Origin of the sequence: Bacteroides sp. MSSM.1001136sp1_RTP21357st2_D2_RTP21359_211015 (assembly GCF_040913205.1) — a bacterium.
GTDB classification, from domain to species: domain Bacteria; phylum Bacteroidota; class Bacteroidia; order Bacteroidales; family Bacteroidaceae; genus Bacteroides; species Bacteroides ovatus.
Window position 1 is genome coordinate 1 of the sequence record NZ_JBDFVF010000009.1, and the last position, 57,671, is coordinate 57,671.

53 protein-coding genes, 1 pseudogene and 2 riboswitches (1 of these 56 running past the window's edge) are annotated in these 57,671 nt (G+C 44.0%); of the genes and pseudogenes, 30 read left to right on the forward strand and 24 right to left on the reverse strand.

Going from position 1 to position 57,671, the window contains the following annotated elements:
- Together AB5217_RS07795 and AB5217_RS07800 are read left to right on the forward strand one after the other, a co-directional pair.
- The coding region (locus tag AB5217_RS07795; RefSeq protein WP_368117362.1) for a hypothetical protein at positions 1-184 on the forward strand (184 nt) is incomplete at its 5' end.
- Between the two features lie 1,432 nt (positions 185-1,616).
- Complete coding sequence (locus AB5217_RS07800) at positions 1,617-2,723, forward strand: AAA family ATPase (protein WP_004296848.1); 1,107 nt, start codon at positions 1,617-1,619, stop codon at positions 2,721-2,723.
- Positions 2,724-2,986: 263 nt separating this feature from the next.
- Here the strand turns inward: AB5217_RS07800 and AB5217_RS07805 are convergent, their stop codons facing one another.
- Complete coding sequence (locus AB5217_RS07805; RefSeq protein WP_004296847.1) at positions 2,987-3,211, reverse strand: winged helix-turn-helix domain-containing protein; 225 nt, start codon at positions 3,209-3,211, stop codon at positions 2,987-2,989.
- 311 nt (positions 3,212-3,522) lie between these two features.
- On the opposite strand from AB5217_RS07805, the gene AB5217_RS07810 reads away from it, so the two are divergent.
- Positions 3,523-4,380: a GyrI-like domain-containing protein gene (locus AB5217_RS07810; protein ID WP_004296845.1), complete on the forward strand. Its 858-nt coding sequence runs from the start codon at positions 3,523-3,525 to the stop codon at positions 4,378-4,380.
- Positions 4,381-4,444: 64 nt separating this feature from the next.
- On the opposite strand, the gene AB5217_RS07815 is transcribed toward AB5217_RS07810, so the two are convergent.
- From AB5217_RS07815 to AB5217_RS07825, 3 genes are all read right to left on the reverse strand, one after another.
- Positions 4,445-4,816, reverse strand: coding sequence for a VOC family protein (locus AB5217_RS07815; RefSeq protein ID WP_070782514.1), 372 nt, complete (start codon positions 4,814-4,816; stop codon positions 4,445-4,447).
- 94 nt (positions 4,817-4,910) lie between these two features.
- Positions 4,911-5,714: a helix-turn-helix domain-containing protein gene (locus AB5217_RS07820; protein ID WP_008776366.1), complete on the reverse strand. Its 804-nt coding sequence runs from the start codon at positions 5,712-5,714 to the stop codon at positions 4,911-4,913.
- Between the two features lie 151 nt (positions 5,715-5,865).
- Positions 5,866-6,735, reverse strand: coding sequence for a DUF6845 domain-containing protein (locus tag AB5217_RS07825; RefSeq protein ID WP_007751317.1), 870 nt, complete (start codon positions 6,733-6,735; stop codon positions 5,866-5,868).
- A 122-nt stretch (positions 6,736-6,857) separates the two neighbouring features.
- Here AB5217_RS07825 and AB5217_RS07830 point away from each other — a divergent pair, with 122 nt between their 5' ends.
- From AB5217_RS07830 to pncB, 7 genes are all read left to right on the forward strand, one after another.
- Positions 6,858-7,184: a cupin domain-containing protein gene (locus AB5217_RS07830; protein ID WP_004296840.1), complete on the forward strand. Its 327-nt coding sequence runs from the start codon at positions 6,858-6,860 to the stop codon at positions 7,182-7,184.
- A 312-nt stretch (positions 7,185-7,496) separates the two neighbouring features.
- Positions 7,497-8,435, forward strand: a complete 939-nt coding sequence (locus AB5217_RS07835) for a DUF1848 domain-containing protein (RefSeq protein ID WP_070782515.1) — start codon at positions 7,497-7,499, stop codon at positions 8,433-8,435.
- 372 nt (positions 8,436-8,807) lie between these two features.
- Positions 8,808-9,587, forward strand: coding sequence for an SDR family NAD(P)-dependent oxidoreductase (locus AB5217_RS07840; RefSeq protein ID WP_004296838.1), 780 nt, complete (start codon positions 8,808-8,810; stop codon positions 9,585-9,587).
- Between the two features lie 137 nt (positions 9,588-9,724).
- Positions 9,725-10,330, forward strand: a complete 606-nt coding sequence (locus tag AB5217_RS07845) for a TetR/AcrR family transcriptional regulator (RefSeq protein ID WP_070782516.1) — start codon at positions 9,725-9,727, stop codon at positions 10,328-10,330.
- Positions 10,331-10,334: 4 nt separating this feature from the next.
- A complete protein-coding gene (locus tag AB5217_RS07850; protein ID WP_008650404.1) occupies positions 10,335-11,060 on the forward strand; it encodes a hypothetical protein in 726 nt (241 codons plus the stop codon).
- Positions 11,061-11,104: 44 nt separating this feature from the next.
- Complete coding sequence (locus AB5217_RS07855) at positions 11,105-11,635, forward strand: hypothetical protein (protein ID WP_008650403.1); 531 nt, start codon at positions 11,105-11,107, stop codon at positions 11,633-11,635.
- A 167-nt stretch (positions 11,636-11,802) separates the two neighbouring features.
- On the forward strand, positions 11,803-12,978 hold the full coding sequence (pncB, locus tag AB5217_RS07860) for a nicotinate phosphoribosyltransferase (RefSeq protein ID WP_008650402.1): 1,176 nt from the start codon (positions 11,803-11,805) through the stop codon (positions 12,976-12,978).
- A 137-nt stretch (positions 12,979-13,115) separates the two neighbouring features.
- On the opposite strand, the gene AB5217_RS07865 is transcribed toward pncB, so the two are convergent.
- A complete protein-coding gene (locus AB5217_RS07865; RefSeq protein ID WP_004296832.1) occupies positions 13,116-13,439 on the reverse strand; it encodes a thioredoxin family protein in 324 nt (107 codons plus the stop codon).
- A 170-nt stretch (positions 13,440-13,609) separates the two neighbouring features.
- Positions 13,610-13,814, forward strand: a riboswitch (cobalamin riboswitch).
- A 131-nt stretch (positions 13,815-13,945) separates the two neighbouring features.
- Between AB5217_RS07865 and accC the strand changes: the two genes are divergently transcribed.
- From accC to AB5217_RS07880, 3 genes are read left to right on the forward strand one after another with little or no spacing between them, the layout of a single operon-like run.
- Complete coding sequence (accC, locus tag AB5217_RS07870; RefSeq protein WP_004321665.1) at positions 13,946-15,460, forward strand: acetyl-CoA carboxylase biotin carboxylase subunit; 1,515 nt, start codon at positions 13,946-13,948, stop codon at positions 15,458-15,460.
- A 22-nt stretch (positions 15,461-15,482) separates the two neighbouring features.
- Positions 15,483-15,992: an acetyl-CoA carboxylase biotin carboxyl carrier protein subunit gene (locus tag AB5217_RS07875; RefSeq protein WP_004306894.1), complete on the forward strand. Its 510-nt coding sequence runs from the start codon at positions 15,483-15,485 to the stop codon at positions 15,990-15,992.
- 20 nt (positions 15,993-16,012) lie between these two features.
- Complete coding sequence (locus AB5217_RS07880) at positions 16,013-17,548, forward strand: acyl-CoA carboxylase subunit beta (RefSeq protein WP_004296828.1); 1,536 nt, start codon at positions 16,013-16,015, stop codon at positions 17,546-17,548.
- Positions 17,549-18,158: 610 nt separating this feature from the next.
- Here AB5217_RS07880 and AB5217_RS07885 read toward each other — a convergent pair.
- Positions 18,159-19,199, reverse strand: a complete 1,041-nt coding sequence (locus tag AB5217_RS07885) for an N-acetylmuramoyl-L-alanine amidase (RefSeq protein WP_008650399.1) — start codon at positions 19,197-19,199, stop codon at positions 18,159-18,161.
- 129 nt (positions 19,200-19,328) lie between these two features.
- On the opposite strand from AB5217_RS07885, the gene AB5217_RS07890 reads away from it, so the two are divergent.
- The gene (locus tag AB5217_RS07890) at positions 19,329-20,609 is read left to right on the forward strand and encodes an O-acetylhomoserine aminocarboxypropyltransferase/cysteine synthase family protein (protein ID WP_004306892.1); all 1,281 of its coding nucleotides are present in this window, start codon (positions 19,329-19,331) and stop codon (positions 20,607-20,609) included.
- A gap of 41 nt (positions 20,610-20,650) precedes the next feature.
- A complete protein-coding gene (locus AB5217_RS07895) occupies positions 20,651-21,547 on the forward strand; it encodes an MBL fold metallo-hydrolase (protein ID WP_004308978.1) in 897 nt (298 codons plus the stop codon).
- A gap of 15 nt (positions 21,548-21,562) precedes the next feature.
- Here AB5217_RS07895 and AB5217_RS07900 read toward each other — a convergent pair.
- The 5 genes and pseudogenes from AB5217_RS07900 to AB5217_RS07920 all read right to left on the reverse strand — a co-directional run bounded on the left by AB5217_RS07900 (position 21,563) and on the right by AB5217_RS07920 (position 28,506).
- Positions 21,563-21,966: pseudogene (locus AB5217_RS07900) on the reverse strand (hypothetical protein).
- 91 nt (positions 21,967-22,057) lie between these two features.
- Positions 22,058-22,684, reverse strand: a complete 627-nt coding sequence (locus AB5217_RS07905; protein ID WP_004296814.1) for an HU family DNA-binding protein — start codon at positions 22,682-22,684, stop codon at positions 22,058-22,060.
- Positions 22,685-22,968: 284 nt separating this feature from the next.
- Entirely contained in the window at positions 22,969-23,475 is a 507-nt protein-coding gene (imm9, locus tag AB5217_RS07910) for an Imm9 family immunity protein (RefSeq protein WP_070782520.1), read from the reverse strand.
- 233 nt (positions 23,476-23,708) lie between these two features.
- Positions 23,709-25,958 (reverse strand): inorganic phosphate transporter, encoded by a 2,250-nt coding sequence (locus AB5217_RS07915; protein WP_368112570.1) that lies wholly within the window; start codon positions 25,956-25,958, stop codon positions 23,709-23,711.
- Positions 25,959-26,418: 460 nt separating this feature from the next.
- Positions 26,419-28,506 (reverse strand): RNA degradosome polyphosphate kinase, encoded by a 2,088-nt coding sequence (locus tag AB5217_RS07920; RefSeq protein WP_004296808.1) that lies wholly within the window; start codon positions 28,504-28,506, stop codon positions 26,419-26,421.
- Positions 28,507-28,561: 55 nt separating this feature from the next.
- On the opposite strand from AB5217_RS07920, the gene AB5217_RS07925 reads away from it, so the two are divergent.
- The 3 genes from AB5217_RS07925 to rfbB all read left to right on the forward strand — a co-directional run bounded on the left by AB5217_RS07925 (position 28,562) and on the right by rfbB (position 31,183).
- Positions 28,562-29,056 carry a metallophosphoesterase family protein gene (locus AB5217_RS07925; RefSeq protein WP_009038686.1) on the forward strand — a complete coding sequence of 165 codons (495 nt, stop codon included), beginning with the start codon at positions 28,562-28,564 and terminating at the stop codon, positions 29,054-29,056.
- 99 nt (positions 29,057-29,155) lie between these two features.
- Positions 29,156-30,025, forward strand: coding sequence for a glucose-1-phosphate thymidylyltransferase RfbA (gene rfbA, locus AB5217_RS07930; RefSeq protein ID WP_004296806.1), 870 nt, complete (start codon positions 29,156-29,158; stop codon positions 30,023-30,025).
- A gap of 21 nt (positions 30,026-30,046) precedes the next feature.
- Positions 30,047-31,183 (forward strand): dTDP-glucose 4,6-dehydratase, encoded by a 1,137-nt coding sequence (gene rfbB, locus AB5217_RS07935; RefSeq protein WP_004296805.1) that lies wholly within the window; start codon positions 30,047-30,049, stop codon positions 31,181-31,183.
- A gap of 3 nt (positions 31,184-31,186) precedes the next feature.
- Here the strand turns inward: rfbB and AB5217_RS07940 are convergent, their stop codons facing one another.
- Positions 31,187-32,080 carry a 1,4-dihydroxy-2-naphthoate polyprenyltransferase gene (locus tag AB5217_RS07940; protein ID WP_004296804.1) on the reverse strand — a complete coding sequence of 298 codons (894 nt, stop codon included), beginning with the start codon at positions 32,078-32,080 and terminating at the stop codon, positions 31,187-31,189.
- A gap of 88 nt (positions 32,081-32,168) precedes the next feature.
- On the opposite strand from AB5217_RS07940, the gene AB5217_RS07945 reads away from it, so the two are divergent.
- Positions 32,169-33,230: a metallophosphoesterase gene (locus tag AB5217_RS07945; RefSeq protein WP_004306886.1), complete on the forward strand. Its 1,062-nt coding sequence runs from the start codon at positions 32,169-32,171 to the stop codon at positions 33,228-33,230.
- Here AB5217_RS07945 and nadD read toward each other — a convergent pair.
- Genes nadD through AB5217_RS07960 form a run of 3 tightly spaced genes read right to left on the reverse strand, consistent with a single transcriptional unit; the run spans position 33,205 to position 35,280 of the window.
- Entirely contained in the window at positions 33,205-33,792 is a 588-nt protein-coding gene (gene nadD, locus AB5217_RS07950) for a nicotinate (nicotinamide) nucleotide adenylyltransferase (protein WP_004326037.1), read from the reverse strand. The genes AB5217_RS07945 and nadD overlap by 26 nt on opposite strands.
- A complete protein-coding gene (gmk, locus tag AB5217_RS07955) occupies positions 33,789-34,355 on the reverse strand; it encodes a guanylate kinase (protein ID WP_070782523.1) in 567 nt (188 codons plus the stop codon). Before gmk ends, nadD begins: the two co-directional genes overlap by 4 nt.
- Before the next feature lie 43 nt (positions 34,356-34,398).
- Positions 34,399-35,280 carry a YicC/YloC family endoribonuclease gene (locus tag AB5217_RS07960; RefSeq protein ID WP_004296799.1) on the reverse strand — a complete coding sequence of 294 codons (882 nt, stop codon included), beginning with the start codon at positions 35,278-35,280 and terminating at the stop codon, positions 34,399-34,401.
- A gap of 89 nt (positions 35,281-35,369) precedes the next feature.
- Between AB5217_RS07960 and tsaB the strand changes: the two genes are divergently transcribed.
- The 7 genes from tsaB to rseP all read left to right on the forward strand — a co-directional run bounded on the left by tsaB (position 35,370) and on the right by rseP (position 42,186).
- Positions 35,370-36,059 (forward strand): tRNA (adenosine(37)-N6)-threonylcarbamoyltransferase complex dimerization subunit type 1 TsaB, encoded by a 690-nt coding sequence (tsaB, locus tag AB5217_RS07965; protein WP_004306883.1) that lies wholly within the window; start codon positions 35,370-35,372, stop codon positions 36,057-36,059.
- Between the two features lie 36 nt (positions 36,060-36,095).
- The gene (locus AB5217_RS07970) at positions 36,096-36,707 is read left to right on the forward strand and encodes a DUF4290 domain-containing protein (protein ID WP_004296797.1); all 612 of its coding nucleotides are present in this window, start codon (positions 36,096-36,098) and stop codon (positions 36,705-36,707) included.
- Between the two features lie 30 nt (positions 36,708-36,737).
- Positions 36,738-38,042: a UDP-N-acetylglucosamine 1-carboxyvinyltransferase gene (murA, locus tag AB5217_RS07975; protein WP_004296796.1), complete on the forward strand. Its 1,305-nt coding sequence runs from the start codon at positions 36,738-36,740 to the stop codon at positions 38,040-38,042.
- A complete protein-coding gene (gene rimM, locus AB5217_RS07980) occupies positions 38,039-38,581 on the forward strand; it encodes a ribosome maturation factor RimM (RefSeq protein ID WP_004296795.1) in 543 nt (180 codons plus the stop codon). The genes murA and rimM overlap by 4 nt, the downstream gene beginning before the upstream one ends.
- Positions 38,582-38,656: 75 nt before the next feature.
- Entirely contained in the window at positions 38,657-39,517 is an 861-nt protein-coding gene (locus tag AB5217_RS07985) for a M23 family metallopeptidase (protein ID WP_004296794.1), read from the forward strand.
- A gap of 14 nt (positions 39,518-39,531) precedes the next feature.
- Positions 39,532-40,701, forward strand: coding sequence for a 1-deoxy-D-xylulose-5-phosphate reductoisomerase (locus tag AB5217_RS07990; protein ID WP_004296793.1), 1,170 nt, complete (start codon positions 39,532-39,534; stop codon positions 40,699-40,701).
- A 129-nt stretch (positions 40,702-40,830) separates the two neighbouring features.
- A complete protein-coding gene (gene rseP, locus AB5217_RS07995; protein WP_004296792.1) occupies positions 40,831-42,186 on the forward strand; it encodes an RIP metalloprotease RseP in 1,356 nt (451 codons plus the stop codon).
- Between the two features lie 110 nt (positions 42,187-42,296).
- Here the strand turns inward: rseP and AB5217_RS08000 are convergent, their stop codons facing one another.
- Positions 42,297-43,178, reverse strand: coding sequence for a hypothetical protein (locus tag AB5217_RS08000; protein ID WP_070782524.1), 882 nt, complete (start codon positions 43,176-43,178; stop codon positions 42,297-42,299).
- Positions 43,179-43,365: 187 nt separating this feature from the next.
- Here AB5217_RS08000 and AB5217_RS08005 point away from each other — a divergent pair, with 187 nt between their 5' ends.
- The 3 genes from AB5217_RS08005 to AB5217_RS08015 all read left to right on the forward strand — a co-directional run bounded on the left by AB5217_RS08005 (position 43,366) and on the right by AB5217_RS08015 (position 46,689).
- Positions 43,366-44,703, forward strand: a complete 1,338-nt coding sequence (locus AB5217_RS08005; RefSeq protein ID WP_070782525.1) for a DUF5690 family protein — start codon at positions 43,366-43,368, stop codon at positions 44,701-44,703.
- 37 nt (positions 44,704-44,740) lie between these two features.
- Positions 44,741-45,526, forward strand: coding sequence for a phosphonoacetaldehyde hydrolase (phnX, locus tag AB5217_RS08010; protein WP_004306877.1), 786 nt, complete (start codon positions 44,741-44,743; stop codon positions 45,524-45,526).
- Positions 45,527-45,600: 74 nt separating this feature from the next.
- The gene (locus AB5217_RS08015) at positions 45,601-46,689 is read left to right on the forward strand and encodes a 2-aminoethylphosphonate--pyruvate transaminase (protein ID WP_004306876.1); all 1,089 of its coding nucleotides are present in this window, start codon (positions 45,601-45,603) and stop codon (positions 46,687-46,689) included.
- Between the two features lie 101 nt (positions 46,690-46,790).
- On the opposite strand, the gene AB5217_RS08020 is transcribed toward AB5217_RS08015, so the two are convergent.
- The 5 genes from AB5217_RS08020 to AB5217_RS08040 form a co-directional block, all read right to left on the reverse strand.
- Positions 46,791-48,194 carry an MFS transporter gene (locus AB5217_RS08020; RefSeq protein ID WP_004296786.1) on the reverse strand — a complete coding sequence of 468 codons (1,404 nt, stop codon included), beginning with the start codon at positions 48,192-48,194 and terminating at the stop codon, positions 46,791-46,793.
- A gap of 205 nt (positions 48,195-48,399) precedes the next feature.
- Entirely contained in the window at positions 48,400-48,858 is a 459-nt protein-coding gene (nrdG, locus tag AB5217_RS08025; RefSeq protein WP_004296782.1) for an anaerobic ribonucleoside-triphosphate reductase activating protein, read from the reverse strand.
- Positions 48,859-48,860: 2 nt separating this feature from the next.
- Positions 48,861-51,254 (reverse strand): anaerobic ribonucleoside triphosphate reductase, encoded by a 2,394-nt coding sequence (locus tag AB5217_RS08030; protein WP_032845258.1) that lies wholly within the window; start codon positions 51,252-51,254, stop codon positions 48,861-48,863.
- 39 nt (positions 51,255-51,293) lie between these two features.
- Positions 51,294-51,488, reverse strand: a riboswitch (cobalamin riboswitch).
- A gap of 281 nt (positions 51,489-51,769) precedes the next feature.
- Positions 51,770-52,606: an Rpn family recombination-promoting nuclease/putative transposase gene (locus AB5217_RS08035; protein ID WP_032845257.1), complete on the reverse strand. Its 837-nt coding sequence runs from the start codon at positions 52,604-52,606 to the stop codon at positions 51,770-51,772.
- Positions 52,607-53,105: 499 nt separating this feature from the next.
- The gene (locus tag AB5217_RS08040; protein WP_004296776.1) at positions 53,106-53,618 is read right to left on the reverse strand and encodes an HU family DNA-binding protein; all 513 of its coding nucleotides are present in this window, start codon (positions 53,616-53,618) and stop codon (positions 53,106-53,108) included.
- A gap of 247 nt (positions 53,619-53,865) precedes the next feature.
- Between AB5217_RS08040 and AB5217_RS08045 the strand changes: the two genes are divergently transcribed.
- Positions 53,866-54,117: a DUF4248 domain-containing protein gene (locus AB5217_RS08045; protein ID WP_004296773.1), complete on the forward strand. Its 252-nt coding sequence runs from the start codon at positions 53,866-53,868 to the stop codon at positions 54,115-54,117.
- A 196-nt stretch (positions 54,118-54,313) separates the two neighbouring features.
- On the opposite strand, the gene AB5217_RS08050 is transcribed toward AB5217_RS08045, so the two are convergent.
- The 3 genes from AB5217_RS08050 to AB5217_RS08060 form a co-directional block, all read right to left on the reverse strand.
- The gene (locus AB5217_RS08050; RefSeq protein ID WP_032845255.1) at positions 54,314-54,841 is read right to left on the reverse strand and encodes a hypothetical protein; all 528 of its coding nucleotides are present in this window, start codon (positions 54,839-54,841) and stop codon (positions 54,314-54,316) included.
- A 20-nt stretch (positions 54,842-54,861) separates the two neighbouring features.
- Positions 54,862-56,661 (reverse strand): hypothetical protein, encoded by a 1,800-nt coding sequence (locus AB5217_RS08055; RefSeq protein WP_004326039.1) that lies wholly within the window; start codon positions 56,659-56,661, stop codon positions 54,862-54,864.
- 65 nt (positions 56,662-56,726) lie between these two features.
- A protein-coding gene (locus tag AB5217_RS08060) for a hypothetical protein (RefSeq protein WP_004310112.1) crosses the window boundary here: on the reverse strand, positions 56,727-57,671 show its 3' portion. Its footprint extends 255 nt past the window's final position; 945 of the gene's 1,200 nt are visible here — the last part of the coding sequence; the start codon falls outside the window, past its right edge — the gene reads right to left on this strand; its stop codon occupies positions 56,727-56,729.

Here is a 57,671-nt window from a genome sequence, read left to right on the forward strand (position 1 = left end):
CTTGTACTACTTGTATTGTTTATCAATATTTCAAAGAACTTGTTGCTTTCGTTTTAAAAGCGGGTGCAAAGGTAAGGACTTTATTTTTAACTACCAAACTTTTTCGGAAGTTTTTTTAGTTTTTCTTTTTACGCTGGTTTCTCTGGCTCTCTATGCGAAAGGGGAAGAAGGTATGAAAGAATAACTCTTGCCAATTTTCTTTGCGAATCGGACTGCAAAGATAAGAACTTTAGTTATTATAATCCAAACTTTTTCGGAAGTTTTTTGTTCTTTTCTTTAAGTGAGATTCCACTTTTTCACTAAGTCAATTTGTCAAGGCTTTCTTCTCTTGGAAAGCGGGTGCAAAAGTACGCCCTTTTGGTATACACTCCAAATATATCAAACTATTTTTTCTAATTATTTTTGAATACATTTGCTAAAGTGCTGATGCATAACGATGTTGTAGAACATATTTTTTATGTATAGGGAAATTGTGTGCGGAAACGACGAGAGGGATACACATTATTATATCACACGCGGGCGCGTAGGTGTGCCGAGGAGCAGTTTGTATTAGGGAGCAATTAAAGAATCAGTTCATTAAAATAAGAGGAAAGAAAGATAGATATAAGGATAGTGGTTTTATAGTGGATTCCATTCCTTAGTTTGATTCATTAATATGATACTTGTATGAGAATGATGCGTAGAAACTTCACTTTGCTGAAAAGGATTTTTCTTTTTCATTTCTCATGTTCTCATAATATACATAATAATCATCTGTGAATCAAATAGATAATACTATGAGAAATAAAACACAAAAGGGTATTTCTCATAGTATTGCCATGATTTAGTCCGTAAAATCGAGCATTTCTCATAGGGTTTAAACTATTTCTCATCTTATTCTCATACTCCGTCTATACATTTTACTCATTTCTCATACAGTATAATTGTAGTTTTTCCGGACTTTTGCCGGATTTACGATTACTCCTTTCCTTCTTCGGTTTTATTAAGCAACTTCTTGCTATTTACTACTTTCCTGTATGTTATTCACCTTATACCTTTATGTTTTTCCCTAATCATTGTTATTTCTTCCTACCACTATTCGTATCGTTACACTCTAGTGAACAGATCGTTGCACTGGAGTGAACGGTTCTATCTACTCTAGTGAACAGACCTTTCCACTCTAGTGGAACGATTCAGATACCGGTAGGAAAACATGAGAATATCTACTCCATACACTTTCATAAACGCTTTATAATATATTATTAATCAATACATAACTGAATATGTAGCATTGAATCTATTACAATTAATTAGCCTCTTTGCCCTACGAAAGATTATGAGAAATGCCTTGAAAAGCTATGAGAAATACTTTGTTTTGTGGACAAAATGCTGGTAACACTATGAGAAATACCCTTTCTTCTTTTATTTCTCATAGTGTTATATAACTGATTTGAAGATTGTTATCACATATATTATGAGAACATGAGAAATGAAAATGAAAAATCATTTGCAGGAGCTTTGATATAAATACAGGAAACTATCCACGCCTATGTTTTTCGAGAAAATGATAAATCGGTTCAGTTCATATCATAGATTTATTTCGTACCTTTGCCATTCTATTTATATAAAAAGAAAAAATGAGTAAAGAATGCACACTCGCAGATTTCACAGATATTTTTGATTACTCCACAGGATGGTTCAGCGACAGTAGCATTTGTAGTCTATTCTATCAGATATTCAAACGATTCCCTTCCATGAAAATGGTAAAATATAAAGTAAACCAGGATTTTCTGAAAGAAATCAAGGAACTTTATCAGCAAGATGACGCGTTCGATATATTCGAGCATGTGTACTGCAATCATTTTGAAAATGAAAAAGAAGAAGAGGAGGAAGAAGAAGATAATACATCTACAAAAGAGTTATACGACTGTATCGTTATCTGCAAAAAGAATTTGATGATCGGCTATTTTGATAATTGCGTAAAGATTGTCTATTCCAATATCGACAAGGAGGAAATCAATCAGATCAATCAGATTTGCGAAAACCACAAGAAGGAAAATGAGAAACTTAACAATCTATTTATAGTAACATACTCTCATAACTACTTCAGCCTGAAACAATCGCAAGTTAATGAACCTGCTATTCAGATTGATCGTCACTATAACGATGATTTTGTTCCCGTAGCTGCCGAGATCGAAAACTTTCTGCTGGAGGACAACAAAAGCGGATTAATCATTTTGCATGGAAAACAGGGTACAGGAAAAACGACTTATATCCGCCACCTTATCAATCTTGGAAAAAAGAGAATGATCTATATGAGTGGAGACCTGGTAGATAAACTTTCGGATCCGAGCTTTATCACTTTCATCCGCCAACAAAAGAATTCTATCTTCATCGTAGAGGATTGCGAAGAACTATTGTCAAGCCGCAACGGAGGCAACCGTATGAATGCCGGCTTAGTCAACATACTGAATATTAGCGACGGGCTATTGAGCGATGAATTGTGTATCAAATTTATCTGCACCTTTAATGCTCCATTAAAAGATATCGACGAAGCATTGCTTAGAAAAGGACGTCTGGCTGCCCGATACGAGTTTAAAGACCTGACTACTGATAAGGTTAATCAACTAATCAAGGAAGAAAGCCTGGATATTCCCGAACAGACACACCCCATGACACTGGCTGAAATCTATAATTACGAAGGAATGGATTTCTCCCAGGGAAGAAAACGGGTAGGATTCTAAAGATATTCTCCGGAATAGAATTGCCAGAGAAAAAACAGGCAATTATTATTGTGGAATACAAGTATATAAATTTTATCTACATCCGGACACGATTCGACATTTTTATACGTTTATTATACGTTAAAAGAGTTGCCCTATTATTGAGCAACTCTTTTAAATATAAAACTTCTTAAGTTCAAACTTAACTTGTGATACCTTATACGGACATATTCTTACTTATAAGTTAACGGAACTTCAAAGATATTCACTCACAAAACCTGCTATTATCCAAAGCTGAAGGGAAAAGCGCTTTCATCAGATAAAGCAATTAATCCATTTTTCCGTTGGATACAAATTTTGTTCTCTCGTGCCAACCAACCGGCGGCCAATGCTGTACTTTCTACGCTTAGGTTTAATCTTCTCGCCAATTCAGGTATTGAAATTTCACCAATTTCTTTCAGGGCATACCAGACCTTTCCGGCATTGTTCCCTACAATTGTTTTATCCATGGCTATTTTTATTAATAATTCGGTTACAATATAATCATTTTAATAATAGTTTATAACAAAACCGGCTTTTTTATTTTAGTTTTTGACATTATTTAAAACAAGAAAATCAATTTCGCAATTAACGGTTAAAAATTTGGTCATGGTTCACACCATAACACCACTGTAAGGTACATTATATATCAAAATAAATTCTCAAAACAGGTATAGGGCAACCATAGAAAGAAAATAGAAAGTTGACATTTCCGCAATATCGGACAAGTCATTTCGCTTTTTTACCAATACCTTTGCGAAGTGAAATACCAAAATTAGTTATGCAACAGAAAAAAACAACGAAAGAGGAATATCAAAAGTGCGTAAATGTTGTAGTGGAATACATCATCCAACATTTAGGAGAAGATATTGATTTAAAATCTCTGGCCAGAATTTCAAACTTTTCTCCTTTTTACTTTCACCGGATCATGAAAGCTTTTCTCGGTGAACCGATTGGTACGTTTATTGTCCGGACGCGGACAGAAGCTGCCGCACGCCTACTCCGCTACTCGGATATTCCGATTGCTGACATCGCCTACCGGATTGGTTACGCATCCCCTTCTTCATTATCGAAAGTGTTCAAGCAATTTTATGGCATTTCACCTTTAGAATATAGAAACAATAAAAACTTTGTAATTATGAAACCAGCGATTATCAGGCCAGACCTGGAACTAAAAAAAGAGATCAGAAATGTCTCCGAACGGAATGTGATTTATATCCGCCTTACAGGCGACTACAAACTGAATGATTACGGTGGCACTTGGGGCCGTTTATTCCAATTCATCAAAGAACAAAAACTGCCGATGGGAGATTTCAGCCCGCTTTGCATCTACCACGATGATCCGAAAGTGACGCCAGCCGAGAAACTGCGTACAGACGTATGCATGGTAATGCCTGTAAAGGTTGCCCCCAAAAGTGATGTGGGATTCAAGGTTATCCCAGCCGGACGTTATGCTATTTTCCTTTATAAAGGCCCGTATGACAATCTGCAAGCTGTGTACGATACGATTTACGGAAAGTATCTGCCCGAAATGGAATGTACGATACGTGATGAAGCCAGTGCTGAACGCTATCTGAACAATCCATGTGACACTCCCCCCGAAGAGTTGTTGACGGAGATCTATATTCCGGTAGAATAATCCGGATAAGGGGACGAAGGAACAGCAGTCACTTCCAGACAGGCTGTTCCCTCTTCCCTACCTGTTATTTTTCAGCATAGACGCCAATCCTGTTTCCTTCACTATCCGTGAATACGGCAAACCATCCTTTATCGTCTGCCTCAATCTTTGTTTTGGGAATGACAACTTTCCCTCCTTTCAGAAGCACTTTTTCCAATGTTTGTTCAATATCCTCACAGTTGAAATGGATAAGTACGCCATGCGTTGAAGGAAGAAAGTCGAAATTTGAAGTATAAGAAATAGCACCGACGGTTTCACCTTCTTCCGTGAAACAAGCCATTTTCTCTGTTTCACATTCAAAAGTCGGAAGTTGCACCCCCAACACAGTTTCATAAAAATCGACAGCCCGACGGAAATCGGTAGCAGGAATCTCAAAAAATGCAATTAATTTTTTCATCTCGTTTCTTTTTTATGGTTACTACTAAGCCTTTGCAAAGACATTGCAAAAGTAGGGTAACACGAGGAAGCCCGATAGAAAAAAAGAGACATCTTTAGAGTTCAGAGAAATAATCGGAATAAGGGGCGCATACAGAAAGATACTCCGCAGGGGTATAACCGGAAAAGAGTTTGAATTCCTTTATCATGTGAGACTGATCGGAAAAGCCACATTCATAAGCCACTTGTACAAAAGGAATCGTAGCATCCTGTTGCAGCATGGATAACGCCCGTTGCATACGGATAATACGAATAAATTCCTTGGGAGTAGTGCCGACATAATCGGCGAAGATACGCCCAAACTGCTTACTGCTCAAACAGGCTGTTTCCGACAAATGAGAAATATTGATTTGCGGCCGGAGGTTTATTTCATGAAAGACAGCAGACATCCGCTTGAGATTATACTCGGGAAGAGTGTATAAACGACGAAGAAAAAACTGCTCTATCAACCGAATACAAACTGCATTATCAGAAGTATCCGTGACCTGTTTCACTAAATCCGACAGTTCTACATCTTCCATCGCATCGGTATCTACAGTCTGCCCATGGAACAAATGACTGGGTATATGAAACAATGCTTTTACCGCATAAGGTTGAAAAACAACAGTAATCATCTCTATCCTGCCTGTAGACATCACATCCGAGAAACCGACCGATTGTCCGGAAATAAAGGATTGGGGTTGCAGCTCCGACTCGCCCAACAAAAGAAGTTGTTTCCCTTTATGGAATACCAGTTGCATGCAGCCAATAGGCAGAGTCCGTTCGGAGACAGGAGCTATTGAGTCGTCTTGCAATATCCAGTAATGCCGTATATAGGGAGCCAGTGCAAAACAGGGTTTTATCAGTTGAAATGATTGCATATAACAAAGATATTATTTCTTAATCCAAATGCAAAAGTAAAACTCCTGTTTAAAAGGGGATAGTAAAAAAAGGACTTCTTTGCTTAATTAAAAAAGCATCCCCTGCTTGAAGAAACATGATTGCAACTCATTCAAACAGAGGAAGAATTCTTTAGATAACGGAAAGTCCATATTCGTAGGCTTCCGACATCGCATTGTAATCTGCATCGGAATATGCGCCTTTATCTCTTGCTTTCTGCATATCTTTCATAAACGATTCCACAGAAGACAGGAAGCTATAATAATTCTTTTGCTCTTCATCATAGCCTGTGACAGTAGGAAGTTTCTTTGCAGCTTCGAGTTCTTTCTTCAATTCTGCCATCTTCACATCAATGCGAGCACCCTCCAGTACATGTTTGCGGGAATAAAGATTCATTATGCTTTGCACAGTGCCGGACATCTTACGCATAGCCATGATTTGATCTTTCAACGGTTCGTCGGCAAGAAGTTCTTTTTCAGCCTGTTCCGTGAGAGGGCTTAGAATATCAAAAATCACTTGTTTATATTCGGACATTTCTACACTTAGCCGATAGTTTTCATCCAAGAGCTTGCCAGCCTTGGCTGTCTCTTTGGCCTGCTTGTAAGAGAGAAACTTATTAAAATTATCATAGAATTGCGCCCGTGCACTGAAAAGTCCTCTATAACTCTGCTTCAGATTCTGACGGACTTGTATATTAAAGTAATCTCCCGGATCCATCAATTCCGCAGTGTCTCTGGCAGATACTTCAGGCGGTGCTATCGGAGATACTTCAGGAACTTTTCCTGTCTGTTCCATATATCCCAAGACCGCATTTACGTCTTTTGCATTAGCTACATGCCTCAACACGATGAGCGATGTATGATAATAGTTTATCACTTTACTGGCATTATCCAATTCCTCCGGAGTGACGGAGGACGCAGCCTGTTTCTTGTTTCCTCCCGAACAGGAAACCAATAAGAAAGCACCTATCAGTGCTCCAAACAATAAGATATTCTTCTTCATAATAATGGTTAGTTTATTGAGTCTTTCGTACTATAACAATAAAAATCGTTTTTTGTTATAGACAAACAATGCATATTCGAAAAGTGTTCTCTATATGATATTAACTTAAAAATAAAACAAATATGGAACAATCATTTCAAAAAGGAGTTGTGCTCCATTTGGCTTCTCTCATTGAATATACTGAAGGAGGCGTTATCAGCAAACAGTTAATCAAAAGTCCGGCAGGAAATATCACTTTATTTTCTTTTGATAAAGGAGAAGGGTTAAGCGAACATCGTGCCCCGTTTGATGCGCTCGTGCAGGTATTGGAAGGGGTAGTGAATATTACTGTAAACGGAACTCTGTTCACCGTAAAAGCAGGAGAAAGTATCGTATTTCCGGCGAATGCGCCGCATGCCCTTACAGCAGTGGAGAGATTTAAGATGCTGTTGACTATGATTAAGGAATAAACAATCATAGTGTATAAAAACAAAAAATGGCTACTCATCACGAGCAACCAATCTTTTGTTAACCTTAAATCTAATACTTATGAAAAAAACACTGTACAAAGGTACCATATTTCAGGTAAATAGCAAATTCTAGAGCCTAAACAGCCCATATTATAACAGGGTTTAATACTCTGGGAAGCGCATTAACATTTCAGACTTCACACGTTAACATTTAACATATTCATTCACACTAGTTACTTCTTGGGTAAGTAAGAATACAAAAAAGAGGGAATCATTGAAACAACATCGTCTTTTTTTTTGTAACTTTGAACTATGATAATCAGTGCCAGCCGCCGGACAGATATTCCGGCATTCTATTCCCAGTGGTTTTTCAACCGGATTAAAGAAGGATATGTATTAGTGCCCAATCCATATCATCCGAAAATGATTAGCAAGATCTCTCTATCTCCTGCTGTAGTAGATTGCTTTGTTTTCTGGACCAAGAACCCGGCACCTATGCTCAACCAACTGGAGAAATTGCAGGATTACAACTATTACTTCCAATTTACACTTAACCCCTACGGAGAAAAGCCGGAAAATCATTTGCCCTCCATCGATAAACGAATGGATACCTTTAAAAAGCTGGCTGATAAAATCGGCAGGGAAAGGGTGATCTGGAGATATGATCCGATACTGACGAACGAGGAATACAATGTTTCTTTCCACCAGGAAGCATTTGCCCGGATTGCCGACGAACTCAAAGACCACACTGCCAAATGTATGCTGGGATTCATAGATCATTACCAGCATATCCGGAACTCAGTACGGTTATTCAACATCCATCCGCTGACTCAAGAGGAAATAGAAGAAATGGCTGTCTCCTTTAAAAAAACAATCGACGTTTATCCCGACATACAGCTGGATACTTGTACTGTAAAAGTGGATTTAAGACATTTAGGTATTCCGAGCGGCCTGTGTATTGATAAGGATCTGATAGAAAAGATCATCGGTTATCCTATCCTCGCCCAAAAGGATAAAAACCAGCGTAACATCTGCAACTGCATTGAAAGCATTGATATCGGAACTTATGAAAGTTGCCTGAACGGATGTATTTATTGTTATGCCATCAAAGGCAATTATAACACGGCAGTATATAATAGGAGGAAACATGATAAAAACTCACCGCTACTCATCGGCCATTTATCCGAAGATGATATCGTAAAGGAACGGGAGATGAAAAGCCTGCGGGATAACCAATATTCGTTGTTTTAATCTCTTCGGTCTGCAGTTGACTTACAGGCATAAAAAAAGGCTATCTATCCCAGACAGCCAATCTTTTGTTAACCTTAAATCTAATACTATGAAAAACACAGTACAAAGATACGTACTTTTCGGTTATCTCCAAATTTTGAGGCCAAAGCAGCGTATCTTATAACATGGTTTAATAGAATCAGAGCCGTATTAACAAATGAGTGGGCAGGCATTAACATTTAACAGTTTTCTTAAATAATCAGAGCGTAAAACTGGAAAAGATGCAAAAGTTTTCGAATCGAACACCTTATCTTATTAAAGAGAGTTTATGAGGGCTAACAAATTCCTCTGCCAGCTGTTTCTAATAGAAGGTAATCATCAAATTCCCATTATATGAACAGATTCGAAAATAAAGTAGTTGTCATCACCGGTGCCGCCGGTGGTATCGGCGAAGCAACCACACGCCGCATTGTCTCCGAAGGAGGCAAAGTAGTCATCGCTGACCATTCCGAGAAAAGAGCGGAGCAGCTTGCCAACGAACTCACGCACGCAGGGGCTGACGTGCGTCATGTCTATTTCTCCGCCACCGAACTCCAGAGTTGCAAAGAGTTGATTGATTTTTCCATGAATGAATATCAAAGAATAGACGTACTGATTAATAATGTAGGAGGAACTGATCCCAAACGTGACCTTAGCATCGAAAAGCTGGACATCAACTACTTTGACGAAGCATTCCATCTGAATCTCTGCTGCACGATGTATCTTTCCCAACAGGTCATTCCTATCATGACTGCCAATGGTGGTGGGAACATTGTCAACGTAGCTTCCATAAGCGGACTTACGGCTGATGCCAACGGTACTTTATACGGCGCCAGCAAAGCGGGTGTCATCAACCTGACGAAATATATCGCTACTCAAATGGGAAAGAAAAACATCCGTTGCAACGCCGTAGCTCCGGGACTGGTACTTACTCCCGCTGCATTGGACAACCTGAATGAGGATGTACGTAATATCTTCCTCGGTCAATGTGCCACTCCTTATCTGGGAGAACCGGAGGATGTTGCAGCTACCATCGCTTTTCTGGCTTCGAACGATGCCAGATACATCACTGGACAAACGATTGTGGTGGATGGCGGACTGACCGTTCATAATCCGACAGTGGCGTTATCATAAAACGACCGGATAACGTATTATCGGTAAAGATGATAGGTTATTAACCGGCAACCATTACAAAAAATAATCTCTTTTTCCTTGATGTTACCGATAGGAAACATATCTTTGTGACCAGTCAGTAACAAAAGTATCAAAGTATGGAAAAAGAGATTACTAAAAACAGACAGGCTACGGAAATGACCCTGATTACAGCCGTCAACGACATCATTGAAGAAAGCGGTTTCGAGGGGTTGGGGATCAATGCGGTAGCAGCCAAGGCCAAAGTTTCAAAAATGCTTATCTACCGTTATTTCAATTCGCTGGATGGACTGATAGCAGCCTACATTCAGCAGAACGACTATTGGACTAATTTCGATGAAGAGTTACCGGATCAGGCTCATTTAGCCGCATTTATCAAGCAGATATTCAAAAGACAAATCATGCGGTTACGGGAGAATTATACATTGAAACGCCTGTATCGCTGGGAACTGACAACGGACAATAAGTTTGTGAAAGAGTTGCGCAACAAACGGGAAGAGAAAGGAATCTGGCTGGTAGAGGCAGTCAGCAAACTATCAAAACATCCGAAAAAAGAGATTGCTGCTATGGCTTCCATCATCACCGCAGCCATCAGTTATCTGGCATTGCTCGAAGAAAACTGCCCGGTCTACAACGGCCTCAAGATTCAGCAGGAAAGCGGCTGGGAGGAATTGGAAGAAGGCATCAATCTATTAGTAGACCTCTGGTTACAAAAACAACTCTAATCAAATGAATAAAATGACAATAATGGGAATATGGTTTCTTTCTCTATTGATAAATAGTGGATGCAACCGGGATTTAGTAGAATACGACAGTAACGATCTTAAAATATCTATTGAAAAAGGGGAAGAGTGGTTGCATAATTTTCCTTTGTTTCTAGGCATCAACATCAAAAATCCGCCCCAGATTGCAATCTGGACTGAAGACATGGAAGGGAATTATCTGTCCACCGTGTATGTGACACACAAAATAGCCACTCAATCCTGGCAAGCCTCCGGCGGTAACCGCCGAAAGGAAGCGCTGCCGCATTGGTGTTATCAACGGGGAATCCAATATGAAGACGGGTTATATCTCCCTAGCAAAAAGGAACCGTTGACGGACGGTATCAGCGGAGCTACTCCGAAAGGTAGTTTTAATGTGAAGATGTCGCCAACCGGGAAGTTGAAGAAGTTTATAGTCAAAATTGAAATCAATCATTCTACAGATTTCAATGATGCATATCCGAAATCGGCCAAAGAAGGAGACGCCAATTACTCCGGTGGAAAAGAAGGGAGCGGACAGCCTGCCCTTGTCTACGCAGCAGAAGTGGATTTGACTTCCGGCAAGAAAGAATTTACAGCCAAACTGATCGGACACAGTAGCCCGGATGGAAGTAATGGAGATCTTACCAAAGATACTTCTTCACTCACAACTGCATTGCATATCGTTAAAAGTATAACCGTGTATGTGCAATAGCAGTAGCTAACCATAATATTATCAAACTCTATCCTTGCATCATTATGAGGAAATTTATATTCATCTTTGCGCTGCTATCTTTCATCACTGTATGTGCCGACGGACAAACAGACAGCAGACGTCTCTCTTACACTACATATATCGGGACAGGTTTTTCTATGAATCAGCCTTCTTACACGCCTTTCAACTGGCAAATCGTCAGTCACTACCACATCAGTCAACGGTTTGCCATCGGTGCGGGTAGCGGACTTTCTGTTTATGAAAAACTACTCATTCCGCTTTATGCCAGTGCGCAATTTTATATAACGAAGCCCAGGAGACTGACTCCTTATCTGGAATGTCATATCGGTGGGTCTTTTGCCACAGACAGAGAAGCAAACGGAGGCTTTTACCTCTCTCCTTCCATCGGTGCACAATTTAAGGTCAACCGGAAATTTAAACTGAATTTGATGGCAGGTTATGAACTCCAGAAACTGGAACGGACAAAGAAACAGGAAGATCCGTATTTCCATACGACGTTTAAGGAAGAATTGTCGCACCATTCCATTACGCTGAAAATCGGCTTGACTTATTGAGGTAACTATAATAAGAGATAAGGAATTTGCCATTGCAAACAGAATATATATTCAGATCCTGACTTTATTCCCCCGAATAAAAAAGGCATAATTATTAATGATTAAGTCGTTATATTATTCAACAAATACTAACTTTACGACGTTATAAAATATAAAGAGCGAACGAAATGATTGTTAAGACATTACTAGATACCGATCTTTATAAGTTTACCACATCGTATGCTTATATCAAACTGTTTCCCTATGCAATGGGCACGTTTAGTTTCAACGACCGGAATGAAACTCAATATACCGAAGATTTCCTGAAGGCACTCAAGGCAGAGATCAAGAATCTTAGTCAGTTGAGGTTTACGGAAGAGGAGCTGGAATATATGACGAAAAACTGCAGATTCCTTCCGAGAGTCTACTGGGAGTGGTTGTCTTCTTTTCGTTTCGATCCGAATAAGATTGATATTCATCTGGATGAAGCTTGTCATCTCCACATCGAAGTGACTGACTTGCTTTATAAAGTGACTTTATACGAAGTGCCTTTGCTCGCTATTGTCTCCGAAATCAAAAACCGTTTCTTTGGCAATGTAGCAGACATGAACGAGATTCTTTGCAAGCTGTCGGAGAAAATAGAATTGTCGAATCAACATCAGCTTCGCTTTTCAGAGTTCGGCACACGGAGAAGATTCTCCATTGATGTGCAGGAAACGGTTATCAAGAAGCTGAACGAAACAGCGCAATATTGCACCGGAACTTCCAACTGTAACTTTGCAATGAAATATGGAATGAAAATGATGGGAACTCATCCACATGAATGGTTTATGTTTCATGGAGCACAGTTCGGATATAAACATGCCAACTATATGGCACTCGAAAACTGGGTGAATGTTTATGACGGTGATTTAGGTATCGCACTTTCCGATACATATACTTCCGGCATCTTCCTTAGCAACCTTAGCCGTAAACAAGCCAAACTTTTCGATGGAGTGCGGTGTGATTCCGGCAATGAATTTGAGTTTATCGATAAGCTGGTTGCCCGCTACAAAGAGTTGGGAATCGACGCGACAACCAAAACCATCGTATTCAGCAATGCCCTAGACTTTACAAAAGCATTGGATATTCAAGAATACTGCAAAAACAAAATCCGCTGCTCTTTCGGGATCGGTACCAATCTCACCAACGATACCGGGTTCGAACCTTCGAACATCGTGATGAAACTGACACAATGTAAGATGAATGTCAATCAGGAATGGAGGGAATGTATCAAACTGTCTGATGATGAAGGAAAACATACCGGCAGCCTTGAAGAGGTACAGGCTTGCCTGTATGAGTTACGACTCAACAGAAAGCAATAAAAATAAAGAAAAGCAGGAAGTACCTCACCGGAGAATACTTTCTGCTTTTCTTTATGCATATTAGAAGTATGCCAGACAAAGACATACCAGCATAGAATCAGCTACGCATATCATTGTAACAAACTATGCAATAATCGTCAGGATTTGAATCCTTTCACTGCTCTTTCCAATCTTTCCAAAGGTAATTCGCCGGATTGTCTCCAGAGCTGTTGTCCTTTTCTAAAAAGAATAAAGGTAGGAGTCGACTCAACTGTATAGAAATCTGTAAGGGCTGGTTCCTGATCGATGTCTACCAATACCACTTCCAATGTTCCTTCCATCAGTTTCTTAAATTCTTCAACAACCGGTTTCATACGTTGGCAATGAGGACACCACGTTGCATAAAACTCTGCCATTACCCAATCACCGTTAGCCAGTTTCTCCTGATTTCTTTCTTCACGAGCTATTTTCTTTTCTTTCATACGAATATCTCCTTTTAATTAATTACTATCAACCTAACAATATCAGGAGAAATATAGTTTAGAAAAGTAGCAAGGTTATACACTAATTAAAGAATCCTTATTTAAAGATAAGCATTGCACAAAAATGAAACTTTCGTGCAAAAAAGGAACATCTTATTTAATATTTATTTATCTTTGCCCCCCGAAATGGTTCAGAATCCGTATCCAACGGACGACGATTAATAGGGAATCGGGTGTAAGTCCCGGACAGTCCCGCTGCTGTGAAGCTCTGTTCAATGTCTTATAATTGAACTAATTTAACGCCACTGATGTTAATCGGGAAGGCAAATAAGACAAGAGTCAGTCAGAAGACCTGCCATTTTGTGTAAGACGCTCCCCTCCTCGTGGGTTAGGAGAAAGAGCATCACTTGTTAAGCCCCAAATCAAAAAAATACTGTTTTTCGTCGGGTGGAGTATGTCCATTAGATGGGAAGACATTAATAAGTATGTACTTAATTGAAAAAAGTATGATAAAAAAAATCTTAGTAGCCAATCGCGGTGAAATTGCCGTAAGGGTGATGCGCTCCTGCCGGGAGATGGAGATAACGAGTATCGCTATCTTCTCCGAAGCAGATCGGACCGCGAAGCATGTGCTTTATGCAGACGAAGCTTATTGCGTAGGGCCGGCAGCATCCAAAGAGAGTTATCTGAATATAGAAAAAATCATCGAAGTGGCGAAAGCAGCTCATGCGGACGCCATCCATCCGGGTTACGGCTTCTTGTCCGAGAATGCTACCTTCGCCCGTCGATGTCAGGAAGAAGGAATCATCTTTATCGGACCTAATCCGGAAACAATGGAAGCCATGGGGGATAAAATTGCTGCCCGTATCAAAATGATCGAGGCGGGAGTACCCGTTGTTCCCGGCACACAAGACAATTTGAAAAGTGTGGAAGAAGCCATAGAACTTTGCAATAAGATCGGATACCCGGTGATGCTGAAAGCTTCTATGGGCGGTGGTGGAAAGGGTATGCGCCTCATCCACAGTGCCGAAGAAGTGGAAGAAGCTTATACTACTGCCAAGAGCGAATCGTTGTCTTCCTTTGGCGACGACACGGTTTATCTGGAGAAGTTCGTTGAAGAGCCTCATCATATCGAGTTCCAGATTCTTGGTGACAAGCATGGAAATGTCATTCATCTATGCGAACGCGAATGTTCCGTGCAACGCCGTAACCAGAAAATCGTAGAAGAGACTCCTTCGGTTTTCGTCACTCCCGAACTACGGAAAGATATGGGTGAAAAGGCGGTAGCTGCGGCTAAAGCGGTGAACTACATCGGTGCGGGTACTATCGAATTTCTTGTTGACAAACACCGCAACTATTATTTCCTTGAGATGAACACCCGTTTACAGGTGGAGCATCCGATTACGGAAGAAGTGATTGGGGTAGATTTGGTAAAAGAGCAGATTAAAGTTGCCGACGGACAAGTGCTTCAACTGAAACAAGAGGATATCCGGCAACGCGGGCACGCTATCGAATGTCGTATCTGTGCCGAAGACACTGAAATGAATTTCATGCCAAGTCCGGGTATCATCAAACAGATTACAGAGCCGAACAGTATCGGTGTGCGTATTGACAGTTATGTGTACGAGGGATATGAAATTCCAATCTACTACGACCCGATGATCGGTAAACTGATTGTATGGGCTACCAACCGCGAATACGCTATCGAGCGGATGCGCCGCGTACTCCACGAATATAAGTTGACCGGTGTGAAAAACAACATCAGCTATCTGCGTGCCATCATGGACACTCCCGATTTCGTGGAAGGTCACTATGATACAGGATTCATCACCAAGAACGGCGAATATCTGCAACAACGCATCATGCGCACCAGCGAACATTCCGAAAATATTGCTTTGATTGCCGCCTATATGGACTACTTGATGAACCTCGAAGAGAACAACAGCGGTATGGCTACCGACAACCGTCCTATCAGCAAATGGAAAGAGTTCGGACTGCACAAGGGAGTGTTGAGAATCTAATTTTAACAAAGAGAATTCAATTATGGAAATTCATATAGGAAACCGTGTGGCCGAAGTAGAGTTGGTCAGCAAAGAAGATAACAAGGTGGTGCTTACCATTGATGGAAAACCGTTTGAAGCAGATGTAGTGATGGCGGAAAACGGCACTTGCAACATCTTGATGGACGGACGCAGTTCGAATGCACAGCTGATTCGCCGTGATAACGGGAAAAGCTATAAAGTGAATACGCATTATAGCAGTTTCAATGTAGAAATTGTGGACAGCCAGGCGAAATATTTGCGGATGCGCAAGAAAGGGGAAGAGGAACAGAATGATTGTATTATTTCTCCGATGCCGGGCAAGGTGGTGAAAATACCTGTTGTAGTCGGTCAGGAAATGAAAGCGGGAGATACTGCCATCGTTATCGAAGCAATGAAGATGCAGAGCAACTACAAAGTGACTTCGGATTGCCGCATTAAAGAAATTCTGGTTCAAGAAGGTGATAGCATAACCGGCGAACAGACATTAATAACATTAGAACCGATTGCATAATAATAAGAACGGATTGCATTATGGAAGAAATAAATAAAGCATACGCCACGTTCGAGGAACGTGACCGCATCGCTTCTCTTGGTGGAGGCGTTGATAAAATAGAGAAGCAACATGAAAGCGGTAAAATGACTGCCCGCGAACGTATCGAGATGTTACTCGATAAGGGTACTTTCGTTGAACTGGATAAGTTGATGGTTCACCGTTGTACGAACTACGGTATGGATAAGAACAAAATTCCGGGAGATGGTATCGTATCCGGTTACGGAAAGGTGGACGGTCGCCAGGTGTTTGTTTACGCTTATGACTTTACGGTATATGGCGGCTCACTGTCAGCTTCCAATGCTAAAAAGATTGTGAAAGTACAACAACTTGCATTGAAGAACGGTGCCCCGATTATCGCTTTGAATGATTCGGGCGGTGCACGTATCCAGGAAGGGATCGAGAGCCTTTCCGGTTATGCTGATATTTTCTATCAGAATACAATGGCCAGCGGTGTGATTCCACAGATTTCGGCAATCCTGGGTCCTTGCGCCGGAGGTGCCTGCTACTCTCCTGCCCTGACCGATTTCATCTTTATGGTGAAAGAAAAAAGTCACATGTTTGTGACTGGTCCGGATGTAGTAAAAACTGTGATTCATGAGGAAGTAAGTAAAGAAGAGCTGGGTGGCGCAATGACACATAGTAGCAAGAGCGGTGTGACTCACTTTATGTGCAATACCGAAGAAGAATTGCTGATGAGCATCCGTGAACTGCTTTCTTTCTTACCACAGAATAATATGGATGAAGCTAAGAAAAAACCTTGCACTGACGAAACAAACCGCGAAGATACTTCTCTGGATACAATCGTTCCGGTAGACCCGAACGTACCGTATGACATGAAAGACATTATCGAACGTGTTATAGACAACGGCTATTTCTTCGAAGTGATGCCGAACTTTGCTAAGAATATTATCATTGGCTTTGCCCGTATGGCAGGTCGTTCGGTAGGTATCGTAGCGAATCAGCCAGCTTATCTTGCCGGTGTTCTCGATATTGATGCCAGCGACAAAGCAAGCCGTTTTATCCGTTTCTGCGATTGCTTCAATATTCCATTGATTACATTCGAAGATGTTCCGGGATTCCTTCCGGGATATACACAGGAAAACAATGGTATCATCCGTCACGGTGCAAAAATAGTTTATGCATTTGCAGAAGCCACTGTTCCCAAACTGACAGTGATTACCCGCAAAGCTTACGGTGGTGCTTATATCGTAATGAACTCCAAGCAGACCGGAGCTGACGTGAACTTCGCTTACCCAAGTGCAGAAATTGCTGTGATGGGTGCGGACGGCGCCATCAATATCCTGTTCCGCAAAGCTGACGAAGCAACAAAGGCCAAGGAACTGGAAGCCTACAAAGAAAAGTTTGCCACTCCGTATCAGGCTGCCGAGCTGGGATATATTGACGAAATCATTTATCCGAGACAGACTCGCAAACGTCTGATTCAGGCACTGGAAATGACGGAAAACAAGATGCAGACAAACCCGCCCAAGAAGCATGGTAATATGCCTTTATAACAACTAGATAAGGTGCGCAAAAGCACCACTCATACAACGAGCTTGCAAAGATTCTATGATATACTTTAGGAGATTTGTAAGCTCGTTTCTTATTTGTAAGCCTGCCGTTTCTTTATATGTGACAAAAAAAACGGCACCTCGATTCACATCGCAGCACCGTCACAACACAAACACAAAATAAAACACGACAAAACTACTATGCAATCTTCCTGTCATGCCGGGGAGGCATACCTTGCTTGACTTATCTATATTCGCATACACACAAGAAGCTTTATCAGGCGATTTGCACAATAAATAACATACATTTCCGGATTTTGTTCACAGGATTGATAAGATTTTATTCAACTAATATGATAAGAAAATGAAATAGCACGCCCTTTAAGGAATTCAAGAGAAACGAAAAAACGGTACCCCGATTCACATCGCAGCACCGTCACAACACAAACACAAAATAAAACACGACAAAACTACTATGCAATCTTCCTGTTATGCCGGGGAGGCATATTCACTAGCCTATATATATTCGCATACCTACAAGTAGCCATCAGGCGATTTGCATATATAAAACATTCAGATTTTTATTTTGTTCACGAAAGGAGAAGTAAAAATGTTATTTCTTCTCCTTGTAGTCTTTCAGGAAGCCTTCCATCAGCCATTTGGCGAGTGCCTGACGATTGGAATTCATCACCAACCGACGCTGATCGAACGTATTCTGGATATTACCCAACTCCACAAAGACGGAAGCGGGAGTGGTATGGGAAAGTACGTATAAGTTACGCCCGCTTACTGTGCCGGAAAAGCCCCGGTTGGGTTGATGTTTATCGTACTTTGACTCAAACGTATTTTTCATATTATTCGCCAATCGTTTGCTTTCTCCCTTTTTATTCGAATAATAGAAAAAGACATCCGTTTGTTTTCCCTTACTACGGCTATCAATATGAATAAAAATCGCCCTGCAATAAGAGTAGTTCTTACGGTCTTTCCGGTAAAGAGCGTTTATTTTATCACAGCGTTGCTGTAAGCGTTGCACCTGATTCAAAGGAATTGGATCACCCATACAAGTCTCCCGTTTACTGTTTGACAGGTATGAATCATCACGGATACCATCTTTAGCATCTTGAATGATGATACGGACTTCGGCCCCTTCCTGCATTAGGTTACGTGCCAGACGGAGGGCAATATCATAAGCGTATTCATCTTCGTGCAATTCGTATTTACCAACTTTCCCGATAGCACCCGGATCAGGACCTCCATGTCCGCTGACCACATAGAAGCAAGCACCGGCAAGACGGTTGGAAGTGACTTTCACATCAGCCAGTTGTTTTCCAAACAGAGGCTGATTGAGGGTAGTTCCTATTTTTGTTGATTTAGCTTTCGGAGATTGTTGCTTTGTCCCGGTATTTCCGGAAGGTGATTTCTTAATGGGAGGAATAACATACGTCACGCCCACTTTAAGCACATTGTTCTTTCCCAGTTTCTGTTTATTCAGCTCAATAAAGTCGTCGTAATACTTCTTCGGAGAGCGGTTGTGCCTCAACAGAAAAGAAGAGATACCTTCACCCGCCTTCGGGGTTGCCTTCTGCTGTGCCCAAAGAGTTGTGCCCGAAAAAAGAAAAGCTAAGAATAAAAGAATATAGAGTTTATTTTTCATAACTACATTAACTATCTCCTTCGCAAGAGTATCATTTCACTCATAAACAGGGCAAAAATACAATTATTTTCCCTACTTTTGCAGCATTAAAACATTTTTTGAAATAAAACATTAAAACCCGATAACATTATGGCAAAACAATTCAAACCGGAAACCCTGTGTGTACAGGCAGGATGGACGCCTAAAAAAGGCGAACCACGCGTATTGCCCATCTATCAAAGTACAACTTTCAAATACGATACCAGCGAGCAGATGGCCCGCCTGTTCGACCTGGAAGACAGTGGTTACTTTTATACCCGCCTGCAAAATCCAACGAATGACGCTGTTGCCGCCAAAATCGCTGCCCTTGAAGGTGGTGTAGCCGCTATGCTGACTTCCAGCGGCCAGGCTGCCAACTTCTATGCCATTTTTAATATCTGTCAGGCAGGAGATCACTTTGTTTGCTCTTCCGCTATTTACGGAGGTACGTTCAACCTGTTTGGCGTGACTATGAAGAAGCTAGGCATCGATGTGACTTTCGTTAATCCGGATGCCAGCGAAGAAGAAATTTCTGCAGCTTTCAAACCGAATACAAAAGCTTTATTCGGTGAAACGATTTCCAACCCTTCTCTTGAAGTACTGGATATTGAGAAATTTGCACGCATCGCACACAGTCACGGGGTTCCCTTGATTGTTGACAACACTTTCCCGACCCCGATCAACTGCCGCCCATTTGAATGGGGAGCTGACATCGTGGTTCATTCTACTACCAAATACATGGACGGACACGCTACAAGCGTAGGTGGCTGTATCGTAGACAGCGGTAATTTTGACTGGGATGCTCATGCTGAAAAATTCCCGGGACTTTGTACTCCGGACGAGTCATACCACGGACTGACTTATACCAAAGCATTCGGCAAAGGTGCTTATATCACCAAAGCAACTGCCCAACTGATGCGTGACCTCGGCAGCATCCAGAGTCCGCAAAACTCTTTCTTATTGAATCTGGGACTTGAGACACTGCACCTGCGTATGCCTCAACACTGCCGTAACGCACAGAAAGTGGCCGAATATCTTTCTAAAAATGAGAAAGTAGCTTGGGTAAACTATTGTGGTCTGCCGGACAACAAATATTACAGCCTGGCACAGAAATATATGCCGAACGGTTCTTGCGGAGTCATCTCCTTCGGTCTGAAAGGCGGACGTGATGTGTCTATCAAGTTTATGGACTCACTGGAATTCATCGCTATCGTTACTCACGTAGCTGATGCACGCAGTTGCGTGCTCCATCCGGCGAGCCATACTCACCGCCAGTTGACGGATGAGCAACTGATGGAAGCCGGTGTACGTCCGGACCTGATCCGCCTATCGGTAGGTATCGAAAATGCGGATGATATCATTGCTGATATCGAACAGGCTTTGAACGCATAAGAATACCGTAAAGGTATAAAATAATAAGAGAAGGCACGGGAATGAAATATTTCCCGTGCCTTCTTATTTTCCACAAAAAGAAAGTTAATTTCGCAAAGAATCATTTCAAATATGAACCGATAAATCTTCTCGGATGTTTATCTTTGCAGGGAACCAAATTCTGTACAGATATGAAAAAGAATCTATTATTAGCATTCGTATTATGCTTTTCTTACGGATTTTCTTATTCCCATTCATTTAACAACCCAACTAACCTGACTACAAAGATGCAAAACTTTGAAATGGATTCATTTACCACCCAAAATGGGAAAAGCCTGAAGATCACTTTCTTCAGACATGCGAGCTTATTGCTGGAATATGCAGGACAAAAAATATTCGTTGATCCAGTATCCGATTACGCCGACTATACACAACAGCCGAAGGCGGATTTCATCCTGATTACGCATGAACATGGAGACCATTTCGATACCAAAGCAATAGCAGCTATCGAAACAAGCGGGACTAGAATTATTGCTAATCCTAATTGCCGGAAAATGCTGAACAGAGGACAGGAAATGAAGAACAGTGATGTGCTTCAACTGGCAGATGATATGAAACTGGAAGCCGTACCGGCCTATAATACGACTCCCGGCAGAGATAAGTTCCATCCCAAAGGACGTGACAACGGCTATATTCTTACTCTGGGAGGGACCCGCATCTATATCGCCGGAGATACAGAAGATATTCCAGAACTAAACCAAATGAAAGATATTGATATCGCTTTCCTGCCAGTCAACCAACCCTACACCATGACACCGGAACAAGCGATACGTGCAACTCAAATTATCAAGCCGCACATTTTGTATCCTTATCATTACGGAAATACGGATATCAATAAAGTAAAAGAAGGATTGAAAAATGAGAAAACAACCGAAGTACGTATACGGGCTTTACAATAAAGCCCGTACAAATGATTACAAATCCTCCGCAGATAAACTGAAGATCATTGTATCCACCCAATATACAACCGTTCTATCTGCAGGTAAAACATCTTCGAGATAAGGTGAATCAGATACATCTTCCAACCATGCCGTAGTAATCGGACCTCTTTCTCTTGTAAGACTTTGAGTTCCTAAATACGGGCTAAAATTAAAGAAGGTGTGTTGTTTCTCTACATCATTTTCACCTTTATATGTAAAGACACTTCCCATCCATTAAGATACAGGACTGTAGAAGAAATCGTGTTCGTACAGGTTCCCGTTTCGTCGATTAATTCGGAACCGCTAAATAAAATAATCTCTGCATCATCTTGACAGGCTGATATACAAAAAGTCATGAGAGAGAGGAGAAAGAAGCCTAATAAAGTTTTTGTTTTCATATTTTCAGTGGTATGGTTAAATCGCGATTTATGTCATTGTTTTACAAAGATATAAAGTATTTGTATAGTATCATCATACAAATATGATGAATTATGTTTTCTTTATATACACCCGATGTGTTCCTCTACCATCAATCCCGATACCGGAACCGGGCGTATACGCCCATTGGCGCAATTCATTGGTAGCCGCCGTGCGCAGCAGACCTGTCAGTTTCCGGTATTCGTAGACCGTCAGAAAAGGATGTTCCTCCAGATATCTAACAGCCAATGCTAGTCGTTGCTCCGGTGTATACTTCTGTGAAGAGCGTTGCGACTTCCACGGAGCTCTTTCCAGCAGACATCTTCCGTTGATACGCCTCACCATCTTCCTGTCTACACGAAAGTTCACGCTCCCCACCACAATGCTTCGTGCGTTACGATGGGTTTCACCCTCTCCGGTCTTTTCGCGTTCTTTATCTTTGCATAACGCCAACGAAGGAGAGAATGTTCCGATACCATCCAGCTTCACAGACTTGCCTTCTGCCATCTGATGTGCCATTTCAATACCGATCTGTGTAATTACGCCTTCCACATCTCCGACATTAAAACCACTGCTGGATGCTATCTGACGTATTAAATCCTCGGTAGATACCTGATCTATCATTGCAAACCGAGGATAAAGTACCTGTTCGCCCGTTCCATGAATATCGGGCATTTCTTCCATTACGTACATTGCCATAATACTAAAGTTTATTTGAAATATTGATTATTAATAGAAAACTTACTCGCTATAGGTAGAAAACTTGTTCTCCCCTACAGGAAAAGTTGTTTTTCCTATAGGACAAACTAAAACCGCAAGTTCTGGTTTTATAACTGAAACTTCTGATTACATAATCAAAAGTTCCGGTTTTATAATCAGAACTTGCGGTTATAGTTTTCTTACCAACAAAGATACGTTTTCCTGCCGGGATAAGCAAGTTTAATCCCTATGAAAAAGAAGTTTGATTACAATTCAGTTACTTATCACCGCTTCTTTACTTTATATCCTTTCAGGGTAAAACCAACTTCAAACAGGTTCAAAAGGGCTATCCGGATGTTATCTTCTATATAGGTCTCCATATTATCATATTTTGCAAAGTTGACGGGAAGGAGTCTGTTATTCCTCCTAAAGCTTTCATCCGGTATTTTACCCGTAAAACGTCCTTTCTTCTTCACTCCCCAACGAATGGTTTTACTACAAGGAAGAGGTATACCTATCGTCAGCACTTTTTCTTTAGTTACCGTATCGGTGATTCCATGTTTCCAGATACTGATATGGTTGGCTCCCAAATAAGTGCCGATATAAAGGACAACGGTCAGCGTCCAATCGTCCAAAGCCTCATCGGTTTGAATACCATTCACCAAATCAGAGAAATAGCCTTCAACCTTTTCTCTGTCAAAACAGTTTAGTTCAGGCCATTCACATTTCTCAAACAGTTGATGCACATTGACAGGAACCAGTAAGGTGGTTATTTCTAACTGATATTTCATTCATTTCGTTTTTATATCATTGCATCTAAAATCGTCTCAAGTATCTTATCGACTATAAATATACAATTTTACCAGATCAAATGCTAAAGAGTAGAACTTTTTTTAAACCTATTTCTGAAAAAGAAAGGACTGTTTGATACACCCCTCCTATATAAACAGGGTTTATCAGACAGTCCTTTCCGTGCGGAGTATGATTCGTCCGTTATTCAGTGGACGATCCTTGCTTTTCGTCCTTACGGCATTTCAGTTTCCATCTGGAACTTACGGCTTACTTTCATCAAATTGATAGTGTAAGTGACTACGTTCTGTGCTTCCTGAACCATCGTGAGATACACCATACTTACCCGGATGCTTCCTGATTGGCTTTGGATACGTTGCAGTTCCTTACGTTTCAATAGTGAAAGCTGTCCGTTGAGGTCGTTGGCACGACGGATTTCTTCTTCGAAGTCGTTGTACTCGTTGTTTTCCATTTTCTTACGACACTGCTGAATCAGATAGGTGATATCTTCGGAAACATCGCTGAATTCACCTTTCTGGATGGCGTCCAATGGGTTGAAGTTGTTGTCGATATGTTCGAGGCAAGGTTCGCAGAGGCGGGAAATACTGTAGACCAATTCGCTGGCGAAGTCGTTGCCTTGATAGTAATAAAGTCCTTTTTCGAGTACGGTGTTATTGTCGAGACGACACATGGCGACGGTGCCCGAACGTTTCATCTGTTTGATGAGCTGTTTCTCAAATTTAGTGGACCCCATGGCACGACGCAATCCTCGCAGATTTTCATGAAGGAATGAAGTGACAGTCAGTTCGAAATTTGTTTCTGCATATTCCAATACTTTGGAAAGTTCTTCGCGGGTGTGCTTACGCATCAGTTGCAGGGCTTCTGTGCTGTCTGTGGTTTGCATCAGTTGCTTCAGCGTTTCGTTACCTTGTTCTTTCGCTTTGCGTTTCTTGTACATCACCTGGCTACGGATCAAGATGAATACAGCTATACCGATGAGGGCGATGATAGAGATGTTACCTCCATAATGGAGTACGAGAGCTACGAAGAAACAGATGGTGAAGGCGGCTCCGGCGGTGATGAACCAGCCTCCGATGACGCTTAATACGCCGGTGATACGGTAAACGGCTGAATCACGTCCCCAGGCGCGGTCGGCCAAAGAAGTACCCATAGCTACCATGAAGGTTACGTAGGTGGTGGAAAGGGGAAGTTTCAGGGAGGTTCCCAAGGCGATGAGCAGACCGGCCAATACCAGGTTGACAGAAGCGCGGACAAGGTCGAAAGCAGCTCCGTCGGCAATGATTGCTTCGTCTTTGCGGAAGCGGGAGTCAAGCCATTTTTTGCTGCCCTCCGGCATTATTCGGGAGATTCCATTGGCAAGTGTCATGCTGATGCGGACTACTGTGCGGGCGATCGGAGTACTTCCGAATGCTTCTTCTCCTTCATCTTGGCGGGAAAGGTCGACAGATGTTTTAATTACAGCATGTGCTTTTTTAGAGGTGCAGAGGGCGTAGACCATGACGGCTCCGGCTCCGATAAGAAAATACCACGGGGTTTTGGCGGGTCCCAGCAGGGAGGTCATCAGGAAGCCGTTCGGGTTTCCTTCTCCGTTGGCGGTGTAATCTAAAAAAGAGGAGAAACCTGCGAGGGGAACGCCAATAAAGTTGACAAGGTCGTTACCGGCAAAAGCGAGAGCCAGAGCGAAGGTTCCCATCAGTACGACGACTTTGAAAACATTGATTTTCATCCAGTGAAGGATTTGCATCAGTACGGTGAAGAATACAAAGAAAACGGTGATTAGCATCAGTGTGTTGTCTTGTATCCAGTGTTTGTTTTCAGAGGTCATGAAGGAGCTGTCTTTCAGTCCTTTGATAAGCATGAAATAGATGATGGCAGTAGCGGCTATCCCCCCAAAGAGGGCGATGCTGTATTTCATCTTTTTCGTATAGTTGAAAGTGAATATCACACGGGCAAGCCATTGTACAAGCATTCCGAAGAAGAAGGCGATAGCGACGGAGACGAAGATCGCCATGATGACGGAGAGGGCTTTGTCGGTGTTTATGAGGTCGCCCAGACCGAGGGTATCGCTATTATGTACTTTGATAAGTGAGAGGGCAAAGGTACCTCCGAGTAGTTCAAAGACTAGTGAAACGGTGGTAGAGGTAGGCATCCCCATGGAGTTGAATACGTCCAGCAGTACTACGTCGGTCAACATGACGGCCAGCAGAATGCACATGATTTCGGCAAAGTAGAAGTGCTCGGGCTGGTAGATGCCGTGCCGGGCAATGTCCATCATACCGTTGGACAGGGAAGCGCCAATGAATATACCAATACCGGCTATGAAAAGAATGGTTTTAAACGAAGCGGCCTTGGCGCCTACCGCAGAGTTCAAAAAGTTAACTGCATCATTACTGACTCCGACTATCAGATCGAAAACAGCTAGTACAAAGAGGAAGATGATAATGCATAAATAAATAGTCTCCATAATAAATATATGTGTATGTTGTTTCCGGCTGCAAAGGACGGGATTTGACGTTGCAGGGAGGTGTCATACATGTTACATTTATGTTACAATCGTCTTTCTTTTGTCTTGAAACAAAAGAAAGAAGCAAAGAAAAATTCAAGGCTGACTTTTTTCTCCTACTCGCTCCCTGCACTGCGCTAAAGGGCAGAAACTCGCTACGCTCAAACAGTCTGCCCTTTTTGACGCTCCGTTACGGGGGCTCGCTTGACGGAGAAAAAAGTAGGCCGGAGGGGCGTGCGGGGTGGGCGTTGTGGGGGAGGTTGCATGAGATGTCGGTGTGGTTGTTGCGAGGGAAGCCATGTAGTAAGGGCGTATAACGGGGGATGTGCAGCGGGAACGTTGCGGGAAGGCCGTGTGGGGCGTTGTAAGTTGCAGGACACGGGTATGGGATTCTTATGTTAGTTAATTAGTTGGTTGTTTTTTAGTTATTTGTTTTGTTTAACCAGTCATAGAAGGTGTATTGGGCTCGTACAGCGGGGGTGCCGGGCGCTCTTTTTTTGAATATATTTCGCAGGTTGTCGTCTACCCAGCAGGCTTTTTGGTTGTCGGCGAGCTGGATATTAAGCATTTCGATAAGGCTGTCACGCAGGTCGGGGGCGAGAATGGGGGTGATGGCTTCGATGCGGCGGTAGAGGTTACGACGCATCCAGTCGGGGGAGCCCATGAAGACTTTGGGTTTGCCGTCGTTGCCGAAGTACCAGATACGGGCGTGTTCGAGGAAACTGTCTACAATACGGGTGACACGAATGTTACGACTGTATGACTGTCCGGGGATAAGACAACAGATTCCACGGACGATGAGGTCTATTTGTACGCCGTGTTCGGAGGCTTCGTAGAGACGGTCGATCATGGCGGGGTCTTGAAGGGCGTTCATTTTTAAGATGATACGGCCTTGTTTGCCTTCGTCGGCGAGGGCGATTTCCCGATCAATCAGGCGGTTCAATTCGGGGATGAGGTTGAAACGGGCGACAAGAAGGGTGGTGAACTTCGGGTCTTCTTTGCCTTGCAGGGTGCGGAAGAGGTTATAGAGGTCGGCCACTATCTTCGGACGGCAGGTGAAAAGGCCACAGTCGGCGTAGAGGGTGGCGGTCTTTTCATTAAAGTTACCGGTGCTGATATAGGCGTAGCTGGGTATTTTTTCACCGTTCAGTCCGCGGCGGCGGATAAGGGCTACTTTGGCGTGTACTTTCAGACCGGGTATGCTGTATATTATTTTAATGCCGGCGGCTTGCATCATTTCGGCCGTGGCAAGGTTGTTTTCTTCGTCGAAACGGGCTTTCAGTTCCACGAATACGGTGACTTTCTTGCCGTTTTGGGCGGCGGCTATCAGGGTGTTGATGACGGCGGAGTTTTCAGCTACGCGGTATTGGGTTACCATGATTTCACGGGTTTCCGGGTTGTGCACGGCTTCATACAGGAAGTGGATGAAGTGCTCGAAAGAGTGATAAGGGTAATATAATAACAGGTCCTTCTTGGCAACGTAGTTGAAGATAGATTCTTTTTCGTCGAGGATGGTCAGCTTCATTGGCTTCGGCTTTTCGAGGCTGTGAAGAGATTTGTTCGGGTTGGGAAGATGACGCAGGTCTTCAAGATTCAGGTGCTTGTCGCCGGGGACAAGTTCATCGCGCTGAATATGGAAGGCGTCTACCAGAAAGTCCAGAAAGTCATGAGGCATACCACGGTCGTAGACGAAACGGCAGACGTCACCGATCTTACGTTTCTTCACTTTCTTCTTGAGTTGAGCGACAAGGTCGGCACTGCTGGCGGTGTCGTCAATTAATATGTCAGCGTCACGGGAGATTTTGATGCAGTAGCTGGAATCGACATCGTAGCCGGGGAAAATAAGGTTGAGGTTTGCCTTGATTATATCTTCGGTAAACATCAGGTAATGGTTTTTCTCGCGGGATGGAAGTTCGATGAAGCGGGGCACTTTGGCGTAGGGTTGCTTCATCACGAAGTAAAGAGGTTGCCGGGATTCTGTTAGACTGGTAGTTCCTTCATTTCCTTCTTTCTTCGGATAGACTCGTATGGCCAGGTAAAGGCGGTTATCCCGCAGGAAGGAGACTATTTTATCTTTGGATACAGGCACAGGCTGCAGGTAGGGAAAAATTTCTTCCCGGAAAAAGTCTTTAATAAACTGCTGGTGGAACGGTTCTACATGTCTGTCCTGATAAAAGATGATGTGATTCTTGCGCAGGGCAGGTAGTAGTTTCTCTTCATAAATGCGTACACGGTCATCCAGCTGGCGGGTGACTTCTTTATTTATTTCTTCTACCAGTTCGCGGGCGGATTGTACGGTTTCTTCATCACTTTCCGTAGCGCCGGAGGCAACAGCTTTATGGTCGGCTACACGGATTTTGTAAAACTCTTCGAGGTTGGAAGAGTAGATAGAGATGAAGTTGATACGTTCGTAGAGCGGTAGACGCTCGTCCAGAGCCTCCAACAATACGCGGTAATTGAATGAGAGCCAACTAATATCTCGCTTGAAATAATTATATTTGCTTTCCATGTGCTTTAAGATTTTTCCAAATATAGTATCTTTGTGGGATTAAACAAAGAAATTTATGACAAGAATTGGATTATTATCTGATACTCACGCTTACTGGGACGAGAAATATCTGGAATATTTTGAACCGTGTGACGAAATCTGGCATGCCGGAGACATCGGTTCGCTGGAAGTAGCGGAAAAGTTAGCCGCCTTCCGTCCATTCCGGGCGGTATATGGAAATATTGACGGACAGGAAATCAGAAAGCTGTATCCGCAAATAAACCGTTTCACGGTGGATGGTGCAGAAGTGCTGATTAAACATATCGGCGGTTATCCGGGGAAATACGATCCTTCCATCATCGGCAGTCTGATGACACGTCCGCCCAAACTTTTTATCAGCGGACATTCTCATATATTAAAGGTGAAATATGATAAAACGCTGGATATGTTGCATATTAATCCGGGAGCTGCCGGCATGTCCGGTTTCCACAAAGTACGGACTTTGGTACGTTTTGTTATCAACCAGGGGGCCTTTCAGGACTTGGAAGTCATCGAATTGGCGGACAAATAAAATAAATGTTCCTGCCAGATTGAAAAATTATTTTAAAATTTTGCCACGTCGGAATTCTTTCCGACCTTTGCACGCAGTTAATGAATAACTCAGACGAACATGAAAGGAATTATTCTAGCCGGTGGTAGTGCCACCCGACTTTATCCGCTCTCTAAAGCGATTTCCAAACAAATCATGCCTGTGTATGACAAGCCGATGATTTATTATCCGTTGTCAACACTTATGTTGGCAGGAATACGCGAAGTGTTGATTATTTCGACTCCACGCGATTTGCCGATGTTCCGCGACTTGTTGGGAACGGGTGAGGAACTGGGTATGTCTTTCTCCTATAAAATTCAGGAACAACCTAACGGACTGGCACAAGCTTTCGTATTGGGAGCCGATTTCCTGAACGGCGAACCGGGCTGTCTGATTCTTGGGGATAATATGTTTTACGGACAGGGCTTCTCCGCCATGCTCCGCCGGGCTGCCAATATAGAAAAGGGCGCCTGCATCTTCGGTTACTACGTGAAAGACCCGCGCGCTTATGGTGTAGTGGAATTTGACGAACAGGGAAAAGTGATTTCACTGGAAGAAAAGCCGGAAGTGCCGAAAAGCAATTATGCCGTTCCGGGACTTTATTTCTACGATGCCAGTGTGACGGAAAAAGCAGCGGCTCTTCGTCCTTCAGCACGTGGAGAGTATGAGATAACAGACTTGAACCGTCTGTATCTGGAAGAAGGTACATTGAAAGTGGAACTCTTCGGACGCGGATTTGCATGGCTCGATACGGGTAACTGCGACAGTCTGCTGGAAGCTTCCAACTTCGTGGCCACTATTCAGAACCGCCAAGGTTTTTACGTCAGCTGTATTGAAGAAATCGCCTGGCGTCAGGGATGGATTCCGACGGAGCAGTTGCTTCTACTGGGTCAACAGCTCGAAAAAACCGAGTATGGTAAGTACCTTATCGAATTGGCTAAACAATCCTAAAATCAACATAAAGAATAAAATATGAAAACTTATCTAGTGACCGGTGCCGCAGGATTTATCGGGGCAAATTACATCAAGTACATCTTAGCCAAACATAACGACATCAAAGTCGTGATATTGGACGCTTTGACGTATGCAGGTAACTTAGGAACGATTGCCAAAGACATCGACAACGAACGCTGTGTCTTTATCAAAGGAGACATTTGTAGCCGCGATGTGGTAGACGGTCTTTTTGCTGAGTATCGTTTTGACTATGTGGTGAATTTCGCTGCCGAGAGCCATGTGGACCGCAGCATTGAAAATCCGCAACTGTTTCTGATTACCAACATTCTCGGAACACAGAACTTACTGGATTGTGCACGCCGTGCATGGGTAATGGGGAAAGACGAACAAGGATATCCGACCTGGAGAAAAGGTGTACGCTATCATCAGGTATCTACCGATGAGGTGTATGGTTCATTGGGAGCCGAAGGGTATTTCACTGAAGCAACTCCGCTTTGTCCTCACAGCCCATACAGTGCTTCTAAGACAAGTGCAGACATGGTGGTAATGGCTTACCACGACACTTATAAAATGCCGGTAACGATTACCCGTTGCTCCAACAACTACGGTCCGTACCACTTCCCGGAAAAATTGATTCCGTTGATTATCAAGAATATCCTCGAAGGAAAGCATCTCCCCGTCTACGGTGACGGTAGCAATGTGCGCGACTGGCTTTACGTGGAAGACCACTGCAAAGCAATCGACCTCGTTGTGCGTGAAGGTCAAGACGGAGAAGTGTACAACGTTGGTGGACACAACGAGAAAACAAACCTCGAAATCGTGAAACTGACAATTTCGACTATCCACCGTCTGATGGCAGAAAATCCCGAATATCGTCAGGTTCTCAAAAAGAAAGTGAAAGACGAAAACGGAGATATTTCGATCGAATGGATCAACGAAGATCTGATTACTTTCGTTAAGGACCGTCTGGGACACGACCAACGTTATGCTATCGACCCCACCAAGATAACAAATGCCTTAGGATGGTATCCCGAAACTAAATTCGAGGTCGGTATCGTAAAGACAATCGAATGGTATTTAGCCAACCAAGCTTGGGTGGAAGAAGTTACCAGCGGAGATTATCAGGGTTACTACGAAAAGATGTACGGGAAATGATTCTCAATTTATCAACATTCCTATTGCAATAAGAATACCCATAAGCAGCATATTACGCGAAGTCTCGCCTAATATGCTGTTTAATTTTTTACCGCTGTATATTTTCACCATCCGTTTCCAGGTAAGGAAATGAGGGATCAGATAAAGTTGCGGAAGAAAAGCGGCGTAGAAATGACCTTCACGAAGGAAACACAAGCAGAGAAGAGAAGCGGTAATCCCCAGCATCAAATAAAAATAGCGACCGAATTTCTCGCCAAAACGAACGATCACTGTCCTTTTTCCACTGCGTGCATCCGCTTCGCGGTCACGATAATTATTGACTACCAACAATGTGTCGATAAGCAGTCCGCAGATTAAAGAGGCGATAGTGACATCCGGTGTCCAAGTTAGCGCCTGTACGTAATATGTTCCGCCTACGGGTACAAAGCCGAAAAAGACAATCACCAATACATCGCCCCAACCGTTGTAAGAAAGAGGATAAGGACCGGTGGTATAAAGAAAGGCAAATAACACACAAAGCACTCCTACGATAATCAATTCCCACCCGGCAAAGAAGAGTAACGTACAGCCGATAAGGCAGGCAAGAGCAACCGTAATAATAATCCCGGTTTTCATCGCTTGCGGAGAAATCCATCCTTGCGCACAAGCACGTTCGGGGCCTAACCGGTCTTCCCGGTCTGTTCCTTTGAGGAAGTCGAAAAGGTCATTGATGAAATTAGCGGCAATTTGCATCAGACTTGCAAACAGACAGCAGATCAGTGCAGGCAACCAGTGAAAACGTCCGTCCATTGCAGCAAGAGCAGTACCTATCATAACCGGAGTTATGGCCCCTGTCAGCGTTTTGGGACGTGCAGCTAATATCCATGCTTGTAGCGAGTTACGCTTTACTTCTTCCATACTTTAATATATTATAAATAGTTTTGACGGACAAAGATACATGATTTTTCGTATCTTTGCACCCCGAAAAACTTCAAACTAAGAGAAGATGAAGAAAATAAAAACAATCTACCCTGTTATCCTGTTGACATTGCTTTTGCTGGTTTCCTGTAAGTCGAAAAAGAATATGGTGGCTACCTTGCCACGCCCTGTTTTAAATTCAGATTCTATTTATCCGGATACGGCTAATGCCATAGCCGGGTTATTCTCCCCCGACCACTCGCAACTCAAAGAGCTGAATGTTTCCAAAAACAAAAAGCAGAATACAAAGGAAAAGACTTCTACCGATACACACGAATCGTCGGATCTGGTACTGCGGGGAACAAAAATCACTTCTTCCAGCGTAGATGTATCTTCTGTCTATACCGGAGTGGACCGTGTAGTAAAATATGACTTTACACACCGCGATGTTCCCGAAGCCTTTGAAGGTTTCCGTATCGCTTTCATTTCCGACTTACACTACAAAAGTCTGCTGAAAGAAAAAGGCCTGAACGACCTTGTCCGCCTACTGATTGCTCAAAAGGCTGATGTGCTTCTAATGGGTGGTGACTATCAGGAAGGTTGTGAATATGTGGAACCTTTGTTTTCCGCACTGGCACGCGTAAAAACACCGATGGGCACTTATGGGGTAATGGGCAATAACGACTACGAACGTTGCCACGACGATATTGTGAATACAATGAAACATTACGGCATGCGTCCGTTAGAACATGAAGTAGATACGCTTCGTAAAGACGGGCAGCAGATCATTATCGCTGGAGTGCGCAATCCTTTTGATCTGGGGCGCAACGGAGTATCGCCTACTCTGGCACTCTCTCCCAAAGATTTTGTCATCTTACTGGTTCATACTCCGGATTACATCGAAGATGTTTCAGTAGCTAACACCGACCTTGCCCTGGCAGGACACACCCACGGCGGACAAGTCCGTGTATTCGGAGTTGCCCCGGCACTTAACTCACACTATGGCAATCGTTTCATCACCGGACTGGCATATAATTCTGCAAAAATACCTTTGATTATAACAAACGGAATAGGAACCTCCAAATTACCAATCCGTGTCGGCGCTCCGGCGGAAATCATCGTTATTACTCTTCATCGATTAACGGAGTAAACTGGATAGCCTCCCAAGCCTTTGGATGCACAAAGTATCGAACATCTTTCCCTGCATCCAGTGCTTCTCGAATAAAAGTAGAACTGATTTCAAATACAGGAGAATGAACGAGACGCACCGTTTCCGGCAATTCCTCCTCTTTGACGGGAAAGCCGGGACGGGGGTAAATAAGAATCTGATTCTCTTTAATGATACGTTCGGACTGATACCAATATCCAAAACGTTCCCAATTATCGGAACCGATAATGAAATAAAACTCGCGATCGGGAAATGCCTCACGCAGTTTCTCCAACGTATATACGCTATATGAGGGGCGAGGCAAATGAAACTCAAAATCTGAAGCCTGAAAACGAGGATAGTCACTGATGCTCAACTTTACCAGTTCGAGACGTAATTCATCATTCCATAACTTCTCCTGTGCTTTCAAAGGATTCTGCGGACTCACCATAAACCAGATTTCATCCAATCCTTCATACTCACAAAGGTAGTTGGCTAGAGCAAGATGTCCGATGTGAATCGGATTGAATGATCCGCTGAAGATTCCGGTTTTCTGCTTATTCATTGTTCCAAAAACTCTTTGATAACTTTCAAAGCTTCCGCTTTAGCAGTTTCCAAATTGTCATTGACAATCACACAATCGAATTGCGGAGCAAAACCCAATTCATATTCCGCCTTAGCGATGCGACTTTCAATCACTTCCGGCGCATCCGTTCCACGTCCTTCCAACCGGCAGCGTAATTCTTCCACCGAAGGCGGCTGGATAAACACCGACAACGCACGATCGCCATAAAACTTCTTGATATTGCATCCGCCAACCACATCTACATCAAACACCACATTCTGACCCGCTTTCAATTGCTTTTCTACCTGCGCTTTCAGCGTTCCGTAATAACGGTCCTTATACACCTCCTCATACTCCAGAAATTCGTTGTTCTCAATGCGTTGGCGAAATTCTTCCGGCGTAAGGAAGAAATATTCAACCCCATGCTGCTCCGTTCCACGCGGAGGACGGCTGGTAGCAGAAATAGAAAACGCTAAATTCAAGTTCTGCGTCAGCAGATAATTGATTATAGTAGATTTGCCCGAACCCGACGGAGCAGAGAAAATAATTAGCTTACCGGTCATAAGTTTAATGAAGAATTAAGAATTAAAAATGATAGATACTGTTTTACATCACGTTCAGCACCTGTTCCTTAATCTGTTCCAGTTCATCCTTCATCTGAACTACGATCTTCTGCATTTCAGCATGATTGGACTTGCTGCCTAACGTATTGATCTCCCGACCCATTTCCTGGGCGATAAAACCAAGCTTCTTACCCTGTCCGCTACCACTTTCCATCGTGCTGATGAAATATTTCAGATGGTTGCTAAGACGTTGTTTTTCCTCGTTGACATCCAGTTTTTCGATGTAGTAAATCAGTTCCTGTTCCAGACGATTCTTGTCGTAGTCTACGCTTAACGTCTTTTCGAGAGCATCAGTGATGCGTTCCTTCACTTTCTCTACACGTTCTTTCTCGTAAGGAGTAATCTGTTCGAGCAAACTGTTGATGTTGGCAATCTTCTCACGGAATTTCTTTTCCAATGCAGCCCCCTCCTGTTTGCGGAAATCTACCAAATGACTGATGGCTTCAAGTATGGTAGCATGCACCATGCTCCATTCCTCTTCCGTCAGTTCCTGAATTTCCGTTTTCGTCATCACGTCCGGCATGCGAAGTAATAGTTGGAGCCAGTCTTCCGGTGCGGGACAAGGAATCCCCAGTTCGCGGCTTATCGAATCCAACTGGCTATAATAACTTTTCAGTACATCCTTATTGATGGGAGCAGCATCCGCACCCTCCTTCTTCTCTATCCACAGGCTGAAGTCAGCTTTTCCACGTTCCAGAACTTTAGAAATCTCATTACGGATTTCAATCTCTTTTTCACGATACGCCGGAGCGATGCGAGTGGACAAATCCATTGCCTTGCTGTTGAGCGACTTGATTTCTACATTTATTTTTTTATCAGGAAGTTCGGCCGTAGCTTTACCGTATCCTGTCATAGACTGTATCATAACCTTAAAGTTTTGTGCAAAAGTACACGAATATTTTAAGAATTGGAAATAATCATGTAAATTTGCGACAATTTAATAAGCTGATTTTTATGTCGTGTATACTGAATATTGAAACCTCTACCTCTGTTTGCTCGGTAGCGGCCAGTCAAGACGGACAGACGATTTTTGTGAAAGAAGACTTGAAAGGCCCTTCACACGCCGTGTCTTTAGGAGTTTTTGTAGATGAAGCATTGTCGTTCATAGACAGTCATGCCATCCCTTTGGATGCCGTTGCAGTGAGTTGCGGACCGGGTTCGTACACCGGACTCCGAATCGGGGTTTCTATGGCGAAAGGAATTTGTTACGGGCGCAATATCCCCTTGATCGGTATCCCGACGCTGGAAGTATTGAGTGTTCCGGTGCTGTTGTATCACGACTTGCCCGAAAACGCTTTGCTTTGTCCGATGATCGACGCCCGCCGCATGGAAGTATATGCAGCCGTCTATGACCGTCGTCTACAAGTGAAACGTACAGTTGCCGCCGACATCGTAGATGAGAACTCTTACCTGGAGTTCCTGAACGAACAACCGGTTTATTTCTTTGGAAACGGAGCCGACAAATGCCGCGAACAGATCACGCATCCGAACGCACATTTTATCGACAATATCCATCCGTTGGCTAAAATGATGTTCCCACTGGCAGAAAAAGCAGTGGCCGATGAAGACTATAAAGACGTGGCTTACTTCGAACCTTTCTACCTGAAAGAATTCGTTGCCTCCATGCCGAAAAAGCTTCTTTAATTTTTTAATTTTTAATTCTCAATTTTAATTTAACAAATGCAATACAATACTCAACAGAAAAGAATGCCGCTTCCCGAATACGGACGTAGCATCCAGAACATGGTAGATTATGCGTTGACCATTCAGGATCGTGCAGAACGTCAGCGTTGTGCCAACACCATCATCAACATTATGGGAAATATGTTCCCCCATTTGCGTGATGTACCCGATTTCAAGCACAAGCTTTGGGACCACCTGGCTATCATGTCCGGTTTTGAGCTGGATATTGACTATCCGTATGAAATCATCCGCAAGGATAATCTGGTGACCCGCCCGGACCATATCCCCTACTCCACCGCCCGTATGCGTTACCGTCACTACGGACATACGCTGGAAGTACTGATAAAAAAAGCGATCGAATTCCCTGAAGGAAACGAAAAGAGAAACCTGATCGCTCTTATCTGCAACCACATGAAGAAGGATTACCTGGCATGGAACAAAGATACAGTGGACGACAAAAAGATTGCCGAAGACCTGTACGAACTGTCCAACGGGGAACTCCAAATGACCGACGATATCGTCCGGCTGATGGCAGAACGCCTGAATCAGAACTACCGTCCGAAGACGAACTATACCAACAATCGTCAAAACAATAAAAGAAGATACTAAAACACTTTATACTTAATACTAAAAAAATTAATGGCTTCATTTGTAATCGAAGGAGGACATCGGCTTAGCGGAGAAATCCACCCGCAAGGAGCTAAAAACGAAGTTTTGCAGATAATCTGTGCCACGTTGCTGACCGCAGAGGAAGTGACGGTGAACAATATACCTGACATTCTTGATGTCAACAACCTGATTCAGCTCTTGCGGGAGATGGGAGTGACGGTTGCAAAGAAAGGCATTGATTCTTATAGTTTTAAAGCAGAAAATGTAGACCTGGCTTATTTGGAAAGCGATGAATTCCTAAAGAAATGTTCCAGTCTGCGAGGCTCTGTGATGCTTATAGGTCCCATGGTGGCACGTTTCGGCAAGGCATTGATTTCCAAGCCGGGAGGAGATAAAATCGGTCGCCGCCGTCTGGACACTCACTTTGTAGGTATTCAGAATTTAGGGGCCGACTTCCGCTACGACGAAGAGCGGGGTATCTACGAAATAACGGCCGACAGACTTCAGGGAAGCTATATGCTACTGGACGAAGCATCTGTCACCGGAACAGCCAACATCGTCATGGCAGCCGTACTTGCCAAAGGTACGACCACCATTTACAATGCCGCCTGCGAACCCTACGTGCAACAACTCTGCCGGTTACTCAACCGGATGGGAGCCAAAATCAGCGGTATCGCATCCAACCTGCTCACCATCGAAGGCGTGGAAGAACTGCACGGCACGCAACACACCGTACTGCCCGACATGATTGAAGTGGGCAGCTTCATCGGCATGGCGGCAATGACGAAAAGCGAAATTACCATCAAGAATGTTTCTTACGAAAATCTTGGAATCATCCCCGAGAGCTTCCGCCGTCTGGGCATCAAGCTCGAACAAAGAGGAGACGATATTTACGTTCCCGCACAGGAAACATACCAGATAGAATCATTTATCGACGGCTCCATCATGACAATAGCCGACGCCACTTGGCCGGGACTGACTCCCGACTTGCTAAGTGTGATGCTCGTTGTAGCCACACAAGCCAAAGGCAGCGTACTGATCCATCAGAAAATGTTCGAAAGCCGCCTGTTCTTTGTGGACAAACTGATTGACATGGGTGCACAGATCATTCTCTGCGACCCTCACCGTGCCGTAGTCATCGGACACAACCACGGCTTCAAGCTGCGCGGCGCCCGCCTGACTTCACCGGATATACGTGCCGGTATCGCCCTTCTGATTGCCGCCATGAGCGCCGAAGGAACCAGTACCATTAGTAACATCGAACAGATAGACCGTGGTTATCAGAACATCGAAGGACGTCTGAACGCTATCGGAGCCAGAATCACCCGGATATGATAAAGAAAGAAGAAGTATACAAGATAGGATTATTCAATAAACCGCACGGGATCCACGGCGAATTGCAATTTACCTTCACGGACGATATTTTCGACCGTGTGGACTGTGATTACCTGATATGCCTGCTCGATGGCATTTTCGTGCCTTTCTTCATCGAAGAATACCGCTTCCGTTCAGACTCCACCGCCTTGGTGAAACTGGAAGGAGTCGACAGTGCCGAACGTGCCCGAATGTTCACCAACATTGAAGTCTACTTCCCCGTGAAACACGCCGAAGAAGCGGAAGATGGCGAATTATCCTGGAACTTCTTTATCGGTTTCCAGATGGAAGACATCCATCACGGACTTCTGGGAGAAGTCATAGATGTAGATACCACTACGGTAAACACCCTTTTCGTGGTTGAAGGAGCGGAAGAAGAGGAACTGCTCGTTCCCGCCCAGGAGGAATTTATCGTAGGAATAGACCAGAAACAGAAACTCATCACGGTGGAACTTCCCGAAGGGTTGCTCAATCTGGAGGAATTGGAAGATGACCGGTGAGAACGAATCAAACGATGAGCCGCTCATCCACTGAAAATAGTAAATAGTAAATCGTAAAAACAGTAAATACCCGAGATGCCAAAGAGAAGACGAAGTAAAGCTTTCTGGAAAAATTTCAAGTTCAAGTATAAACTAACGATCGTTAATGAAAATACACTTGAAGAAATTGTCGGACTTCGCGTATCCAAGCTCAATGGACTTTCCGTATTACTTTGCGTGCTGGCGGTACTTTTCCTGATCGCTTCCTGCATCATCACTTTCACCCCGCTGCGCAACTACCTCCCCGGATACATGAATAGTGAAGTCCGTACACAAATCGTGGACAATGCCCTGCGTGTAGACTCTTTACAACAAGTGCTCAACAAGCAGAATCTTTACATCATGAACATTCAGGATATCTTCAGTGGAAAAGTATCCATCGACAGCGTGCAGACACTCGATTCACTGACCACTGCCCGCGAAGACACACTGATGGAACGTACCAAACGGGAAGAAGAATTCCGCCGTCAGTATGAAGAGAATGAAAAATATAACCTGACCTCCATCACTTCCCAACCGGACGTGACCGGACTCATTTTATACCGTCCGACACGAGGTATGGTGTCCGACCACTTCAATGCCGAGAAGAAACATTACGGCACCGACATCGCCGCCAATCCCAACGAAAGTGTATTGGCAACCATGGACGGGACCGTCATCCTAAGTACATACACCGCCGAGACAGGTTATCTGATTGGCGTACAACATAACCAGGATTTAATTTCAATCTATAAACACTGCGGCTCCCTCCTGAAAAAGGAAGGTGAACGCGTGAAAGGAGGGGAAGCCATCGCTCTGGTAGGAAACAGCGGCACACTTAGTACAGGGCCGCACCTCCATTTCGAACTTTGGTATAAAGGTCATCCGGTAAATCCCGAAAAATACATCGTATTTTAAGTGATAATAGAAAAATGAATATAGAGACTAACAAAAAGAAAAAACAAATAGCTATCCTAGGCTCAACAGGCTCCATCGGGACGCAGGCTCTGCAAGTCATCGAAGAACATCCCGACCTGTACGAAGCCTATGCGCTGACAGCCAACAACCGCGTGGAACTACTGATTGCCCAGGCACGGAAGTTCCAGCCGGAAGTGGTAGTGATAGCCAACGAAGAAAAGTATTCCGAACTGAAAGAAGCATTGAGCGACCTGCCCATCAAAGTGTACGCAGGCACAGACGCTATCTGTCAGATTGTAGAAGCAGGCCCCATCGACATGGTGTTGACAGCCATGGTCGGTTATGCCGGACTAAAACCAACCATCAACGCCATCCGCGCCAAGAAAGCGATTGCGTTGGCCAATAAAGAAACATTGGTAGTAGCGGGCGAACTGATTAATCAGTTGGCACAACAATATCGCACTCCGATTCTGCCGGTAGACTCTGAACACTCTGCTGTTTTTCAGTGTTTAGCGGGAGAAGTGGGTAACCCGATCGAGAAAGTGATATTGACAGCCTCCGGAGGTCCGTTCCGCACTTGCACCTTGGAACAGCTGAAATCCGTCACAAAGACGCAAGCCTTGAAACATCCCAACTGGGAAATGGGAGCAAAAATCACAATCGACTCCGCTTCCATGATGAATAAAGGTTTTGAGGTGATCGAAGCCAAATGGTTGTTCGGTGTTCAGCCCAGCCAGATCGAAGTGGTGGTGCATCCGCAATCAGTCATCCACTCGATGGTGCAGTTTGAAGACGGAGCTGTCAAGGCACAACTTGGGATGCCAGATATGCGCCTGCCCATCCAGTACGCATTCTCCTACCCCGACCGTATCAGCTCTTCTTTCGACAGACTCGATTTCTCCCAATGCACGAATCTGACGTTTGAGCAACCCGATACGAAACGGTTCCGCAACCTGGCACTCGCCTACGAAGCGATGTACCGCGGAGGGAATATGCCCTGTATCGTCAATGCTGCCAATGAAGTAGTGGTAGCCTCTTTCCTGAAAGACGGCATCAGCTTCCTCGGCATGAGCGACGTAATAGAGAAAACAATGGAACGGGTTGCCTTCATCGCCAATCCGACATACGACGATTATGTAGCTACGGATGCGGAAGCAAGGAAAATAGCAGCCAGTCTGATATGATCCGCTTCATCCCATTGATGAACAAAGAAAATAAAGAAATTGATTAGTATTAATATAAATTGAAAATAGCCTTTATATCCTCTCTTCGGTAGAGAATTAGTTGAAGGCTTTAAACTGTAAATAGACTATATGGAAACATTTTTGATTCGTGCCCTGCAATTGATTATGAGCTTATCCTTGCTCGTTATCGTTCATGAAGGCGGGCATTTTCTTTTTGCCCGTTTGTTTAAGGTGCGTGTAGAAAAATTCTGCTTATTTTTTGACCCTTGGTTCACCCTTTTTAAGTTCAAACCCAAGAAAAGTGACACAGAGTATGCAGTAGGCTGGTTGCCATTGGGCGGTTATGTCAAAATAGCCGGCATGATTGATGAGTCGATGGATACCGAACAGATGAAACAACCCGAACAACCGTGGGAGTTCCGCTCCAAGCCGGCGTGGCAACGTCTGCTGATAATGGTGGGTGGCGTACTGTTCAACTTCCTGTTGGCACTGTTCATCTACTCCATGATTCTTTTTGCATGGGGCGACCAATATATAAAGGTACAGGAAGCCCCTCTTGGTATGGAATTCAACGAGACTGCCAAAGCGGTAGGTTTCCAGGACGGTGATATCCTCCTTTCTGCCGACGGTGTTCCTTTCGAACGTTATGACGGCGACATGTTGAGCCAGATTGCCGATGCACGCGAAGTAAGCGTCATCCGTAACGGGGCAAAAGCCTCCGTCTATATCCCGGAAGACCTGATGCAACGTCTCTTGGCAGACAGCGTCCGCTTCGCCTCCTACCGTTTCCCGTATGTTATAGACAGCGTAATGGTGAACTCTCCTGCCGCACAAGCAGGAATCCAGGCAGGTGACAGCATCATCGCCCTGAACGGAACCCCGATCTCTTTCTCCGACTTCAAAGAAGCGATGGCAGAACGTAAGAAAAACGAAGCAACCCTGCTCAAAGACAGCATAGATCCGCGTCTAATCACGCTGACTTATGTGCGTAACGGTGCAACAGACACGCTAAGTATGCGTGTAGACTCCGCCTACCTGATGGGTGTAACCGCCTGTCTCGTCACAGACCGTCTGCTCCCTATGGTAAAAAAAGAATATGCTTTCTTTGAATCCTTCCCCGCAGGTGTCTCCCTCGGTGTGAAAACCCTGAAAGGCTATGTAGGAAACATGAAATACCTCTTCTCAAAAGAAGGAGCCAAACAACTGGGCGGCTTCGGAACGATCGGCAGCATCTTCCCCGCTACCTGGGACTGGCACCAGTTCTGGTATATGACAGCCTTCCTTTCCATCATCCTGGCTTTCATGAACATCCTCCCTATCCCCGCATTAGACGGTGGCCACGTGCTCTTCCTCTTCTACGAGATGATAGCCCGCCGCAAACCGAGCGACAAGTTTATGGAATACGCCCAGATGACCGGTATGATTCTGCTCTTCGGTCTGTTGATATGGGCTAACTTCAATGATATTTTGCGATTCTTCTTCTAGCGAATATAACAATAGAAAGATAGAGAAAACATATAAAAAGAATTATCCCGGATGAAAAAGGTTTTAAAAACCAATTTTCATCCGGGATCTTTTTTTATTGTTGTTTGTCTTTAAATCTTCAACATCTTCTTCTCTCTCTCCAAATCCGTCTCATCCAACTTAGGCGAAGGCACCGTGCACGTTTTGATATAATCTCCCTCCTGACACGTATAATTATAGTACACCTCCAATTCCGGAGTCAATTCCACCCGCGGAACCAGACACCCTTCCATCTCCAGAAACTGATTAACATCCGTACTATCCGACTGTTTCACCAGTACAATACGACGCGCAATCGGATTATGATTGTAGTCCAGACAGAGATAAAGCCCTTTCAGCATATTCGGAAACTCATAATGCGGAAGTTGCAGGTAAATAGTCACCAGCGCAAACTGTGGCAAATCCCTTTCGTTGAACATCAGGTAAGAGTTCTGATGATTACTGATAATCCCGCTCCCCCAATGCACCGACTTATACGCATTAATCATCCCCACCTTCACATACTCATTATTCTCGGAAGCACAAATCATGTACGGCTCGATCTTCAAGCTATCCGTAGAAGACGACAAACTGTAACTAAGATACATACCGCTATAATTATACACCTCCTGCATAGACTCCTTCGCCTCTTTCCCCAGCAACTTGATAAAAGAGTTGCCATTCTCCGCCTCGCTCTGCACGTCCGGCTCCATCTCCTGAAGCAACAGCCTCACCGATCCCACATTATTTAATAAGCGTTTCTTGGAAACATTATTCACCAGTGCCAAAGCTTCATCCAGCGCCTCGTCCGGTGTGCGTGTTTTCAATAAGTCGATATAAGCGGGAAGCACACTCGAATACAAAGCAGACAACACACTCGGAGCCATATCCACCCGGTCGGCAATTTCTTTCATCTTCACCCCGTTGTTGCGCAGGTACTCTATTCTTTTATAAATATCCGTAAGTTCGTCCATGATTTTTCGGTTTGTTAATTGATTCCGTTGCAAAGGAATGACTAAGGTATTATGTTTGTATTGCATGAATATTACATTAATATTTCAGTACACTTAAAGGCTCATATATACAATATGATTCATTGAAATTCATTTTTTCGTTCGCTCCGACACCCTACTTTTGCACCGGAAACAAAAAAATAGCATTATGAATTTCAAAGAAAAACTGTCGCCTTCGGCCCAAAAGAAACTTTCCGATTTACTCTTTATCCTTTATGCGGGAGGAGCGGCACTGCTATCCTATTCATTAGTCTACGCACTACGCAAACCGTTCACCGCCGCCACGTTCGACGGCATGGAACTATTTGGTATGGACTATAAGATAGCCACCAGCATCATCCAGATATTCGGATATATGGTATCCAAGTTTATCGGGATCAAACTTATTTCCGAACTGAAGAGAGAAGGCCGCCTGAAATTCATTCTTGTTTCTATTTTAGTGGCCGAACTCTCTTTGGTTCTTTTCGGATGCCTGCCCCGCCCGTTCAATGTGTTGGCGTTGTTCTTCAACGGACTGTCGCTTGGCTGTATGTGGGGAGTCATCTTCAGCTTCCTCGAAGGACGCCGGGTGACGGATCTGCTCGCTTCCCTTTTCGGACTCAGTATCGCAGTCAGTAGCGGCACAGCCAAATCCATCGGACTTTTCGTTGTCGACACCCTGCACGTCAGTGAGTTCTGGATGCCTGCTCTGATCGGTGCGGTAGCATTACCCTTGCTGGCAGGACTGGGCTATATCCTCGATCACCTGCCCAAACCGACTGCCGAAGACAAAGCACTGCGTGTGGAACGTGTCACTCTCAACAAACAACAACGCTGGAACCTGTTCCGCAGCTTTGCTCCCATATTGACACTGCTTTTCTTCGCCAACCTCTTTCTCACCATTTTGCAAGATGTCAAGGAAGACTTTCTGGTGAAAATCATAGACGTCAATGCCGCCGGACTTTCCCCGTGGGTATTCGCCAAAGTGGACGGTGTAGTCACACTGATTATCCTGGCTATTTTTGCCACCCTGGCAGTGATGAAAAGCCACATCAAAGTACTTTCCGTTCTATTGACCCTTGTCATTGCGGGAGCAATCACACTTAGCACTGTGGCATTCAACTACCATACCCTGCAACTTTCTCCGCTCGTGTGGTTATTTATCCAGAGCCTCTGCCTCTATTTTTCCTACTTGAGCTTTCAAACCATTTTCTTCGACCGCTTCATCGCCTGTTTCCGCATCAAGGGAAATGTAGGTTTCTTCATAGCGATGGTCGATTCCATCGGCTACACAGGCACAGTGGTGGTATTGGTAGTGAAAGAATGTTTCAACCCGGATTTGAATTGGCTGGAATTCTACAATACGATGGCAGGGACAGTAGGAATCGTCTGCACCTTTGCGTTCACCTTAGCAATGATTTATCTGACACAAAAATACAGAAAAGGGAAACAGGGTGAAATACGCGGGAACGAATCTTGCCCCGTCCCCTCCCTCGCTTCTTACTAATTTCTGACGAATAAACCAATATTATATAGAAACAAGAATGAAAAAGATTGAATGTATTATTATGGACTGGGCTGGTACAGCCGTTGACTATGGATGTTTTGCCCCCGTGGCTGCTTTTATCGAAGCATTTGCCGAAAAAGGACTGGTAATCGATGTTGTACAGACCCGCAAACCAATGGGACTACCCAAGATTCAACACATCCGCGAACTACTTTCCATGCCTGACGTGAACGAACAGTTCACCGCCCGTTACCAACGCGCCTGGACGGAAGAAGACGTGGTAGAACTAAACCGCCTTTTCGAGAAGCATCTCTTCGCCTCTCTCGAAAACTACACAGACCCTATTCCGGGAGTAATCCCAACTTTGGAAAAATTGCGTGCCGCAGGTATTAAAATAGGATCGACCACCGGCTATACCCGCGAAATGATGGATGTAGTTCTCCCCGCCGCACAGGCAAAAGGATACCACGTGGATTATTGCGCCACTCCCAACCTACTTCCCGCCGGACGTCCCGCTCCTTACATGATTTTTGAGAACCTGACGAAATTAGCAGTCCCCAGCCTCGACGCCGTTATAAAAGTGGGTGATACGATTGCCGATATTCTCGAAGGAGTGAACGCGAAAGTGTATAGTGTAGGCGTGATTCTCGGCAGCAATGAAATGGCACTTACCGAAGCAGAAACAAAATCAATGCCTGCCTCCGAACTCGAAGCCCGCATCGCCGATGTCAAAGAGCGCATGCTTGCCGCAGGAGCTTCTTACGTGATACGCACTATCGAAGAACTTCCCGCACTGATTGAAACGATCAACGCCGGCAACTAACATTCAAGCCCGCACCCAACAATCAGAAAAGAAACAAAATCATTTATTTATTCATTTCTAAAGAAAACATCATTATGAAACCATATTTGTTATTAACTCCGGGACCTCTAACCACCTCTGAAACAGTAAAAGAAGCCATGATGACCGACTGGTGTACATGGGACGAAGACTACAACCTCGGCATTGTTCAGGAACTCCGCAAAGACCTGGTTAACATCGCCACTAAAAAACCGGAAGAATACACTTCCATCCTTTTACAGGGAAGCGGAACCTATTGCGTGGAGGCCGTTTTAGGCGCCACCATCACCCCGAAAGACAAACTCCTGATTTGTAGCAACGGAGCCTATGGCGACCGTATGGGCAACATTGCAGAATATTACCATCTCGACTACGACATGCTGGCTTTTGAAGAAACAGAGCAGGTATCAGTTGAATATGTAGACGATTATCTTAGCAATAACTCCGATATCACACATGTCGCTTTCGTTCATTGCGAAACAACGACCGGTATCCTGAATCCGATCAAAGAACTGTCCCACATCGTCAAGATGCATGGTAAAAAGCTGATTGTAGACTGTATGAGCAGCTTCGGAGGTATCCCCTTAGATGTAAACGAACTCGGTATCGACTTCCTAATCAGCAGTTCCAACAAGTGTATTCAGGGTGTACCGGGATTCGGATTCATCATCGCCCGCCGTTCGGAATTAAAATATTGCAAAGGAGTGGCACGCTCTCTTTCCCTGGACATCTACGACCAATGGGAAACAATGGAAAAAGGACACGGAAAATGGCGCTTCACTTCACCGACACACGTTGTCCGTGCTTTCAAACAAGCCCTGACCGAATTGATTGAAGAAGGAGGTGTAGAAGCACGTTACCAACGTTATTGCGAAAATCACCGTATTTTGGTGGAAGGAATGCGTGCACTCGGATTCAAAACACTGCTCGAAGATGACATCCAGTCGCCTATCATCACTTCTTTCCTTTATCCGCATGAAGGATTCGACTTCAAAACATTCTATTATGCACTGAAAAATAAAGGATTCGTGATTTACCCGGGAAAGATTTCAAAAGCAGATACCTTCCGTATCGGAAACATCGGTGATGTGCATCCGGAAGACTTCCGCCGTCTGGTAGAAGTCATACGGGAAACGAAATACTAGAAAGTCAAATCTTTCAAGTTCATCTTGAATGATTGCTTACTGATATGTTGTATGATGTTCCTGTGAAGTTCTGAAAGACTTAATCCTCTTTCAGGACTTCATTATTTTCTTTTCAGGGTGGAAGGCTGTGATAGCCTCAAGCTACTGACGATAGCTGCCACAACGGCAAACCCACTCCCCACCATCAGGCAAACAGCCGTGCTCCGGCTATGAGTGACAAAGCTGAAAAGCAAGGCAACCAATGTTGTTCCGGTGGTCTGTCCCAACAGGCGGGCCATTCCCAGCATCCCACTGGCCCCTCCCGAACGCTGCGTAGGAGCGGAAGAGATAATCGTGCTATTGTTCGGCGTCTGAAACAATCCGAAGCCCGCACCACACAACATCAAACGCAGGATGATACTTATATCAGATGATTCGGCAGTCAGACTGGAAAGCGAGAAAAGCCCGATGGCAAACAAAACCATCCCGATACTTCCCAGTATACCGGGGTGAATACGCTCCACGAGATACCCTGCCAATGGAGCCGTGACCAGCGTAGCCAACGGCCACGGAGTAAGCAAAAGTCCGGTCATCACCTCACTGTGTCCTAAAGTGTTCTGCAGGAAAAAAGGCAGGGAAACCATTGCCGACATTTGAGCGATAAAGGAACAAATGGAAGTCAGGATGGATAACCGGAAAATCGGAATCCGCAACAGGTCGAGCGGCAATAGAGGAGTAGTCTGCGTGAGTTGCCGGCGCACATAGTACGTGCCTACCACTGCCAATACAACCAGTTGGATGAAAAGGAAATCCATTTCCTCGTGATGGGCGAATCCGTCCAGCGTATATATAAGCAGGCCGAAGGTAACCGCATTCGCTATGGCACTGATATAATCGAATTTGCGTTTCGAGCGTTCCTCCTGCCTTGGCAGATGTTTGATGCCGAGAAACAATGCGGTAAGTCCTAACGGAACATTAATAGCAAATAACCAGTGCCAGCTGGCAATAGAAAGAATACCGCTCGCCACAGAAGGCCCGGCGGCAGCCGATATGGCAACGACCATCGCATTAATCCCCATTCCCCGCCCAATCTGGCTCTTCGGATAGATGTAACGTAGCTGTGCCGTATTCACGCTGGTGATGGCAGAGGCACTGAACCCCTGAAAAATACGGGCGACGGTTAGCGTCCAAAACGAATCGGACAAGGCACAGATCAATGAAGTGATGCAAAACAGGCCGATACCCGAAAGAAAGACTTTCCGGTAACCGATGATTTCACCCAAAGCGGAAAAAGACAGTAGCGATATGACGATGGCCAGCTGATAGCCGTTGATAATCCAGGTGGTTACAGCGGGAGAAGTCCCAAAATCATGCGAAAGCGTGGGTAGTACGATATTGACGATGTTAATATCCAATACCGACATACAAAGAGCGAATCCAACGGACACCACCGCCCAAATACGCTTAGGCATCGGCAATCCGTCGGTTTCCTCTATTTTTTGAGTTGAATTTATCGATTGTACCATAAAAACTTATTCTTGTAAGTAGTCATTCTTTTTTCACCATAAAGCAACGCAGGGATGCAAACACAAACACCACCGACTACAAAAAAAGCACCGCGTTACTCCGTGATGAAAAATGATTCACTTGGTTTCGTAAAGGTAAACAAAACAATGGTACAGGTGTTTTTGTTTCCTTTGAAAAATAAGTTTTTTTAGTGGAGAAAAGTCGTTACTTCAACTTCAAGATCCGTTGATTACTGCTTCCCCTGAACTCCAGATACGGAGAGAAAAGAGCCTGCTCGAAGCGTCCGTCCACCAACACATCTATATAATCAAGAGCAGCACTCAAGCGGGGCTGTGCCTTGATTTCTTCGTAGCTATATCCTGTATAGCACCACACATTCATCCCCGTCTCCTCTTTCACCCGTTTCAGTAAAAGCAGAAACTCCTCCGGATGGAAGAACGGATCACCACCGGAAAAAGTAACACCGTCCAGCAAAGGATTTGCCTTGATTTCACGGATGATGGACTGTATTTTTTCTTCCGTCAACTCTTCCCCCGCCCTCGGATTCCAGCTCTCCGGGTTGTGGCAACCAGGACAGTGATGGGAACATCCGGCAAGATAAATAGAGTACCGGATGCCTTCACCATCGACAATCGTTTCAGGATAAGTTCCTAATAAATTCACTTCTACAGGTGTTTTACGCGGTCTTGTTCTTCTGCCCGTTTAGCAGAGTTCCAGGAACTCAAATCGCCTGTCAGGTAACCGGTTATACGGCGCATACGAAGGATGCTTTCACTCTGGCACACCGGACATTTATCGAAGATAACCCCTTTGTAACCACAGTTATGACAAGTATCTACCGGGTGATTGATAGAGCCGTAGCCAATCCCCTCGTCGTGCATCACTTTCACAATCTTGGCGATGGCACGTACATTCTTCTGTGCTTCACCGTCCAGTTCTACATACGTGATATGTCCGCCGCGCGTAATAGCGTGGAACGGAGCTTCACGCTTGATTTTCTCAACGATGCTGATCGGTTCTTTCACGTCTACGTGAAAAGAGTTGACATAATAGTCGCGGTCTGTCACTCCGGGGATTTTTCCATATTTCCGACGATCCATTTTAGTGAAACGTCCCGAAAGTCCTTCGGCAGGAGTAGCCAGAACGGAGTAGTTCAGGTTATATTTCTCTTTATATTCGTTTACCACTTTATTCATTTCCATCACCGCTTCATACAGCGTGTCCCATGCTTTCTGGTTGTGGCCGTGACCTTGTCCGTAGAGAGCCACCATCGCGTTGTGTCCGCCGATAAATCCGATACCCAGCGTACCGCTGCGCAATGCATCACCCACCTGTTCATTCGGGTTCAGCTCACCGCCGCCTTTCCACACATTATTTCCCATCATGAACGGGAACTGACGTGCCAGGGCCGTACGCTGATACTGATAACGCTCGTAAAGCTGATCGGCTACAAGCACGGACATTTGGTGTACGGATTCGATGAAAATTTCTTTTGCCTTCTGTTCAATGGCATCCTTGTTGCGTTCATCCTCTATCAGGTTTTCCGCCTTGATGCGGGCTTCAATCGCCAGTCTCGGCATATTCAGCGTAGTGAATGAAAGATTGCCACGACCTAAAGAAGATTTTTCTCCTGCCACGTTTTCAAAGACACGGGTGCGACAACCCATCGTCGCCAATTCGTAGATGTAACGTTTCGGATCGTCCGCTCTCCATTTCTCGTTCTGATTGAAAGGTGCGTCGAGGAACATGAAGTTCGGGAACAATGCTTTCGCCGTAGTCTGGCAAGCCTTTAATAACAAGTCGAAATTAGGCGCCTCGTAACGGTCGGTCATTGCCTCTTCGATATTTTCCGCTTTCATTGCTTTCTCAAAGTCTTTTTCCGAGTAAGAAACTCCGTCTTTCACCTTGAAAATCTGGATCGGGAATACAGGCACCTCACCTCTTGTACCCAATCCTTCAATGGTAGCTTTCAGCAATTCTTCGATCACCATGCGGCCTTCGGCAGAAGTGTCCGTACCGTAATTGATGGAGCTGAATACCACCTGATTACCGCCACGTGAATGCATCGTGTTCAGGTTGTGGATAAATCCTTCCATGGCCTGATGGGTATCTTTGCGAGTCTGCTGATAAGCTTTCTCAACGATACGGGCAAGGTGTTCCTTATCTATAATAATCTGTAAAGCCACCAAAGCAATGCGCAATGTTTCGCGTTCGGCTTCAGTAGTCTTGATAGACGGAAGATATTCATTAATCAATGTGCGGATGGATTTCTCATCGGCCTGATTTCCGTTTTCCATGGCGACATAGAAATTGATGAACGATGCCAGATGCTTGCGGAAAGATTTGGCCACACCTTTTGCCATGAAGAAATCGAAAGCAGGAATTGCCTGTCCGCCATGCTGCTCATTCTGATTCGTCTGGAAAATAATGGTAGCCAACGTAGCATAACTCTGGATGCTTTGCGGGGTACGGATACTACCGTTCTTGGTGCGAAAACCACGTTCAAAGAGGTCATCCATATCATATTGGATACAGGTCGTCGTCTTTGTCGGATAATAATCCAAGTCGTGAATGTGAATATCTCCCAACTGGTGTGCTTCGGCAAAACGTTTCGGCAACAGATATTTATACGTATAATCTTTGGTTACTTCGGAAGCGAACGTCATCATCTGTCCGGCAGGCGTGTGACTGCTCATGTTGGCATTGCTCAAGTTGACATCGTTCTTGTCGATAGCAACGATGCCGTCCATCACTTGCTTCATCTGGGTTTTCTTATCGCGCTCTGTATTCCGCCATTCGCGATAAATAATATATTTCTTCGCTACTTCCGGGCGTACTTTCATCAACGACTTTTCTACTAAATCCTGAATCTCTTCTACGGTAATAGTAGGAGTAGTAAACTGACTGATTACGTTCATAGTGATGTCAGCCACCAACTGCTGCTCATCCTGAATACCTGTTGCACTGAATGCTTTACTAATTGCATTCTTGATCTTACTGATAGAGAAATCTTCTCTCTTACCATCACGTTTGATGATACAAATTTCCGCGTAGTTCATAACTTTAACTCCCGAAAGTTTAAATTTAAAATATTGATAACTAAAAGAAAAAGTTCCGGCAGGTCTTCTGACTTATCCCTCCCTCGCAACACCTTCCCACACCGACATCGATGCAGTGGCTTATTGTGCGGATTCTTAGAGAATTACAGCAGCGGGTACTGTCGCCGATTTACACAGCGTTCCCTCATTGACTAAACCTCTTTTAGCTCCGAAACCGGATACAAAGATAGAAGATAATCTAATAGCTTGGTTAGCTTTTAACATTAAATTTCGGGAAACATTTCTTTCTCGCTGATACAGAAAGTTTTCCAAAACGGAAAACTTTTTTCTGATTTTAACGTGGATAATATTCCAATTTCGTTTATTTCACCCAAAAGACATATATAGTTTTTAGCTACTTCACTCTTAGCGAAAAAAGAATGTGTTAAAAGTCTCCACAACTATCTTTTGCTTCATAAGTTACAGACTATTTTTCACTTTCGACCAAACCTTTCTTTCCGATAAAATGAAAGAAATTATAATTTTTCGATTTCTTCTTTCGAAAGCCCGGTAGATTTTATGATAATATCGTCAGCCACTCCTAATTCTTTCAAATTACGAGCTGTTTCTTCTTTACCTTTCTGCAAACCTTTTTGCAAGCCTTTCTGTTCAGCAAAGTCCAATGTATTAAAATAATCGTTATAAACTTTCCATTCTTCTTCATACCGGGCTCTTTCCTCCTGGGTCATATTTGCTTTGGAAGCCAACTTTTCAAGTCGCTCGAAGACGGCCTTGCGAGCCTTGAAAGGCATCCGGTCAAGTGTATCCATATGCTTTAGTATATAAATCCAGCGTTCAAAATCATTTTCACATTCATCCTCCTCTTTGTTGAAGTTCGGCAGTTCGATAAAAATCTGCCGGAACTTGTTGCTGAAGAGCTTCCCCGTATCCCTGTCAGAAAGAACGATATCCGTTCTGATTTTAGAGGGCATATCCTTGTCCATCACGAAATTCATGAAGAACACTCCGTACACGGCATCCAATTGAAAGTTCCAAACTCCCCTTTTCGCCTGCTGCGTAATGGCCCTAGAAAGATAGAAGAGGGCACGATCTTTAAAGTAAGGCTGTTCCCGGTTCTGCATTTCTACGATAATACGTTCACCGGTATCGGTTACGCAATAGATGTCGTAGATAAGACCTCGTTCTGTTTTTACTTCCGGCTGCTGTTCACTGTTAAGGAACTGAATGTCGGTAATCACATGCTCTCCTACGAGCAAATCGTTCAAGAAGTCGATTAACAACTCCTTTTCTACCTCTCTGCCGAATAAAAACTTAAAGCCAAAATCGGTAAAGGGATTGATAAATCTTCCCATTATATGCTGTGTCTCAATTACAAAACAAAGATAGAGTTTTTTTGTTGAATACGGTCAAGAATAGAAAAAAATAAATGGGTACAAAAAAAGAAGCTGCCTCATTCATCGGGAGACAGCTTCTTCATTTGAACCTTGAGCCTTACTTTACTTTCACTTTATGAGTTGCTCCACGTTTGTTACCGGTTCCGTGAGCTATGTGCGGGCGGCACGTTTCGTTTTTTTTCAGGATCATTTTTTTACACGTACACTAATCTTTTTCCGTCTTACTGCTTCTCCGATGACGGAACCGCAGAACAGCCTCAAGAATGTCTAACAACTTTTCCAGTAATAATTTCATTCGCTTTTCTATTAAGGTTGATAATCTATTTTATATCGGTCGAAGTGCAACCATCAGCTATACCCGATTCGCGGCTACTGATAAGTCTATCAATAAGCTTTAGTTTGCCTGACAAACTTATCAGTTAATCCCTACGGATTCAGCTGCCAGCTGCACTTCCGGTCAAGCGGCCGGGTCCGGCGCTTCTCCTCCTCCGCCACCGGGTTCGTCGCCGTCATCCGGGTCTTTGTCAACGACATCGTCGGCCACAAACGAACCCGCTACATCCTTGATGTGCACAAACTCCACTCCGGTGGTCAATGCGCGGGTAGCACTTCCGTTAGCGGCACGGGTGTATTCAGGGGTAAACTGACAACGCAATGAAGTGATCTGCGAACTGCTGACTTTACTCTCCAACTCCACTCCTTTTCCTCCTGCTTTGGCAATCATTGTAAATGTTCCCAAGCCTTCGAGACGCACCGTGCGGCTGTTGAGCAACTGTTCGCGCATCACCGACATCAGGTTACGAATCACGTTATGAACATCACCCGCCGTCAGCGAGGCTTTTTCTGCAATCAATTCCGCCATTTTCTGCGTATTGACCATTTTCCCGAATTTCACCAGACGGGGATAATAAAGTTTCTGTCCTTCCTTGTTGGCAAGTGTTGCCTGATAAGGTTTGTAAATTAATGGCATACTGTTTTCCTTTCTTTTTTGATTGATGAATAAATAACTACTGTTTGTAACCGATTACGAAGACAAAAGTACACGAAGAGAAAAAAGCAGGGAAACACGATGTTACAACCCGTCGCAAGAGAGAACAGACAAGCACAAATTGACACGATTCATGCCTGCAAAGGCTTCTGTACAACACAGAACCAACCAGCATAAAAAGGCGTACCTTTGCATGAGTTCATAAATAAACCTCTAAAAAACAGTCAATATGAAAACAGAAACAACCCCAAAAGCAGAAACAGAGAGCCGTACCCGCATACAAGCCTATAGCAAAAGCCAGTTGGCCGGACTTTACCTACCTCACATACAGTCCGCCTCGGCACGACGCACCCTCCGTAGTTGGATTGCCAAGAACACTGCACTGCAAGCCGCACTCGCTCAAACCGGATATAGTGAAAAAGCCATCCTGCTCACTCCGGCACAAGTAAGGCTGTTCTTCAAGTTTTTAGGAGAGCCCTGAAACGACTCTTTTACAAGGGAAATATCATTCGGAGAAAGACAAAGCCAAACAAGGCAAGAAAAAAGGCAAGCCAAAGCAAAGCGGACATTTCATCACAGATCACGCGAATCAAATTATAACTTGCTGATTGCTGTTATAAAGAGTCCAAGATAATCTGTAACGAACTGTCCGCTCATTATATAAAAAAAGGATTATATCATTCCGGAGTACCTTCTCCCGACGGCTTCATCAAATCGGCTGTAACCTCCGCTTTAAAACGGACACCGTCGTGAAGCCGCAGATTCAATTTGACAGTAACATTCTCATCGTTGTTACGCTTCACATAAAACGTTCCCGTCACCCTTTTATATTGGGAATAATAATAGAACGGATCTTCGTAAATAAAGAAATACTGGTCGTTTTGGTACAAGGTCGATGCATCCACCACTTGCCCCTCCCAATACATACCCAGAGAAAACAAAAAATAAGTACTAGTTTTCCCGTCCTGTATCTTTTCCGGAGAAAAGATACAAGTAAAATAACCACCGTCTATAGTAGCCTCACCGGACACGATCCTGTTCGCTTCCCCCCGGAATGAATAAGTACCGATGGAAGGCAATTCCTCCACATCCGGACCGGGATTTACCGGATCATTATCTTTATCGTCACTACATCCGGCAAAACCCACCAGAAGCAATCCCGATAAAACATATAAATTTAAATATTTCAATAAGATTTTCTTCATGAATACACTTCATTAAATCGTCACTCTATTACTGTCACCGCACCTTTATAGTAGCCGGACAAACTGGCATCGCCATATTTCTTAATACCTACCACTTCAAAAGTCATTTCAACTTCATTGCCCTGAAGAGACACCGAAGTCCGGCCTCCCAGAGCCAGATTGCCCAATGTGGTATTAGCCCGACTGTAAGTCACTCCTTCATACGTAATCGAGATTTTCACATTTTCATCATCACCGGAGAATCCGCGGAGCACTCCATCCAGCATTGTTTTCGAAAGACGCACCACTGCATCCGCTGCCGACATTCCCGCCACAGTAGTGATACCTGGCTGTCGTGAAAGGTAAATAACACAAATATCCGCATCCGTCTTATCTATCACCACAGACTGGATAGTGACCGGAGTACCGTCCGCCCCTAAGCGATATTCATTCGGGATCGTCGTATCATACACCACGAAAGCACCGTTATAGTTACCTGATATTTTAAGGCTATTATCACCCAAATATTTGAGGTTAAGCGTCAATGAATATTCATTATCCGCTGATTTCGATACACTGAACGTACCTGCCGCATCCTCCAGGTGACCTTTGGATATTTGTATTCTTTCTTCGTCATACGGGCTATAATAAGTAAATTCAAAAGCCAGATTGGTATTTGTTATATCCACTTCCTGCCCGTTAAGTCCTGCGTTCGGGACAAAGAGACGCACATAATATGTGTTTACATTCTCCAAGTCCGCAGCAGACGAAATTCTCGACGGAGTGAGATACAATGCCACTCCTTCATCCGTCTTTTCATAGAAAGTAGCTTTGATGTCACGCGTGTTTTCTCCGTTCAACGTTAATATATTCGTCGTACTCTGTTTAATTTCAGAATAAGCACCCTCGTAAGAACCTTCGAACTTTCCACCCGAAAGCAAAGTAAAGCTGAAAGTTATTTTCACCCGATTATCCGTCTTTTCCACTTTGAACTTACCTGCCGAACATATTTCAGACCATCCATAAGGATCTACCGCAGTCAGGTCGTCAGCTCCCAATTCTGTCATATTATAGAAAGCATAATCCATACCGTCATAAGACGTGATATCCAATACCTGTCCCAACATAGCGGGATTGATTCCGATCATCAGGAACTCCGTATCCGACATATCTTCCACCGTTGTCAGTCCTGCGTACGGACTAAGATAAAAATATTGAATTCCCCCGATGACAGTAGCCACCACCGATTTCAACGGACGCACTTCACTTCCGAAAGAAAATTCACTGGGCAACTTTGCAGGAGCCTTGTAGCTACAACCAGCCTCCCCTGTAAACTTACCGCCACTTTTCAGCGTACAATCAAAAGTAGCTTTCACAGCCGATATCTCATTCTCACCCGGAGTCATCGTCAAAGTGATCTTGCCTTGCGTCAGCACCTCTTCCCATTCGTAAGGGTCCACGGCTACAATAGCCTCACCATCGGCATCCATGTAATAAAGCACATAATCGTCACCTTCAGAGCTGCCTACCGTAACCGGACTGCCCACCAGACTCTTATCCACTCCCAGCATCACATATTCCTTTCCGCTATTCATAAAGTCTTCAAGCGTTTCCAAACTCTGCAACGGACTCATACACACATACACAATGCCATCCTGTTCAAAACAAGACACCGATTTAGCTTGTATCGTCTTATCCTTATACGTATACGTATTCACTGTTTCCACAGGTTCCAGTTCCGGCTCCGGTTCGGGATCAGTGGCCGGATCATCGTCACTACATGCCACAAAACAACTCATTGCCAACATGAATAAGAAAAAGGAAATAAATCTAGTTTTCATATTTCTCGTTTTTTGGGTTAATTATAAAATCGCGTTATTAGTAAAATGATGCCATCCACCCGTGTTTACTGCGGACGATAATCAAATACGGTAATAGGAGCATCCTGCGAATAAGTGGTACGTACATGATTCGGGTGTTCCTTATCACAGTCAATAAAATCTATCGTCAGCGTGTGTTTGTCACCGTCGCGTGCCACAGTCATGGTTCCGCCGTCTATGCGTGCATATTCTTTCATGGCTCCGTTCTGAAGTTTCTCATACCAGGTTCCTCCCGGATAAGTAAAGCCGTTAGGATAGCCCGAAGCTATGTTTCCCGGTTTCAGCAACTCGCGCGGGATACCATATGATTCCTTATCACGCGCCACCACCGTATAAGTACCTGCCGGAATACCCTGTGTTACATCCGTAGCCCATTCCACGAAAAATTCCACCTTCAATACTCTTCCATTACCGGCCGGCCAAGTGTCGACAAGACTTATACTCTCTTCCGCCAGATAAAGCTCGACTACCCGGCACGACTCATCTTGCAGATAATAAGAATCGCCCTTATCCTGCAGGCGGGCTTGCGTCCATCCATTCAGTGCAATATCGGTGGTCAGCGTAGAATTAGGAGTTTCATCCTTGCTTTCGTGACGGTCGATGGTGATTACTTTTCCCGTATAGGTGAAATAACGTTTCAAGGAAAGATCGCCCACCAATGTTCCGCTAATCGAATATTCACCACCGGACAGCCGTTTCACCGTCATTTTACCACCGGAAAGCAAATCGGCATCGACACTCGTAGAGTAAGATTTCACATCACCGTAGAAAGTTCCGGCAGGAATATCCACCTTTCCGGTCGGGAGATCGATTTGATTCATATATCCGAGGTTGAATGTCCATTCATCAAACGTGTATCCGTTCAATGCTGCATCAAAAGTGCCTTCAGGGAGCGGAAATTCCGTAGCTTCCGAAGCAAATGGCGGGACATTCAGGCTGAACGCCATGATCTTGCCCGGTCCTATCGGATT

Excerpts from the sequence above, each read along its gene's own strand:
- AB5217_RS08015 (WP_004306876.1), top strand. The coding sequence starts at position 45,601 with ATGAAACCATATTTGTTATTAACTCCGGGACCTCTAACCACCTCTGAA.
- AB5217_RS07990 (WP_004296793.1), top strand. The coding sequence starts at position 39,532 with ATGAATATAGAGACTAACAAAAAGAAAAAACAAATAGCTATCCTAGGC.
- AB5217_RS07820 (WP_008776366.1), bottom strand. The coding sequence starts at position 5,714 with ATGCAATCATTTCAACTGATAAAACCCTGTTTTGCACTGGCTCCCTAT.
- AB5217_RS07855 (WP_008650403.1), top strand. The coding sequence starts at position 11,105 with ATGAGGAAATTTATATTCATCTTTGCGCTGCTATCTTTCATCACTGTA.
- AB5217_RS07940 (WP_004296804.1), bottom strand. The coding sequence starts at position 32,080 with ATGGAAGAAGTAAAGCGTAACTCGCTACAAGCATGGATATTAGCTGCA.
- AB5217_RS08035 (WP_032845257.1), bottom strand. The coding sequence starts at position 52,606 with ATGGGAAGATTTATCAATCCCTTTACCGATTTTGGCTTTAAGTTTTTA.
- nadD (WP_004326037.1), bottom strand. The coding sequence starts at position 33,792 with ATGAATAAGCAGAAAACCGGAATCTTCAGCGGATCATTCAATCCGATT.
- AB5217_RS08030 (WP_032845258.1), bottom strand. The coding sequence starts at position 51,254 with ATGAACTACGCGGAAATTTGTATCATCAAACGTGATGGTAAGAGAGAA.
- AB5217_RS07970 (WP_004296797.1), top strand. The coding sequence starts at position 36,096 with ATGCAATACAATACTCAACAGAAAAGAATGCCGCTTCCCGAATACGGA.
- accC (WP_004321665.1), top strand. The coding sequence starts at position 13,946 with ATGATAAAAAAAATCTTAGTAGCCAATCGCGGTGAAATTGCCGTAAGG.
- AB5217_RS07895 (WP_004308978.1), top strand. The coding sequence starts at position 20,651 with ATGAAATATTTCCCGTGCCTTCTTATTTTCCACAAAAAGAAAGTTAAT.
- AB5217_RS07835 (WP_070782515.1), top strand. The coding sequence starts at position 7,497 with ATGATAATCAGTGCCAGCCGCCGGACAGATATTCCGGCATTCTATTCC.
- AB5217_RS07890 (WP_004306892.1), top strand. The coding sequence starts at position 19,329 with ATGGCAAAACAATTCAAACCGGAAACCCTGTGTGTACAGGCAGGATGG.
- AB5217_RS08000 (WP_070782524.1), bottom strand. The coding sequence starts at position 43,178 with ATGGACGAACTTACGGATATTTATAAAAGAATAGAGTACCTGCGCAAC.
- AB5217_RS08050 (WP_032845255.1), bottom strand. The coding sequence starts at position 54,841 with ATGAAGAAAATCTTATTGAAATATTTAAATTTATATGTTTTATCGGGA.
- AB5217_RS07920 (WP_004296808.1), bottom strand. The coding sequence starts at position 28,506 with ATGGAAAGCAAATATAATTATTTCAAGCGAGATATTAGTTGGCTCTCA.
- AB5217_RS07880 (WP_004296828.1), top strand. The coding sequence starts at position 16,013 with ATGGAAGAAATAAATAAAGCATACGCCACGTTCGAGGAACGTGACCGC.
- AB5217_RS08045 (WP_004296773.1), top strand. The coding sequence starts at position 53,866 with ATGAAAACAGAAACAACCCCAAAAGCAGAAACAGAGAGCCGTACCCGC.
- AB5217_RS07960 (WP_004296799.1), bottom strand. The coding sequence starts at position 35,280 with ATGATACAGTCTATGACAGGATACGGTAAAGCTACGGCCGAACTTCCT.
- murA (WP_004296796.1), top strand. The coding sequence starts at position 36,738 with ATGGCTTCATTTGTAATCGAAGGAGGACATCGGCTTAGCGGAGAAATC.
- AB5217_RS07875 (WP_004306894.1), top strand. The coding sequence starts at position 15,483 with ATGGAAATTCATATAGGAAACCGTGTGGCCGAAGTAGAGTTGGTCAGC.
- AB5217_RS07805 (WP_004296847.1), bottom strand. The coding sequence starts at position 3,211 with ATGGATAAAACAATTGTAGGGAACAATGCCGGAAAGGTCTGGTATGCC.
- AB5217_RS08055 (WP_004326039.1), bottom strand. The coding sequence starts at position 56,661 with ATGAAAACTAGATTTATTTCCTTTTTCTTATTCATGTTGGCAATGAGT.
- AB5217_RS07800 (WP_004296848.1), top strand. The coding sequence starts at position 1,617 with ATGAGTAAAGAATGCACACTCGCAGATTTCACAGATATTTTTGATTAC.
- AB5217_RS07885 (WP_008650399.1), bottom strand. The coding sequence starts at position 19,199 with ATGAAAAATAAACTCTATATTCTTTTATTCTTAGCTTTTCTTTTTTCG.
- tsaB (WP_004306883.1), top strand. The coding sequence starts at position 35,370 with ATGTCGTGTATACTGAATATTGAAACCTCTACCTCTGTTTGCTCGGTA.
- AB5217_RS07810 (WP_004296845.1), top strand. The coding sequence starts at position 3,523 with ATGCAACAGAAAAAAACAACGAAAGAGGAATATCAAAAGTGCGTAAAT.
- rfbA (WP_004296806.1), top strand. The coding sequence starts at position 29,156 with ATGAAAGGAATTATTCTAGCCGGTGGTAGTGCCACCCGACTTTATCCG.
- AB5217_RS07815 (WP_070782514.1), bottom strand. The coding sequence starts at position 4,816 with ATGAAAAAATTAATTGCATTTTTTGAGATTCCTGCTACCGATTTCCGT.
- AB5217_RS07945 (WP_004306886.1), top strand. The coding sequence starts at position 32,169 with ATGAAGAAAATAAAAACAATCTACCCTGTTATCCTGTTGACATTGCTT.
- rfbB (WP_004296805.1), top strand. The coding sequence starts at position 30,047 with ATGAAAACTTATCTAGTGACCGGTGCCGCAGGATTTATCGGGGCAAAT.
- AB5217_RS07915 (WP_368112570.1), bottom strand. The coding sequence starts at position 25,958 with ATGGAGACTATTTATTTATGCATTATCATCTTCCTCTTTGTACTAGCT.
- phnX (WP_004306877.1), top strand. The coding sequence starts at position 44,741 with ATGAAAAAGATTGAATGTATTATTATGGACTGGGCTGGTACAGCCGTT.
- AB5217_RS07825 (WP_007751317.1), bottom strand. The coding sequence starts at position 6,735 with ATGAAGAAGAATATCTTATTGTTTGGAGCACTGATAGGTGCTTTCTTA.
- AB5217_RS08020 (WP_004296786.1), bottom strand. The coding sequence starts at position 48,194 with ATGGTACAATCGATAAATTCAACTCAAAAAATAGAGGAAACCGACGGA.
- AB5217_RS07925 (WP_009038686.1), top strand. The coding sequence starts at position 28,562 with ATGACAAGAATTGGATTATTATCTGATACTCACGCTTACTGGGACGAG.
- AB5217_RS07985 (WP_004296794.1), top strand. The coding sequence starts at position 38,657 with ATGCCAAAGAGAAGACGAAGTAAAGCTTTCTGGAAAAATTTCAAGTTC.
- AB5217_RS07905 (WP_004296814.1), bottom strand. The coding sequence starts at position 22,684 with ATGGCAATGTACGTAATGGAAGAAATGCCCGATATTCATGGAACGGGC.
- AB5217_RS08040 (WP_004296776.1), bottom strand. The coding sequence starts at position 53,618 with ATGCCATTAATTTACAAACCTTATCAGGCAACACTTGCCAACAAGGAA.
- AB5217_RS07830 (WP_004296840.1), top strand. The coding sequence starts at position 6,858 with ATGGAACAATCATTTCAAAAAGGAGTTGTGCTCCATTTGGCTTCTCTC.
- AB5217_RS07840 (WP_004296838.1), top strand. The coding sequence starts at position 8,808 with ATGAACAGATTCGAAAATAAAGTAGTTGTCATCACCGGTGCCGCCGGT.
- AB5217_RS08005 (WP_070782525.1), top strand. The coding sequence starts at position 43,366 with ATGAATTTCAAAGAAAAACTGTCGCCTTCGGCCCAAAAGAAACTTTCC.
- rimM (WP_004296795.1), top strand. The coding sequence starts at position 38,039 with ATGATAAAGAAAGAAGAAGTATACAAGATAGGATTATTCAATAAACCG.
- AB5217_RS07850 (WP_008650404.1), top strand. The coding sequence starts at position 10,335 with ATGAATAAAATGACAATAATGGGAATATGGTTTCTTTCTCTATTGATA.
- AB5217_RS07865 (WP_004296832.1), bottom strand. The coding sequence starts at position 13,439 with ATGAAAGAAAAGAAAATAGCTCGTGAAGAAAGAAATCAGGAGAAACTG.
- pncB (WP_008650402.1), top strand. The coding sequence starts at position 11,803 with ATGATTGTTAAGACATTACTAGATACCGATCTTTATAAGTTTACCACA.
- rseP (WP_004296792.1), top strand. The coding sequence starts at position 40,831 with ATGGAAACATTTTTGATTCGTGCCCTGCAATTGATTATGAGCTTATCC.
- imm9 (WP_070782520.1), bottom strand. The coding sequence starts at position 23,475 with ATGAAATATCAGTTAGAAATAACCACCTTACTGGTTCCTGTCAATGTG.
- AB5217_RS07845 (WP_070782516.1), top strand. The coding sequence starts at position 9,725 with ATGGAAAAAGAGATTACTAAAAACAGACAGGCTACGGAAATGACCCTG.
- gmk (WP_070782523.1), bottom strand. The coding sequence starts at position 34,355 with ATGACCGGTAAGCTAATTATTTTCTCTGCTCCGTCGGGTTCGGGCAAA.